The following is a 57,671-nucleotide window of genomic DNA, read 5'->3' as shown; positions in this document are numbered from 1 at the left end:
CGAGCAAGATGGCTATCTTAAAATAGATCAGTACAACGAGAAAAATGTTGAACGAATTGCCGCACATTATGTGGATATATTAGAGGCTATCGGCGAAAATCCTAAGCGTGAAGGTCTGGAGAAAACGCCGGAGCGTGTTGCCAAGGCCTTACAGTTTCTTACCCATGGCTATGATGTGGATCCTGCAGAAGTATTGCGTGGAGCCATGTTCCAAGAGGAATATAGCCAGATGGTCGTGGTGAAGGATATCGAAGTGTATTCCATGTGTGAGCACCATATGTTGCCATTCTTTGGAAAGGCCCATATCGCCTATATCCCTAACGGACATATTGTGGGTCTGAGCAAGATCCCGCGCGTGGTGGATATATTCGCGAGAAGATTACAGGTTCAGGAGCGTTTGACCAACGAAATCCGCGACTGTATTCAAGAAACCCTAAATCCTGCAGGGGTAGCGGTTGTGATCGAATGTAAGCACATGTGTATGGCGATGCGTGGGGTACAAAAGCAAAACTCCGTAACCACAACTTCAGCTTTTACCGGTGCTTTCCAAAACGATGTAACCCGTTCTGAATTCATCCGATTAATCACGGCTTCTTTAGATTAAAATTTAAGAAAGAATTAATAAAGATTTAACCTACCATATGGTAGGTTTTTTTATGCTCTTTTCACTTTTTCCACAATTAGTATAAAAATAAAAAATCCCGTTTTAAGGCAAATTTGGACATCCTTTGTTACTTATCAAGATTTTGATAATGAGGGTGTTAATAAAAATTGCTTGGATTGGTAAGGCCCTAATTCCTATCTTTGCCCGGTATGTTTGAAGAATCTGAACGCTTAGAAGCCTATTTGGAAGATACTACGGACGGTGAAAATTCGTTGTTGAAAAGGGTCAATCGAGAGACCTACTTGAGAGAAACCATGCCCCATATGTTATCGGGACATTATCAAGGAAGAGTCCTTTCTATGTTGAGCAAATTGGTTCAACCGAGCTTAGCTTTAGAGATCGGCACCTTTACAGGATACGCCACCTTATGTCTAGCAGAGGGTTTGGCCGAAGGAGGAAAACTTCATACCATTGATATCAATGAGGAACAACAGGAGCGTGTTCAAGGTTATTTTGATGAATCGCCCTCTACGGACCAGATTGTATATCATATAGGAGATGCAGCCGATGAGATCGCGAAGATCGAAGGTATATTTGATTTAGTATTTATAGACGCAGATAAGAAGCGGAATCTATACTATTTCAATGAACTGATTGACCGGGTAAGACCGGGAGGATTATTATTAATTGACAATGTCTTATGGAAAGGCAAGGTTTTTGATGATAAGCCGGACAATCAAACAAAACAAATAATTGAATTAAATCAAACACTGGCAAGTAACGATAGGGTAGAGAAGTTGATATTGCCAATCAGAGATGGGCTTTTTGTGCTACGCAAGAAGTAGTGTTAAACTAAAACAGGTTTTATGCTAAATTATTGTAGAAAGATTTTTGTGGTATGTATACTTACTACATTGACATCTATGAGCGTATTTGCTCAAGACTACACAACAAAATCGTATATCGCTAAGCACAGCCCGGCTGCGCAGAAGCTTATGCGTGAAACAGGGGTACCAGCTTCTGTTATCTTGGCGGTTGCCATCCATGAAAGTGCATATGGCAATAGCCGTATCGCACGTTATCTCAACAATCATTTTGGAATCAAAGGGAAGAACAACAGCACGAAGATCCGTTCCGCTTATAAGGGATATGATTCGGCGAGCGAATCCTACCGTGATTTCGTAGGATTGTTGCAGCGTAGAAAGGCGACCCAACCATTGTTCAAGAAGCATGATTCGAAGGATTATCAATCTTGGGTAAAAGGGATTGCACGTTCTGGGTATTCGGAAACGAGTGATTGGTCGAGGAAGGTGATTTCCACGATCGACCGTTACGATCTGGAGAAGTACGACGAGAAAACAAACCTTAATTAATTTCTTTTAGATGAAGAAGGTATGGCTGGCCAGTTTACTATTGGCCTTATTTTTTGTTTCATGTGGAACGAAGCGGGGATCGGTGGTGAAAAGTCCGCAAGGCAAATCGCAAGGCACCATAACCTCCTCCACAGGTAGGACAGGTACGACTTCGGGCAACCGAGGAACCTCTGTCTCTGGCTTATCCTATATCGAAAAATACAAAGGCATTGCTATCGAAGAGATGAACAAATATGGCATCCCGGCGAGTATCAAACTTGCCCAAGCCATCTTGGAATCCGGAAATGGAAACAGCGACCTCGCTACTCGTGCGAACAATCACTTCGGAATCAAATGCGGAGGAACCTGGAGCGGAAAATCAGTTACCAAATCGGATGATAATCCCAACGATTGCTTTCGGGTCTATGACAATCCTGAGCAATCCTTCAGAGACCATTCCCAATTCTTATTGAGAAAACGCTATGAGAAACTTTTCCAACTGAGTAAGAACGACTATAAAGGTTGGGCGAGGGGATTGAAGGATGCTGGCTATGCTACGAATCCGAGGTATCCACAGCTTTTGATCGATCTGATCGAACGGTACAACCTGCAGCAATATGATATCCCGGAACGCAAAACGGAAGTTGTGGCCAGGGCCGAAAAGGTAGACCAGATCATTGAAAAGAAGGCTGAAGTAGAGCCACCTATTCCCGTAGAGGAAATCAAGAAGCCGGTTGCCATGAAGATCTATGAAGTAAAAGCTTCGGACACACTAACCGCTATCGCGACTAAAAACAACCTTACAGTTGCTGCATTAAAGGAAATGAACGGGCTTACGGGCGATGCCGTGTCGGTCGGGCAATTGTTGGTCGTATCAAAATAGTTACAAGAGCTATTAAAAGATGTTAAATATTAGCATCCTATTCATCTATCATGTAGTTTTATAGGAGTGAAACCGCTATTACTTTTTCTTTTATTCGGACTTTTTATTATTCCGCACTCAGGCTTTGCACAGCGAAGGTTGGAAGGTATTGTGTATGATGCCTTCAATAAGCAACGCGTTGGAGAGGTCTTGATCCGGAACGTGAATACCAATCAGAAATCCTACAACGATTCCAGGGGAGAGTTTGATATCCTGGTCAGCCCGGGAGATCAGCTGATCATTCGGAAGACCGGTTATATTTCAGATACCATCGAAATCAAGGAACAACCTGCCTTGATCATCTATTTAAAGGAAGCTGTCAAACAAATTCAGGAGATTCGTGTTGTAGGGCGTAGGAATCCGGATGATGTGCTGGATGAGATGAAGCGCGATTATAAAAAAGCCTTTGATCTGGCAGCACCTCGGGAAGCGCTTTCCGTTGGTCCATCAGGGGCAGGTCTGAGCATAGACTATCTCTATAGCAAGATCAGTAAGGAGGCCAAGAACGCCCGAAGATTTACCACACATATCGGTCAACTGCATGAGCAGAACGTTGTAGAATACATTTTTACGCCCGATTTTGTGCACAATCTGATTGGATTGGAAGGGGAGGATTTGCAGGTGTTCATGAAAATCTTTAAACCATCCTATGAGCAAATATCAACGATGAGCAAGGAAGAGTTGGGTATACATGTAAAAAAAATGTACGAAGTCTATAAACTACACCCAAATTTACGACCTTTGCGAGAATTGCCAGATATAAAAATGGATGTCAAAAAAGAAAATTAATATGAGAATAAAATTTTACCTATTACCTGTTTTCATTTTTGTTTTAGGGGTTACCCAGATGCATGCTCAAGATCTAAAGGAGCTGCGTGTAAAACCAGATTCTAGCATCAGCGAACAAGAAAAACAAAAAGCCCTGAATATTAAGAATATCAATGTTCCCATTCCTAAGTTAGACCTGAAAGTAAACTATTGGAAACACTGGACCAAACTGGGATTGAACTTCAACCAGGCACAGTTCAGCGAATCCTGGCAATTAGGGGGATTGAACTCCTGGGCATTAATGGGTCTATTCTGGCACAAATCAGAATTCAATAGAAACAACTTCAACTTTACCACCGAGGTGGACATGAAATACGGTAAGCTGAAAAACGAAGACCAGATGCCAAGACCGAACAATGATAGGTTGTTCTGGGATAATAAGCTTTCCTACAAATTATCGAAGAGCTGGGCGATCTATACCTCGATCACGGTGGAAACGCAGTTTGACAACGCTTATAACTACGGTAGAGATAAAGAAACAGGCAAGGACACCATTACAAGTGTTAAATCCTCTTTCATGTCGCCGGGTTATTTCACGGAGTCTGTCGGTTTGGAGTATAAGCCAAACAAGGAATTCTCCCTACGTTTTGGTACAGGTACAGCCCGTCAGACCTTGATCTTGGATCAGCGTATCAGACCACGTTCAGGACAGGGCTACTACGACCGATATGGCGAATACCTAAACCCATCCAATCCTGATAAAGGAACGGGTCCTCGTTATGGTGTAGAAGAAGATAAGAACTTTAAAAATGAACTGGCATTCCAGCTAACAGCAAATTTGGATAAGAACATCGCCAAGAACATTAATCTGAAAGCACGTTATAACCTTTTTGCAGATTACCTGGACCTGAATGATCCATCACATCGTTTGGATATGACCTTCAGCTCAAGGATTACCTCCTTGATCAATGTTTCCTTAGGCGGTACCATGATCTATGATAACAATATGATCGGCAAAGTGCAGTGGAGTGAATCGTTGGCCTTGGGAATCCTATTAAATTTACCTAAATAAGATAGATGCTAAAAAATACAGGACGATTGGTTGTTGCGGTGTGTGGGGTGATCTTTTTGATCGGTTGTTCAACCGCAAAAAAGACAAAGGTTTTACAGCAACCAACAACTTCTGTCATTACCCCCTCCAAGATAGTTGAGAGTACCGTGGTGAACGTGGATACCTTGTTGGAAGAAACAAAGGTAGATTCACAGCGCCAAATGGTTCAAGTGGTTGCACCATTGACCCCAGAAGAGATTGCCTGGAATATGTTCCGTGCGGGGATCAATAAACAAACGGATTTTGCAGCAGCCATGCATTACGATGTGCGGAAGCCGCATTTTGTCATGATCCACCATACCTCCCAAACCAGTATGGCACAGACCATACGTACTTTTCAGGTGCCACATAGCAAGGTGAGCAGCCATTACGTGATCGGTAGGGACGGTCGTGTGGTTCAGATGCTGAACGATTACCTGCGAGGCTGGCATGCCGGTCGTGGATCCTGGGGGAATATTACCGATATGAACTCCGTATCCATCGGTATCGAGCTGGACAACAATGGGAATGAACCCTTTCCAGAAGCCCAGATCAAGTCGCTCATGGTTTTATTAGATACCTTAAAGACGAAATATACCATTCCTCAAAAGAACTTTATCGGACACAGTGATTTTGCACCGGGCAGAAAGGATGATCCAAGTGCTTTCTTCCCTTGGGAAAGATTGGCCCAACGTGGATTCGGCATCTGGTACAATCCGAATGCCTTAATGCCTGCTCCGGCCAATTTTAATCCTATGGATGCACTCAAGCTGATGGGCTATGATATGACCAGGCCAGAATCGGTCATTCGGGTATTCAAGCAGAAATATATCAAGAATGATCGGACACTTGTCCTCACGGAATACGATAAGATGGTCCTCTACGACCTCTATCGAAAATACTATTAAGCGATTTCTTTTCTTGGGAAAGCAGATTGTAGAAGTAAACCGATGATGATGACCAAGGCACAGCCGATCAGGTTGAGCCAGAGAAAAGCAACGATATCTAGCTTCCAGATCCCGATGATGATGGCCTCGGTAATAACCGCCGACCAGAATACCGCTTTACCCCCAATCTGTTTAACATAGAAAGCTACTAGGAAGATCCCTAGGATAGTGCCGTAGAAAAGGGAGCCCAGGATGTTCACAGCTTCCAGCAAATTTCCCAGCCTATTGGCGTATAGGGCGATAATCACCGTGAAAATACCCCAACATAGGGTGCTGATGCGGGATGCGCGCAGGTAAAGGGCATCATCTCCATCCTTGCGGACAAAGCGTTTATAGATATCAATGACCGTGGTGGAGGAAAGGGAATTGATCGCACTTGCGGTGGCTCCCATGGAAGCCAGGAATATAATCGCAATCAATAGCCCAATTAAGCCTTTAGGGAACACATCGATCACGAACTTAAGGAAGATATAGTTGTTGTCGTTCGTGTCTGCATTCTCGTCGTTTTTCTTGATAAGGGATACGACATCCGCCTTCAGTTCTTTTTCTTTTTCGCCGAATGCAGATAGTTTATCTCGGCTGGAGGCAATAATATCCTGGTTATCGCTCGATAAAGCATCTGTCAATTGGTTGACGACCAAGGTTTTTTCTTGGCTGAGCTGCTGGTGCTCCTGTATGATCTGCCGATATTCCCCGGCATATTGGCTCTGCTCCAATTTCAGGGTTTCCTTCTCGTTGAAGAAAAGGGGCGGTGTATGGTACTGATAATAGGCAAATACCAATATCCCGATCAATAGAATACAGAATTGCATGGGCACTTTCAAAAGCCCGTTCATCAACAATCCCATCCTGCTTTCCTTTACGGAAGCACCGGTGAGGTAGCGGCCGACCTGGCTTTGATCCGTTCCGAAATAGGAAAGCTGCAGGAAGAATCCACCGATCAATCCCGTCCAAACGGTATATTGGTTGTCGAGGTCAAATTTAAAATCTATGGCATTAGCCTTTCCGGATTTACCCGCAATATGCAAGGCTTCTTTAAAACCAATGTTCTGGGGCAATAGATGCACTACCAGAACACCCGCCAATAACAGGCCGGCGAATATAATCCCCATCTGCAGCAATTGGGTATAGGATACTGCCTTGGTTCCACCATAAACCGTATAGATGATGACAAGTGCTCCAATCCCTAAGGTCGTCAGGGTGAGGTCGACGTGTAGTACACTGGATAGGATGATGGAAGGCGCGAAGATGGTAATTCCGGTAGAGATCCCCCGTTGTATCAGGAACAAAAAAGCCGTTAGCACCCTTGTTTTCACATCGAACCGCTTCTCGAGGAATTCGTAGGCCGTATAGACCTTCAGTTTATGAAAAATGGGGATGAACGTGACACAGAGGACGATCATGGCCAGTGGAAGTCCGAAATAGAACTGCACGAAGCTCATGCCCGATGTATAGGCTAGGCCAGGAGCGGAAAGAAAGGTGATGGCGCTGGCTTGTGTTGCCATGACCGATAACCCTACGGTATACCAGGGTAAGGAGCGGTCACTAAGGATATAGCCGTCAATGCTTTTGACGTTTTTGCTCTTATAGATCCCATAGGCGACGATCAAGAGCAAGGTAAGGATGAGTACTATCCAATCGATACTACTCATCCGAAGTATCTAGTAAAGAAATACATCAATACAATGCATACGATTAACCAGAGCACAATTAACCAATAGAATTGCCTCCAGCTACGTACAAATGGAGGAAGTCCATTATCTGTCATGCGGTTTATTCGGCAACAAGGCAGTAATGAAGATGATGGCAAAAACCAATGCCGCAACCGTTCCACCGATCACACCTAAAAAGGTACCTGTAGCAATCCATGCTGTTAAACCACCTAAGATTAGAGCGGTTAACAAGATAATTCCTTTTACATTAATTTCTTTTGAGTTGTCGATTTGATTTTCCATTATATTATTCTATTATTTTTCTTCTTTAGTCAACAAATTTACAAATAATCTAGTAGCTCCGGGCACTCCAGCGGGCAATTGTCTGAAAAATGCCAAAGAAGTATATACAAATTTCCCTTTTCCATAATTGGCGATCAACAAGGACCCCTTGTTGGGGCTTTCGTTCTTGTCGGAAAAAGTGAGCGGAGTACGGTATTTCGCATCAATTTGATCCGCAAAGTATAAGCCTCTTTCCTGTACCCAGCCATCAAAATCAGCGATTGTAATTTTGTTGGGATAATTTAGCACCGGGTCGTTTTTATCGTTGAAGACCACCTTGGCATCTTCTTCTGTTACCCGGCTTCGGTTGATCTGGAAGGGGTAAGGTCCAAGCTGCGTTATTCCCATTTTGGAATTGACATTGTACTGCACCAAGGCTACACCACCTTCTTCCACATATTTCAACAGCTCCGGCATCCAACGTTGGATATGCTTGCTAACGTTATACACCCGTACGCCAACCACAACGGCATCGTAGTTTTTAAGGCTGGAAGACGTAATAAGCTGCTCCGTTAATTGATCCACCTGAATCCCGATATTCTCCAGGGAGGAAGGGATAAGGTCGCCTGCACCGGCAATAAACGCTACTTTTTTGATCGGATTGACCAGATCCAGTTTCTTAACCTGAAGGGTCAATGCCGGAAACCAAGTGATGCTTGGGATGTGGGGGTAGTTAATGTTTTTATAGCCGCTCAATGTTTCGCCATTGAACTGCAGATTTACCGTGCTATTGGCGGTATTTTTAGGGTTTTTGATGCTGATCTGTCCAGACCAGCTTTGTCCTGCCGGAATTTCCACCGCTATCTTATTCGGGTGGATCTCTAGCCCATTGCTCTGGGTAAAGGTCAGGTTGCCCTTTTCGGTTTTTGGACCATGGTTCATCACCGTGATTCCAATGGTTTTCTCTTCGTTTTCCTGGATCAGGAGGTTATTGCTGGTAAATGCTGCGGTAAACTTCGGACTGATGCTGATGGGCTGAAGGATCTCGCCATCTACTGGATCTACATACCTGTATTTGATCGGTTTCTTAACCGGTATATCGACACCCGCCACCTGGAACACAAGCTCCACACTAATGGGGTCCAAGTTCTCCGGTTTTCCAAAATTACGTTCCTCCACCTCAAATTTCCCTAGGGAATGAGGTTTTATCAACCAATAGGGTTGGGAGCTTTGGCCGGCGGTTATTTGACCATCTACGGTTACCGGTTTATTGTAGGTAAGTAGCTTGTTTGCCGGTTTTCCATTGATGCTTTTCAAACTGGCGTTGGCCTCTTCCGATCTGGAAATGATATCCAGACTAAATGGTACTGCCTCAGCAATGACAGCACCTGGTTTGTTGCTGGTGGCTTCCACATACATACCGGCACAAGCCAGCAGCAGGCCTTCCACTTCTTTTATTTTTTGGGATTTCCAAAAGGAGTTTTTCAGTTTTTGGATATCCTGGTGAAGCTTTGCCAAGGCTGGGATACTCTTGCCGGGATGGTTCGGGTCGAAGCTGTTTTGCAGGCTTTTAATTTCCTGTTCGATCGGTTGGGTAAGCTCTGGTTCATTTAATCGGCTCCAATCGGTTTTTATTCCCTCGAACAGGTCGCTTTGCGCTTTATCACCCGCTACATGATCAAAATATTCGATAACATCTCCACGTTGGGTGGCTGCGCCAAATCCCTGGCTTTTATGCTGGGATCTGCTGAGCGCTGATATTTCGCCATAGGAATATCCGATAAGGGGATTGTAGGCGCCTATATTGACTTTTAATTGATCTTCGGAAGTGTTGTTCATGCCCCCAAAATTGGCGGTGTTCCAAACGAGGCGTTTGGCCTGCCAAGGTTTTAGGGTTTTCAGTTGTTCTGGAAATCGTTTGGGGTCAGCAGCTGCGAGGAAAGCTTCATGGGCAAACATGGCTGAAGCCTGGTGATGGCCATGTCCGCCACGGCTGTCGGGCGGAAAGCGGTTAATGATCACATCCGGTTGCAATTGGCGGATGAGGTACACCGCTTCGCGCAGGGTTTCTTCCTTTTTCCAAAAGGAAAAGGTTTCCTCATGAGTCTTACTGAAACCGAAATCGTAGGCAGAAGTAAAATATTGTTCCCCTTTATCGATGCTGCGGGCAGCAAGTAGTTCCTGTGTTCTGATCAATCCCAGGTCGATTCCCTGCTCGGTACCCAATAGATTCTGTCCGCCATCACCACGGGTAAGGGAAAGGTAGGCGGTTTTGAACTTCTTTTCGTTGGCCAGCCAAGCGATCAATCTGGTGTTTTCATCATCCGGATGGGCCGCAAAATACAGCACCGAACCGAGACTGTTCAATTTATCGATCTGCAGTTTGATCTGCGCAGAAGATAGGGCTTGCTGAGCCTGAAGGGTTGGGATTTGAAGGACTAGGAATATAAGTAGACTAAGGATTCGTAGGATCATAGCCTAAAAATAAGGAAGTTTGCCTTAAAAATAAAAGGAATCAAATTAATTTGATTCCTTTTACCAACAATTAAAAATCTTTTGACGTTAAACCCCGTGATCCAATCATGGGTTCAATTGGCAGGATGATGCGCTAATTTGGTCTAACCTTTAATGAATATAAAAGTAAGATAAATAGAATGGAATATGGGGGCATGATAAAAAAAACTTTTCCACAAAAACCGAGTTATACACAGGTTTTTGTGGAAAAGAAAATATAATTTACTGCAAGAAGGGCAGGTAAATTTCTGATTTATTTGTCGATGGAGCCTAAAACACGCTTCATAAAGGTGTTCAGGGCATCTTTTTGTGGTGTTCCATCTTGGATAAGTTTGTTTACCTCGATGGCACCGTACATATTTGAAATCAATTCACCGATGACGTCAAGTTCTTCATCTTTCAGTTGCGAAACTTCGGTCAGGGATTCCAATGTTTCAATGGTTTCCAATACGAAATCGGCATCATTTTCTTTGATGAACTCAACGAGGTGTTTAATTACTGGTAACTTCATTTAATAATTCTGTTAATCCTTCGATTTTATTTGTTTGAACCTGGTTTACCAATTTACCGTTTTTGAAAGCGGCAAATGTAGGCAGGTTATTTACGTTCGCTAATTTTCTTGACTCTGGAAACTTTTCTGCATCCACGATAACGAATTCTACATTTTCGTTCTCTGTAGAAAGTTTCTTGAATTTTGGTTTCATGATACGGCAATTGCCACACCAAGAAGCTGAAAATTGTACCATCACAACATCATTGCTGTTGACTACTTCTTGTAGATTGTCTGCGCTTAATTCTTGTAACATGATAGATTGATTTATAGATGTATTTATAAAAAGAAAGAGGAGGTTTTGGCCTCCTCTTTTTTAAAGGGGGGTCTTAGTTTTGTGCTAAGTAAGAAGCAACGCCTTCGCGTGTAGCGTTCATAGCGTCTTTACCTTCTTCCCAGTTTGCCGGACAAACTTCACCGTGTTTTTGAACATGGGTGTAAGCGTCTACCAAACGGATGTATTCTTTAACGTTACGGCCTAGAGGCATATCGTTTACCGACTCATGGAATACTTTACCAGTTTCGTCGATCAAGTAAGTTGCGCGGTAAGATACAGCTGATCCTTCCACCAAAGTACCGTACTCTGGGTGCTCAACTTCTTTCATTTCTAAAATTCCCAATACACTGGAAAGGTTACGGTTGGTATCTGCAATGATAGGGTATTCCACACCTTCGATACCGCCGTTATCTTTTGCTGTGTTTAACCAAGCAAAGTGTACTTCTGCCGAGTCACATGATGCACCGATAACGATGGTGTTCCTTTTTTCGAATTCAGCAACTGCTTCTTGGAAAGCATGTAATTCTGTAGGACATACAAAAGTAAAGTCTTTTGGATACCAGAATAACAAGATCTTTTTGTTTTCTTGCTGAGCTTTTTCGAATAAGTTCAACGTGAAGTTGTCGCCTAAATAATCGATCGCATCTACTGTAATGTTCGGGAAATTTTTACCTGTAAAACTCATAATATTTTCTTTTCTTTTTCTTGGTACAAAGGTAAGGTTTTTTAAGCCTGAAAAGTATTGATATTGTTTATTGAGTATCATTTTTGTCTATATGTGATGGGGATTATTTATAGATGTGATTTATATTATTATCCAATTATCTCTGCGTCATTGCGAGGAACGAAGCAATCTTCCAAACCACTGTTCATTGCTCGGTTTGTCTATGCCCGCTGTGTCATTGCGAGGAACGAAGCAATCTACTATCCAACCGTAATTGCTAAAAATAAAAACGTACATTTCAGTATGTAAAAAGCATGTTTTCAAGTTGAAATCGTGCTTAAAACATACTTAAACCAAGAAAAAAGCATGCTAAACTAACCATTACATACATTTTGCATACTTTCACCTTGCTTTCACTATGGTTTCAGAGCGAAGAAACTCCTCGCCTCATGCAATTTCCACAAGGTCTATAACCGGCCTCCAAAGCTTCCTCTTCATCCTTAAAAAACACCCTATTCTCTCGTTTCATTCTCTTCCCAGAACCGCAGCCTAATTTTCCATAGATCTTTAATTTTCTATTCCCACCGAACAGGATTTCCTTTCTACGGATCATCCCATGCAGTTCTTGCGGACTTATATTGACATGCTCAATCATCTTTATAAATCTTTATAAACTAAATCAACTCAACGCATCATGAAAAATAATTCCCAGAGTATATCTTTCCCCAGATTTCACCTCACTGACCCCATGCTTCATATTAATCCGATAATAACCCTTAGTACCTTTCTCTGGCCTAAAATTCGTGGTAAACAATAATGCATCTCCTTTTTTTGGACGTAGGACTGTCGCTTTGGACTGTGCTCTTGGAATTTGTTGGGTGAGCACAAATTCTCCTCCCGTATAATCCTCATCTGCCTCATTCAAAAAGAGTACCATCTGGATCGGGAAATAAACATCACCATAAAGATCTTGGTGCAGGGTATTAAATCCTCCTTTTCCATATTTTAGGATTAATGGTGTTGCTTTTAATTGTTCATTATCATGGCATTCTTTTAGAAATTCGGAATGGCTGTTGGGGTATTGCCTATTTATTTTCAAGACCTGAAACCAAAGGTTGGCAATGACAGCCAAATGCGGGTAAATGGCTGTTCTTACTTCTTGGATAGTGTTTGGTAGGGGATAGTTGAAGTATTTGTACTCACCCAATCCGAAGCGATATCTTGCCATGTTGACGGTCTTTCTGTATAGGGATGGGTTATCGTAATTTTGGATGAGCTCTTCGCAGTTTTGGGAATTGAGAAGGCTTGGGATAAGGGCAAAGCCCTGTTGATTCATGGATTCTTTGATGGAGTTCCAATCAAGTTGTGTGATTTTTTCTGGTATGTTGGGGTTTTTCATCATTTTGGTAGTGGGGCTATACGTTACTATAAATTTCCAAAATTGAGGACAAAGAAAAAATCCAGATGTTGCTAAGTTTTTTGGTGGTAAAATATTAGATTTGCAGCGCGGCCTCGTAGTTCAACGGATAGAATAGATGTTTCCTAAACATTTGATAGCAGTTCGATTCTGCTCGAGGCTACAGAAAAAGAGCATCATTTGATGCTCTTTTCATTTTTTTTATAAAGTTTATTATTGATAAACATCTATCAAAAGTCCCAATTATCTGTTCGAAATGGAGAAACAGGTAAACCAGTTGAAGAAAATAAATTTGGCATTGAAGTATTACTGAACCCAAACCTTACAGCAATAGGTAAAGGTACATCTTTTGAAAAAACCAGTAATTCATTGTTTTCAATTTTAAAATTAGCTGGTTTAAAGACATGATCGTTTCCTGCAATATATAACCCAATTATTTCTTTATCTTTTACTTGCAGCTTTCCTTCAGCGTGATAAAATCGAATTCTTATTTTATCATCTTCAACGATATAGTCTTTATAAATGGGTGATTGATAATCCTTTTTTCGGATACCGTAATCATTTACGAATGCTAAATCGGCAAGTCGTAAGGCTACAGCTCTTTTCTTTTGTGGGTGAATATCTTTTATATTATCTACCAAATCAGTAGTTACGACCATACCTGTTTTTGAAATGCTCATTGCTGTTTTGGCTTGTTGCTCTCTGAGTAATGCCGCATTTGGTTTTTCGTATTTATAAGAATGTGGTGCAATTTGAACAAAATAGAATGGGAATTCTTTATTCCAAGCCTTTCTCCAGGAACTTATTAAGGTTTGCATTAAATGATCATAACCCCAATAAGAGGTTGTATTATCTTCTCCTTGATACCACAAAGCTCCTGCAATATTATAGCCCGCGAAAGGGTGAATCATACTATTCCATAGAACACCGGGTTGGTATGGTTTTCTTGGTGCAATTTTTTGCAATTTTGAATTTTTAAATAACTCAGGATCATTTAATATATCTTCTTTAGGAACCCAATATTCTGCCGCCGATCCTCCCCAGCTTGCATTTATTATCCCTATTGGAATATCTAAATTTTTATTTAAGTTTTCAGCAAAGAAATAACCTATTGCTGAGAAAGCTTCTGCACTTTTTGGATCGCATTCTGTCCATTTATCATATATATCATTTTGTGGGTTTTGTGCAGCAATATTACTTATTTGTAAAAAGCGGATATTTTTATTAGAAATGCTAGGTAATGCTTCTTTCATTTCTTTAACATTATTAAGGGCTGACCATTGCATGTTAGACTGACCAGAGCACAGCCATACCTCACCAACCATAACATTTTCTAAGGTTATTTCTTGATCTTGAGATTGAAACAAGATTTTATATGGCCCCCCCGCTTTAGGGGTTAAAATAGATGTTTTCCATTCAGCATCTCCAGAAGTTATAGTTTTTATAGTATCTTTTGACCAAGAGGCTAAAATTTTTACCTCTTGCCCAGCTCTTGCCCAACCCCAAAAATTAACATTTTCCTGCTGCTGTAAAACCATGTTATTTGAAAAAAAAGATGGAAGACGTAATTTCTGTGCCTGAACTTTATAAATCCCTATAAAAAATATAAGCGTAAAAAAAATAGTCTTATTCATGAATTTTGTTTAAGGTGAATTAGTCTTTTTTATCTGAACCCAAGTTAATGATAATGAAACCAATAACAGAATAACAGCAATTATTTGATATATAATGGAAAGGCTAATATTCGCATCTTTTAAAGCACCTCCTAAGTACACCATGACGCCCCCCACAATCGTGCTCAAGAAATTCAGGAAACCATAAGCTGTTGCAATATATCGTTCATTAACCACTTGTCTAAGTAATGGCATTAAATTAGCATCGTTAAAACCTCTGGCAAGGCCGTATATCAACATCGCAACTATGGCCACAGCAAACATTTGAGTAGATGCCATAATGAAAAGAAACGGTGCCCCTATACAAAAGCCAATAATCATTACATTCACTCTTCCTTTCGGATTTTTTTGTGCCCAGCGATCTGCTACAATGCCACCCAATATTACTCCTACAAAAGAACCAACTTGCATATACCCTGTTGCGGAAATTCCTGCAGTTCCCAGATCTAAATGAAACTGTTCTTTAAGAAACGTAGGGAGCCATCCTGCGACAAACCAGTTGGCCATTCCTAATACAGCAAAATAAAATAGGATTAGGTAAAATGAAGGAAGTTTGAATAAGGATATTAAAATCTCTTTCACCGAATACTTTTCGGAAATTTCATCTTTTTCTAATTGAAAATTTAATTCACTTGGATTGATTGTGTTTTGATTTACTTCCTTTTTGTCACGAATAAAATATATTAAAACAAAAGAATAAACGATTCCAAATAAACCAAATACATGGAAACCATATCGCCATCCCCAATATTCCGCAATAAATCCGCCCAAGCCCCCCAGAGCTAGTCCAGTATATAACCCACACATATGTAAACCTGTAGCTAAGGAGCGTGTTTTTCCAGAATGATAATCGGTGATTAAAGCTAATGCTGCAGGTATGTAACAGGCCTCACTTATACCCATGAGCAGGCGTGTAATTAAAATTTCCTCAAAAGAATTAGTATAGCCAGTCCATAAAGTAACTGCTGACCAAATTAAAACAGATAAAACGATGACTTTTTTCCGAGAATATTTGTCAGCTAGGAAGCCGCCGAAGGGACTTACGATTCCATATGACCATAGAAAAACTGAAGTTAATAGTCCGAATTGAGAATCATTCAAATTAAAATCTGACACGATTGGATCCCGCATAGAAGTGATTAGAATCCTATCAAAATAATTTAAAAATGCCACCACCCAAAGTAGGCCTACCAATAACCAGCTGTATCCTTTAGAAGCTGTATTTATCATGATTATTTTGTTATATGACCAACCAAAACTTTTGGACTTCTGATTCCAGGTCGAATCTCTCCTGTCGGAATAATAAGGCTTCCTCGCCAATAGGTAGTGCCAGTCGTAACTGGAACCCAGACTTTATCTAAAGTTTCCATCTTTACTATTGATTTATTATTCCACTCTTTTCCATCATATATGAAAATTCTATTCGAAAACCCTGGATGATCATGATTTGGAGTAGTTTTTGCCAAGCGTCCATCATCTCCACCAATTACAAATAGATTTTTGCTAAAGGCATCATAAAATGCAGGTCCAGCTGCCGCGGCAAAAGATGTTGGAAGATTAGTTTTTTGAATCCACTCTCCATCATCATTAAGTTCATATACATCTTTTAAGTAATTTCGAACGCCATTTATTAAGGAAACACCGGACATGATTAATAACTTTCCATTGAAATTTGCAGCTACTGCAAGCATCCTACCTTCTGCTGGCAATTTGGTACAGATTTCCCATCCATTATGAGGGTTTTGAAGATCTAACCTCCAACAGTTATTTTCAGCTTCTTTAGAATTTGGTGACTTTAAACCTCCAAGGATATACCAAAAATTGTTAATTCTTACAGAAGCACAATTTGCAATAGGGCTGGGTAATTTAGCTATGGATTGATAGGCTATTGAATTTTTAGTTTTATCCCAAAATATTTCATATACAGAATCCAAATGCTGGTTTTCATCACTTCCTCCAGCGATGTACATTTTATTATTATAAGAAACCGTAGCGCCATATCCCATGACTCGGGGAAGTTTAGTTGATTCTGACCAATTGCCCGCTTTTTCTTTTAACACGAACAATTTATCTGTCCAAACTTTTTCACCTCCTTCCCATGGAGCTTTTCCATCTGGGAAATTTGCTCCACCAGCAACAATCAAAAAATCATTTACAACGCCGACATATACCCCTGCATAGCCAATTGCATCAGGAATTGGCTTTAGGTAAACCCATTCCCATTTTAATTTTGTTTCCTGTCCTAAAACAGCGGTTGGAATCAACATAAGAATCAAGATTTTAAGTGCATTAAACAGCATAGCATTTTTTAACAAGAGGCTACAATATCTAAAAATTCTGAATATTCAAGTTCTTTGTAAAGATTTGAAATATTTTCTTGGGAAAGATTAGCTAATGGTAGTCGTGAATTTCCTAAAAATACGCCTGTTTTTTCCATAATAGCTCTTTGGGTGGGAATTGGACCATATTTAACCAATAAGCGAATCATTTCAACAGCTTTAAAATGAAGTTTTTCTGCTTCTTCGTGTTTACCTTCATGAAAGAGTTGAACAACCTTATTGTATAATTTAGCAGCATAGTTATAAGTGCTTCCAATAGCTCCTTTTGCTCCAACAGCTAAAGCGGGCAATAACAATTCATCATAGCCGAACAAGATGTCATATTTTCTATTTTTATAATTCAAGCATGCTTGATATTCGTGAATAGTGGAAGCTGTATATTTGATTCCAGCAAGGGTAGGTATTTGTGCCTCTGCAAGAGTTAGGAATTCAATTAGATCTAATTGAATGCCAGTAACTGCTGGGATATGATAGTAAAAGAATGGAGTTTTAGGAGCAGCAGAAGCAATATTGGCCATGCAGTCCACTAGATTTTGAGCCGAGCTAGGTTTAAAGTAAAACGCAGAAACGGAAGAAATATAATCTGCACCATTTAATTCCGCATGCGTGGCCAATTTTCTAGCTTCTTCAATTGAACTATGGCCAACATGGACTAAAACTAATATTCTACCAGCGACACATTCTAGATACCGTTCAGTTATTTGCATTCGTTCTTCAGTGCTCAAACTTGGACCTTCTCCATTTGTTCCACAAATGAATACACCCACGACCTTTTGGTTGATTAACATATCAACATAGCTTGGAATACTCTCTAAATCAATAGAGCCGTCTGCTTTAAAGGCAGCAAAGGTTGCTGCAATCAGTCCATTTATTTTATTCATTTTCTATAATTTTTACAATAATTCTTTAAGAGAAACTTGTTGGAAAACAAGGTCGGCCTGACTACTTTCGTATAAAATTCCAATTGTGTTCTTGTCAATAGAAGTAATACATGAATATCCCCTTCCTTTTCCTTCATCCAGTAATGTTTTTGAAATCCATGTATTGCCGTTGTCTTTGCTGATTTTCAATGAAATATTAACCCTTTCATATTTTGAGTTTGGATTACAGAAAACAAGAAGAGTTTTTTCATTTCCAGATTCAGAATAATGATGTTTATGGATACTTGCCATACAGGTTGGTTCAATTAATGCATGGTGAGATGTAGGATGTTCAATCCAAGTTTTTCCCATGTCGTTTGTTGTAGCAACAGCTCTTCCGTTTTTTTCTCCCTTTTCTGTGCTATTTAGGTTTGATCGCATATTTAACATGATTCGTCCATCATCAAGTTCAACTGCCATACATTCTGTTGTGGATCTTGGCAAAGCCGGATTAGAAGTTAACCAGGTTTTCCCTCCATCTTTACTATAAGTAATATTTGAAAATGCTTTTCCAGAATTGTCTCTACCTTGGGTAGGCATTACTAAGGTGCCATTTTTCATGGTAAGGCCATGTCCGGGGGCAGGAGCCCATAGCCACCAATCCTCTTTTTTGCACATTTCTGTTAGATTAATAGGTTTTGACCAGGTTTTACCGTTATCTTGACTCCTAACCATAAGAAATTGAGAAGTTTCCTTTATGCCGAATCCAGGCTGAGAACCCTTGGTTTTCCATTGATGATTCCAAATTTCTTTTCCATCTTTTATTCCAGGGTACCAAGTTCCGGTTTCATCAATTACGCCGTGCATCCATAATCCGGCAACGAAAATTTCTCCATTGTTTTCGTTTATAATAATATTTGGATCAGATACGCCATTCCATTTTTGCCCCAAGCCTCCAAATTCACCCATATCTATAGCTACTTCAAAGGGTAACCATGAATGCCCACCATCTAGACTTCTTGATACACCAATATCCATATGGCCTTGTAAGTCCCTTCCTGATTCGTATCTTGCATCATAAACAGAAACTAAAGAACCATCTTTTGCAGTAATAATTCCAGGAATCCGACTGGTATGTACTCTATCTTGTTTGTGTCTTCGAACTGCAACAGCATATCTATGAGAACTTGATTTTAGATCTTGAAATTTTATTTTTTTACCGTTTAACTTTAATGCATCATAGGATATATCAAGGGGCGTAAGCAGATTTTTCACAGGAGGTACCTGTACACTCAACCAAAAATAGTTTGCGCCCTTTTTAATATTTGTGACTGCCATTAAGTTAGTTTTTGCTTTTTGGAACACTTGTGATTGAAGTTTCTCAAATTTTTCTTTGTTTCCATCTTTTAATAAAGTAGTGTCGGTATTTGATTGCCATAACTCAATTTGTTTTACAATTTGGTTATTGAATTTATCAATGGTGATTGGCAATTCGATTTTTTGATTGTATAAAGCAATGTCGCTGTGAATAACATATCTTTTTATGACATTAATGGATTGGTCTGCCAAGATTGGCAACTGGTAAGTTTTTATGTCAACACGTAAATTTTGTGCTATGGCAATGTTATTTAGAAAAAATAATATTAAGCTGATTTTTAATGTATTTAGTCTTATCATCCTTTAAGCTTAGGTTTTTTTGATTAGTTATTTAGTACTTATGTACTACAAATAAAAATAATAAAAAAATATAAGACATCCATAGGATATCCTATATTTTTTTTATTTATTTAAATATTCATAATGAGGTCTTAGGTGTTCTCGCATTGCTAAAACAAAATCTTCCTTACTGCCTGTTTTCAAAATATTAACCAAATCTGCATGGGTAACATTTGATTTAATGCTTCTATTCTCGTTCTTTAAAACGTAATCGAAGACAGGTAAGAGCATAATCTGGAACCTTTTTAAGGTGTCATTTCCTGTGATTTCATAGAGTTTTCCATGGAAAGCTATTTCACTATTCACTCGAAATACATCATTATCCCCTGATTTTTCTTTTTTGATTATACCTTCTAATTCTTTTATATCCTTATCAGTCTTCCTAAGAAATAATAAATCTGCCAATCCAGACTCTAAAACCAAACGGAGTTCAAAGAGGTTTTTTAAAGTTGATGTATCCATGAATTGTGGGTTAAGTACCCGTTCAAATGAACCTAAAATATCTGGGCTAGTTAAAACCATTCCTCTTTTCTTTTTAGACTCGATTAATCCTAACATTCTTAATCTGCTCAATCCTTCCCTTAATACATTTCTACTAACTCCTAATGCCTCAGATAAATCCATTTCAGTTGGTAAAACATCCCCTGTTTTCAGTCCCTTTTTATCTAAATATTCGCGCAATTGAATTTCAACTAAATCCGCCCGTGTATTGACCTCAATGGGTTTTAGGTCATTCATCAAATCCTTTGTTGGCATGTAAATGGTATTAAATTACTTTTATGTTCTACAAAATAACATAAAAGTTATGATTAAAAGTTAGTAATATAAAAAAAATGTTAAGAAAACCCAAGAAGTTGTGACTAGCATCTGTCACATTTATAAGGACTTAATCCAATTTAAGTTTATGTGATGATAATCTATTGAATGTCTTCTGTTAATAGCAGTTCCTGCAGATGGATTATCAACTTGTTCGACTAATATTCCGATTTCTACATCATTTATTTTAGTCATGCTGGAATAACCACCATAACCTAACCTGCATAAACTTTCTTGTGAAATTTGATGGTAAGTCAACTGTTTAGAAGCAAACCATGATTTACCGTCATCATTACTTAAACGAATAGTCATATTACATCGATCTTTCATACTGTCACCTTCATTATTTGCAGAATTCAAAAACACCATCAAATTCGGATAAAAAGATTGACGGAGAATAGAGCCTTGACATCTTGGATCAATCAAATTTGGGTCAGATATAAAATTTGAAAATCCACCTTCAATAGAGCCCCTTGAGGTATATCTTGTTTTTCCTTTATTCCAAATATTTGTTACAGCACGATCATTTCTTAATAACAAGCCACTACTAAGTTCAACAATACTACCTTCAAAAGTATTTTTAGGTATCCTTTGATATTTCCAAGTCACTCCATGGTCATCGCTATAAATATTTCTTTCACCAGCTGGTATAATTAATCTACCCTTTGTGTGACCATTTTCAATTTGAATTCCAGAACCTGGGCCAACAGCATCCCACACAAAATCTTTTGGAACTAAATCTTCTGTTCTATCGACAGGATTTGACCATGTTGTCCCATTATCATCACTAAACATAGAATAAACCCTTCTGTCGCCCCATTGAGAAACTTCTGGGTAGTATTTTCCATTAAAAGTACCTCCATGTTGACTATGTTTATCAGAATTCCAAGAGAGAAAAATCCAAATTTTATTTTTTTCAAAATCTGTAACAATGGTAGGATTTCCCCAAGTGCCCTCCCCTTCATGTACTAATATTCTTAACGCGGACCAAGTTTTTCCTTTGTCAGAAGACGTTTTTGCCACTAAATCAATATCACCATAATCTAAACTGCTCATTTTTCTTCCTTCAGCAAGTGCAATTAAATCACCATTGGGAGCTGTGACTATACTTGGAATGCGATAAGAATGATAACCATCCTTTCCTTGTTCAAATATTCTCACATTCTCTTTAATTATTTTATTATCCTCTTCATCAGGAATAAAAGGTGTTTTCTCAAATTTTAAAACAGAAGTTAATCCAGTATCTTTATCTGTACAAGATAATAATGTAACGACGAAAAGGGCATTGATTATTAAAAACAGGTTATTTTTCATAAGTAATAATTCCTTCAAATGGTGTATTTATTCCTCCCTCGGTAGCAATCAAGATTTTGCCTGATGGTAAAAGTACTGCATCTAGATTTCCTACTGGAACTAGGTAAGTATTATAAGCCATCTTATCAAACAAAGGGCCTTGGTTTATAAATGATTGATTTTGTTGATCTCTTGTGAAAAGTGTTGGGGAATTGGCATATACAGGACTCATTCCATACGAACGAACATCCGTTCCCCGTCCTAGTGGGGAAACATAAAATAGTTTTCCAGCATCATTTTGGACAAGGACAGAAGGAAAAGTATGACCAAAATCTCCTGTATTGATTCCATTTGAAAAAGATGTTGCGGTCGTCCATGTGGTACCTCCGTCGGAACTATAAGAAACCATTTTATTTCTTGGGGTAACATTACTGTGCGATAGTAACATCATCAATTTACCGTCGGCCAACTCCACTATTGATGGATTTCTTAGATTGCTTCCTAGGATTTCGCCACCTAATTTCCACTCTAAGCCATTATTATCTGATATGGCTACTTGTACTCTATTGGATCCAACATTCATTGGTAATATTAATCGGCCTTTATTATTGGTGCTTTTTAAAACTATTCCATGACCAGAACCTAATTGGACATCCACTGATTGGGTCTTTATTTGATTGGTGATGTCTTGTTCTCCTGACCAAGAATTTCCATTATCGTTAGAAATGCGTTGATAAATTTTTTGTTGGCCTGGCTCAAGTATAAAAGAGGTGCCATTTTGTATATAGTCAATCTTGCTATAATATAAAAAGAGTGTTCCAGTGTTGTTTTTTAATATTTGTGGATAAGCATAAGTATCATTAGAATTTTCTCCAGCAATTACATCAATTTCTTTGGACCAGGATTTTCCTCCATCAGAAGATCGACGTAAGATAATATCGGTATTAGCTATAGGTCTAGAAGTTTGAGCGACTCGTTGATAGGCATTTTCATAACTTCCCCTCCCTTCAGCAAATAACAACAAATCGCCATTATTATCTGTTGTTAAAGCTGGACGTTGGATAAAATTATAATTGAACTCTTTATTGTAAAAAGCATAATTGACTGTAAATGCTTCTTGAGATTCAATATAAAAATCATGAATAGTTAAAAAGTTTCTCCATGGCCGAATACTGGGCGTATAAAAAAACAGTTTTTGTTCAGGCAATTGCATTTTGAAACACAGTACACCATTTATTTTTATATAGAATAAATTATCTACTATTGCGGTTTCAAATTCAGCAGGAACGCCAGGTGTTATAACCTCGTTAACAGTTGGCCATCCTGCTTCTGGATTTACTGAAAAAGTTCGTTCATAAAAATCAAGGAAAAACTGAGGCGCAATGTTTGAAAATCCATCAAAACCGAAAATAAACTCTCTTCCGTTCTCCCAGCTATTTCCAAGTACAATACCAGCTGCGGTACCATTAAATGTTCCAATGGTTGCTTTAAAGTACATATAGAAGTTTTTTCCTTTTCCTACAGGAACAAAATATTTGGATACAGCATAATTATTGCGATAACTATTCTCTCTTCCACCCACATGATCCGCATTAGTAATAGGATAAGGATTTCTATGTTGGATTAAACGCATGCCATTCTGTTCTTGCACCCATGAAATGGTGTCTCCACCAGCATAATAGTCCGTAAAACCTTTAAACAAAATTTTTTGTAGATCGGGTTTACCGTCTTTCATTAACCAAATGCCCGCCATTCTATTTTCATCAAATGGAAACGGGAGGGAGTCAGGAGTAATTTTTTCTTCTTCATAAGGGCCAGGAAAATCCCAGTGTTGCTCTTTATAACAGGAGTTGAAAATTATTAAACAAATGCTACAGCCTAATAAATATTTAATTATTTTTTTCATTTCTAATCAATTTGGAATTAGATTTCAATTATTTACTAACAGGTAAATACCAGCTCTTTTGATCTAGAAGTTTTTGGTACACAGAATTTCTATTTTCTCCATTATATTTAGAAGCTACCTTTTCTGCTAAAATATTTTTCCCAATTAACTGTGACCATAACATAAGGTCATACCAACGTTTACCCTCAAATGCAAATTCCCTTGCACGTTCTGTGAAAATAATTTCTAACATCAATTCTTTATTTGTATAATCTATATCTGTTGGTAAATATTTTACCAACCCACGAGATTCACGAATCATATTGATAAAATTGAAGGCCGAGGCATAATCATTTAGATGTAAATCAGCAATAGCTTTAAGTAGCCATGCGTCAGCAGAACGGAAAATCTGCCAGCTAGCATTGCTTTTATAGGCGGGTCTCCTTGAAGAAACATTATCTAATCCGATATATTTCCAAATAATTGTGTCTTGGTCAAAAACTTTATAACTAAAATTTGTCCGAACATCCGAACTTTCATGGGAAAATATGGTGTTTATTACGTGGGATGATGGTTTTAAAAAATACTTACCTCCTTCTTGTGCTAAGTTTGAAGTAAATTCTTGTAACCTATTGGTTTCAAAGCTGTTGTCGAATCTAAATCCCAAAAGAAACATGCTGTGCTGAGCTGCAAAACTAGCCGTAAATTGATTTGGCCATGCTCCTGCTGTACCTAAAGAATGTTGATTGTTTACTATCGGAGAATTACAAAAAGCTGAGGCGGTTTGATATTCACCAAGCCAAATGGCAATTTCTGCTGCAAAAGTTGCTGCAGTAGGTTGGGAAACTCGGCCATACCTTTCCTCAGAAGGAAGCGTTTCATTGTTCCACATAAAGTTTAAAGGCAACATCCCGAGAACACTTAAAACATCATTATAAATCATTCTCCAAACCTCTTGTTTATCTTTTGGGAATTTTAATAAACCACGAAGTTCAGTTGAGGTTATTTCAGATGTTTTGCGATTAATGGTATTTCCCTTTTCATCTATATATGAAACCTCTTCTGCATAATCAGATCGAATAATTGGAAAGTTTTCAAATGTACGCACCAAATAATAATAACATATTGCACGAAGTAAAACAGCTTCTGCATAATATGCATTTGCACTTTTAGGCAATAGCTTATCATCTTTATTAGTTACATCATAAACCTTTTCCATCTGCCTATTGCATCGTGCTATGGTTTCGTAAATATTATTGTAATCAGCAAAGGGATTTTCAATACTAACATTATTGATAACAAACTCATTTATATAAGGCATTGGTTCAGTTTGACCTGTAGTAACCATATCTGCTCGAGCATCTCCCCACAAAAGAAATTTGTGGACATCTCGAGTTAATGGAGCATACATTCCCAACGCTGATGCATTGAGGTCTTTTTGGCTTTTATAAAAATTATCTTCCACAACTGAATTATAGGGTTCCACGTCGAAAAAGGAAGAACAAGATGCCATAAGCGTTATAAAAAATAGACTAGGGATTAGGGTGTATAAGCGAATGCGATTTTTCATAAATAAAAAATTTTGCAAAAATTAGAATGAAGTTTTAAGACCTAGTTTGAAGGTTTTGCCTAAAGGAGGAGCACCAAAGTCTATATTTCTTAATAAGGAAATGTTCAAGCCATTTACTTCTGGATCGAAACCGGAATATTTTGTCCAAGTAATTAGATTGTCTGCACTTAGGTAAATCATTATATTTTTAAAAAACTGTGATGGTTTACCCTTTATGTTATAATGGAGCGAGCTTTGTTTTAATTTTAAGTAACTTCCATCTTCTACCCAAAGAGAAGAAGATGCGCCGTTATTTGAAGGGTCATCTAAAACTGCTCTACTCAAGCCGTTACCTGTTTCATCATCCGATCGCCAGCGGTTTAGAACGGATGGGTCTTGATTGGCAAAATCCTTCATAAGATGCATTTGCTGCTTAAAGCTATTGTATATATCTGCACCCTGAGAAAAATTGAAAAGAAGGTTGAGTCCAAAATTTTTATATTGGAATGTTGTCGAAAAATAACCAAAAAATTTAGGTAAACCCGTTCCTATGATTTGCTTATCTAAACTGTTAATTATTCCATCATTGTTGATGTCCTCTATGACATAATCTCCTGGATGATATACTGTGCCATCTGATTTTTTTAAATTAACCTCTGATTCATTCTGAAATACTCCTAATACTCTATATCCATAATAGGATCCCAATTGTTCTCCTTCTTTCGCAATTCCAGTTATATTGCCAATTGATTGTTCAATTGCACCATTTGGTAGAGAAGTAACTTTATTTTTTAACGTTGAAACTGAAGTTGATAAATTCCATGCTATGTTTTCTTTAGCAATGATTTGTGAAGTCAGACCTAATTCAAGCCCTTGGTTAGTTATTGATCCAGCGTTTTCAAATCTATCTTGCAATCCTAATTCGTTTAGAATGGTTTTATGAGTTATAAGATTGGTAGTATGCTTAAAATAATAGCCTAAATTTAATTGTAATCGATTTCCAAATGGCGTTATAATACTTTGTATATCATAATTGTCAGTTATTTCGGGACGAAGACTTGGGTTTGCAATATTACCAAAATATACACCTCCATATCCGAAATAGTTTTCAGGATAATACTGGTTAAAATGGTAGAACCCTCTAACCTCATGGTTGCCAGTTCTATTGTAACCTAAATTTATACTCCATTTGTTCAATGGTTTTTCCTCCAATATATAAAAGTAAACTTTTGCGCCTGGGTAAATATTCCAGCGAGAATTTGAACCAAAATTTGAGGAACCTTGGACATTCAAAGAGGCGTTAAGACTTATTCTTTCATTCCAATGAAGAATACCTTCAGCAATGTAACTCATTAAATTTGATCTATACCTTGTGTTCGAAGCGCTATCAACAACCCCTTGTTGTAGTGTCTCGAAATCATCAGTTCCAGCGTTTATCTTTCTTCCAAATACACTTTTCTCTTCATAGGTTTCAATTGCTGCTTGTATGCTTGTATTATATTTTAGGTTTTCTGATAATTTCCCTGAATTGGAAAGTATACCATTCCAATTCAAATAAAATTCACTTGAGCTTCTTTGAGAGTTTTGTCGGATTCGGTATAAGTCAGGGACAATTCCTAATGCTGGCCGAAATTGTTTTTCAGATAAATTGAAATAAGAAATTGAAAGATCTGATTTCAAATCCCAAGCACCTCTAATTTTCCAGTTTACTCCCATTACTCCATCAATTCGATTAAATTGATTTTTGTTAGAAAGGTTGTTAACAAGGGCAAGGGGATTGCTTAATCCAAGCGTGTCAACACTCGCCAGAATTCGACTCTGACTACCATCAGCATTTACGAAATTAGTTCCTAAAAATGGCGCTTTAGCACTTGCAATATAAATGGGGTGCGTGTTATAATCGGATCCAAACTCTTTATAATGCCCACTTGTGTTCGTGTAGGATAAATTGTTGTAAATAGAAATGTTTGGAGCCAACTGATAATCTAAATTAAATCGAAGACCAATTCGTTCAAAATTAGTTTCTTTTATTAAACCCTCCTTATTGGTATAGCCAACAGCAAAAAGATAATTTGCATCACCATCACCGCCTTTAAGTTTCAGGTGATAGTCTTGAAATACACCATCCCTTTTAATCATGTTTAACCAATCATTTTGAAAATTATATTTTGGATTACTTTCAGAAAATATAGGGTGTTGGTCTAATTGGGCTGGCGACATTCCTTCTTCTTGAAATCTAGACCATAAATAGGCTTTCATGCTTTGAGCATCCAATCGTGGCACGTTTAAATTGGAGGAGATTAATCCATAATTAGCTATGAAATCAACTTTCGTTCCACCAAATTCACCTCTTTCTGTATGTATTTCTAATATACCGTTGGATCCTCGACCTCCAATTTTTGGCATTTCAAAACCAGAGGAAAGAACTTGAATATTATTGATGTCATTTGGGTTTAAAAAACCTAATCGATCTGGTTCAAAAGTACTTAAGAAAGTAGGATTTGCCCCAGAGTATCTCATAGGAATTCCATCTATATAAATTAAAGGGCTACTGGATAAATTAATACTATTTAGCCCACGAATCATCAATACTGGGCTGGCTCCTAGATTCCCACTTTCCGATACTGATATGTTGGGCTTTTCATATAGTTTCCCGACAATAGATATGGTGGAAGGGGCAATATCCAAACGATGTAGACTGTCTACTGTCGCAGGTTTTGCGGCTATATTTTGGGCATAAATACTGCTATTTGCCATAAGAATAGCAAAACAGATGGATATGATATATTTTTTTGTAAACATGATATTTAATAGTCCAACAGGTTAATTTATAGGGATGAGTTCCAGAATGTCCAATAATAGGTCACAGCAATAACCAGGAGATTTATTAGTGCCAAAATCAAGAAATACAAAATTCAATTTTACGTCAGATCTTTCTTGAACTGTAATATCTCCACAATAATTAAAAACAAAGTAACTGTACTCTTCAAAATCTCCATCTTTTTTGGCGAAATCCGTTAATTCTTTGACGATTTCCTCATTATAAATAGTCATAAATTTTCCTCTTGTTGCTGCCATTCGCTGCATAATTCTAATCCTATATTTACCAGCAGGAACATCTGGAACTGTAAGCCAAAAATAATCCCCAGCTTGAGTGGCATCAAATTGAACAATCATTAGTTTTCTGTCTTGATGATAACTTTGAGTCCCATTATTGAGTCTTATGGAAGCTGGTGGCGAAGTAAAAACATTTTGCTTTCCATAATTACTTCCTGGGGGATATAGGTTTAATCTTATTTTAGAAGGAACTGCTGGTGTAATTTGAAGGGGAGTGTCTAAGCTATGATATATACCATTTTGACCAATTTTATCGATTCCAAAATTAGCAGATTGATTAAAGCTAAATTTTCCATTAACTTGATATTTCCCATAGTTATCTACAGAAAAAGAAAGAGCCTCTTTTTTATATAATGGATAAAATCTTTGAGCAGTTAATAGGTTAAGATAATATCCAGAATCAGGGATAATATGGTAAGATGCCCAATCTTTTAAATTTTCTATTTCATTTTTATCAAAATTGCTTTTTTTAAGAGCATCATCAGTTTCGATTAACAAAGTAACCACGCTATCTTTTAGATATTTCGTAAGATCTGTTTCTTCAAAAATAGACAGCATAGTATTATACTTTCCACTTTCAACTAGCATATCATAAATTGAAGATGTAGGAGGAGGTAAAACGGCATCTAGAATATTGATAAATCCATTGTTGAAATTTATATTGCTTTCGACAATAGTCGCCACATTATTCAGTTTAATGGCATTATATGATTCACTAATATCGGCGATTAGATATTTTAAGCTATAGGATGTTGGGGAAGGTAATGGGCCGTGAGTAAATTCATTAGTATTGATTCGTTTATCCAGAAGATGGTATTTAAAATATGAAATCCAGAATTCTTTAGGGGCGTCTTTAATTTTTTTAATTGGTTTTCCATCTAAAATTAGAGTTTGAAACAATTTTTCAAATGCCGAATTATTTGGAGCGAATAGAGTATAAGAACCTGCAGTTTTCAATAAATTTCTCTGACCGACATACTCTGTCAATTCTTTGAACACACTTAATGTTTTGCTGCTATCTAGAAAATCCATGATCTGAATTTCATCAGTTGTATCGTATCGTATATCTGAATATTTATCCTTGCACCCAAAGTGGATTAAAAATGCAAAGCTTGAAATCAATACCCAAACATATAGCTTTTTGAGGTTCACCATGATTCAATTTATTTTATGTTTTTATTTATTCTTGTAATAATCCTTTTGAATTAATGCTTTATTATTTTCGATTTCTGTTTCATGATACGGCAAGAACCAACTTTCTGAATTCAGAAGACGAGCTTTAATTACCTGATATTGGATTTTTAAAGAATTATTTTCTGCAGTTTTTTCTAACAATACACTTTCCATTCCTGGCCTACGCGCTATACGTACTGCAGCGAACCATTCTTTTCCTTCAAATCCCAGTTCGAATTCTCGTTCCATTAACAGAAATCGCATAAATTCTACATCAGTTCCCATTGCTCCAGGGGTTAAGGCAGGAATATCACAATGCTTTCGGATTAAATTTATTCTTTCCTCAGCTTCTGCATATCTTCCAAGTTGGGCTAATGCTTCTGCTTCGATAAAAAGAATTTCTCTATATCGGTAAAAGATATAATTCATGTTTCTTCCTCCCGAAGGTCTATAACTTGGAACATAAGGAGTTTGTCCAGTCATTTTATATATCTCATATCCGGACCCCGCTGAATAATTTACAGGGGTCATATTAAAGGCTGCATAATTTTTTAAGCGGATGGTATCTGCACTCCAATTGATAAGATCTTGGGGAGGATAAAGTTCGAGGCCATCAATTTCAATGTTGATAGAGTTTGCAAGATATTTGGCGCCAGCACTAGTAGGTTGAAAATTTGCAAACCAACCGTATATTGGAGAATAGAAACCTGTCTGTAAGTATTGATATTCAAATATACTTTCACTCGAGTTTCCTGGATTAAATATGCTAAACCAATCTTGAGGATCCACAAGCTTAGATTTGTAGTCTTCTAAAGACTCGCACAATTCAAGGCTTTCTTGGTATTGATTTCTCCAAAGTTTAACATCAGCCCAAATTGCTCTAACTGCATTTTTGGTTATTCGACCAAAGCGATCATTAATATTCTCAAAATCTGAGGCAGTATTAGCTAAGGCCTTTTCCAGATCCTTTTCTATAAAGTTTAGTACTTCTTCTTCTGCATGGGCCGCTGTATTGAATATTTGAGCATCTGATTCATAAGGTTCTTCCATGATTGGAACTTCTTTAAAGGCTCGAATTAAATAGAAATAATTCAACGCACGTAAAGCATAAGCTTCTCCCATGAACATTTGAAGTTCACTTTCTTTAAATGTCTGATCATTTTGTAGGGCGGTTGGGGCATTTTTAATAAATGAATTTATCCAGTTAATTCCCGTATATACTGATGCCCAACGAACTAAACCATTTGTCGGATAAATGTCATGTACCATGAACTGTCGATAATCGTTGCTAAACGAAGATCCAGGACCAGGGGTATATAGACTAGATCTTATGTCGCCCCAAACTTGAAATATATTGATGTTGTTATGAAGAGTAGCATACATGCCATTTCGTGATGCTAGAACCTGTTCTCTATTTTGCCAATATTCATCATGTACCAATTTGTCTGGAACTTCAACATCTAAAAACTTATCACAGGAAAGTAGTGAGTAGGAAAAAATGGCCAGGAAACATATAATTAATCGATTCATGCTATAATTTTTTATTATTCATTATAAATTAAACCTAAAGCCAAAAGTATATTGTTTAGGTGGAGCCGTGTAATTATCATCGATTCCGAAGAGGTAAACAGAGCCTTTTATTGGGACTTCTGGATCTACACCTAGGTAATTTGTCCAAGTGAGTAAATTAAATCCGGTAACAAATAGGCTTAATTGTCTAATTCCCCATTTTTTTAAAAGATCATTGGCTTCATAAGTAAATGACAAAGATTTTAATCGCACATATGAACCGTCTTCTACCCAACGCGAGGAAGCTATCCGGTTCCAATCGCTACTTGGTTGGGCCCTGGGCATGTCCGTTTTATCTCCCTGTCTTCGCCATCTGGAAAGAATGGATTGTGCTTGATTTTTGGAATCAGACATTTCTTCCATTATGATTCGAGAACCATTGATAATGTCATTGCCAAATTGATATTGAAGGTTTAATGCCAAGGTAAATTGTTTATACCCAAGCGTATTATTCCATCCACCAAAAAAAGTTGGATTGGCATTTCCGATCTGTACTCGGTCAAGTTGGTTGATTATCCCATCACCATTTAGATCTTCATAAATCATATCTCCCCCTTGAAACTGGTGCCCGGTTACAGAACCATATCTCATTATTTTCGGTGTTACTCCGTCTGCTTCAAATATTAAATTTCCTAGTGGATCCTTTAAATAAGCGTCTTCATCATGAGCATAAACTCCCAAAGCTTTATAGCCATAAAACGCACCGATAACATCTCCTTCCTGTAATTTGGAGGCGAATCCATTTCGAGTTGCGGAGAATGAAGAGGCATCAAAATTAGTTGGCAATTCAATGAGTCTATTTCGATTAAGTGCAATGTTAAAAAAGGATTTTAATCGTGGCTTATCTTTTTGTGCCTTTAAAACATCAATGGTAATCCCAAGTTCAATTCCTGAATTTTCTACTTTTCCGAAATTCACAAATTGGTTTTCATAACCTAAAGTACTTGACAGCGTTTCTTTTAAAAGAAGATCGTTGGTTGTTCTTTTATAAATATCAAATTGTCCACTTATTCTATCCTTTAAGAAACCAAAGTCTAAGCCTAAATTGTACTCTGTTGTTCTTTCCTCTTTGATGTTTTCATACGCAAACTTATCCGGATAAATATAAGTTTCGCCTAAATATCCCTCTCTTGTTGCATATGCTATGTCATATATATTATTAATTCTTGGAAGGTTTCCTGTAATTCCAAAGGCAAACCGAGGCTTAAGGGATGAAATCCAGGGTAGTTTTTCGAAGACTTTTTCTCTTGTTAGATCCCAAGCAGCACCAATAGCAGGAAATACGGTATAAGCATTTTTACTTCCATATCTTGAATCACCTTCAGATTTTGCAGTTGCAGTAATAAAATATCTGTCCATTAAGGCGTAATGCCCTTGAATGAACATGCCTATATATCGTTGATCAGAAAAACCGCCGCTAATAGAAGATATCCTTGCAGATGCATCTGCGGATTTTAAATGTGGTGAACCGCCATTGAAATAGCGTATTTCCATATTATTACTTTTGTCCATACTAAGGTTTGCCACCCCCGTAATTGTTAAGCGATGATTTTCTGAAGTTATTGGTTTCCATAATAATTTGTTTACATTGTTTACCAATAATTGGTAACCTTCCGACTGAAGACCAGCGTTATAAAAACTCTCACCAGGGATAGCATCTGTTGCAAAGCTTGGCAAAAAATAATCGTCAGATGCTTCACGAAAATCGGTAGAAACTTGCATGTTGAATTCTAAGTTTTCAAGTACTTTGTAATTAAGACTTGTTGAAGCCATTAGCCTGTTTGCTTTAGATAAAAATTGTGAATAATCGATGATAGCCAAAGGGTTATATCTTGAATAGAAAGATACTGAAGTGGCATCCCGATCCACAAAATAGTCTAATCCATTTTTAGAATACATAGGAAAATAGGCAGGAATTTGCCTTGCAATTCGTAATGGATTCATTTCGTTGTCTCCATTTATGTTATATGGATGCTTTGTGCCACGTTTATCAGTTAGGGAATTGGTATATGTCAAATCTGCTGTTACAGCAAATTTATCAGAGACACGATAATTTAGATTGAACCGAGTGTTAAATCGATCATATCCGGTACCTTTTGTTGTTCCATATTGATTGGTATAACCTAATCCCCAATAATAATTTATCCGATCACCACCACCACTTAATGATGTGTTATATTGCTGGTATATTCCTGTTCTAGTTATCGCATCTATCCAATTGGTATTGTTGTTAAATTTCCAAGCATCTGCACGTGTTAAATCGCCTCTTAGCTCTGGAAGAGCAGTACCATTATCATTTCCCCCTGTCCAACGCTCAATGGAATAAATACGATGTTCATCACCATTTAACATTGGGATAGTGCGAGGAACTTCCGAAATTGTAAAACGGCCATTAAAATTGAAAATAGGTTTTCCTCTTTTGCCTCTTTTCGTTCGGATTACAATTACACCATTCGCTCCTTTTGAGCCATATAATGCAGTAGCAGATGCATCCTTTAAAATATCTATTGAAGCTATATCCGCAGGGTCAAGGTCGCCGATGGGACTAAACCCAAAATCTGATATACTCTGTACAGAGTAATTATTTCCTATTACTTCTGCACCATCAATTATCCATAATGGATCATTAATTCCAGATATACTGGATATCCCTCTGATACGTATAGAGGCAGCTGCACCAGGATCACCACTGTTTGATACTACCTGAAGACCAGGCGCCATCCCTTGTAAAAATTGATCAACAGAGACTTCTGGAAGATTTTCTATCCCTTTCATGTCTACTGAAGCAATAGAACTCGAGAGTTCTCTCTTATTTATATTCACAAAGCCTAAATCAGCATTTGGTTTTGAAGTTGCGACGATTTCAACTTCTTCAATCTGTTTTTTATCAACCATCATAATAATGGTTAAAGAGGAAGATACATTTGAAAGCTTAATCTCTTGTTTTAAATAACCTACATTTGAAAAGACAACTTTTGTTGCATTTGCTGGTATGTTTACTTGAAAACTTCCATCCTCTTCGCTTTTATGTGCACTTAAGATTAGATCATTGTTGTTGACAAATAGAATGGAGACTTGTCCAAATGGATTTGTTTGTGATTGATCATAAACTTTCCCTATTAATTGCTTTTGCAAAGCAAATGCATTTTGAGTCATGAGTTGTATCATGGAAATTAGAATACAGCACCAACGAGTAAGTTTGTACATAACGGTCAGGTAAATTATTATAACACTTTATTTATTACGTGTAGTACGCCATTACTTCCTTGTACATTGCTTGAAGAAGGTATAGGGTATGCCACATTATTTTGAAATTGAATTGAGAAAGTATTCCATGCACCAGAAAAGGTTAAATATTCTCCTTTTTTATTAGTTAGTTGACCTGTGAAAACACCATCAGTAAATAAATGCCTGTTTGTTACAATATGTCTATTAATCAGGTTTTTAGCAGCCTCAGCTGTTAAACTAGAAGGGCTTATGCCTGCAGCTGAAAGCGCCGCATTGGAAGGTGCAAAAACAGAATAGGTAAAGAATCCTGTGAGCTGAAGTTCTCCGGCCATTAAGGCTTTATCAACAATGGCTTTAAAGGATGATAAATTGCTGTTAGACTGGATTTTTTTCCAAACAGTATTATTAATATCTAACCTATCCAATGGATTTAAAAACCCATCAATTTCATATATAGAACCAGTTGGTTTTTCCCAAACAGGGCTTTTGGTAATTAGATTCACGGAATGTCCAGTGTGATCAAAAAATTTATTATCGTCAAATAAGATATAGCCTTCATCTGTAGGATAAAATCGTTTTTTAAATCCACCGTCAGTAAGGACATTAAAATGAAATATTCCCGCTCTACACTCTTTTAATCTTTTCTCTAATTGTATCTGATCCATATCTTGAGCAAAAGGGGAACCCCATATTTCATCGCTTTGAACTAAGAGTGTTTTTGGACTATGCTGATAAAACAATACATCCACAATTCCAGCGCCTAATCCTTTATTTGTCATCATCCAATACCATTGGTTGTATATTTTATATTTCATCATGATACCTGAACGAACGCTGCTCATTTCTGGAGATTCCATTACTCGGTTAGTTTTATAAATAAATGAATTACTTGCCGGGGTTGTTCCAATAATAGATTCTAATACAGGATTGCCAAATAGAATGTAACCTGTTAATGCATTCCATTGGGGTTGGTTTCTTACTAAGTCTGAATGGTACCATAGATTAGCATGTACTGAAGAGCGGATTAGAGAATACATCACATGTTTAGGAACGGAGTCTAATGTGTTATCTATAAGATCCATATAAGGTTCGAAATATTTTTTAATCGCATCATCAGTAGGAGCGAATAATGTAGATAGCGTGTTTTCATCAGCTAAATTTCGCCCAAAGGAAAAGTTTTTATATAATGTTGTATCTACATTTCCTTGTTCGTCTACTTCTCCAAGAACATACTGAGAATGTCTTTCAATCCAACTGCTAAAAATGGAAAGATCTGGGTCTTCGGAAATGGCTAAATCAGTCCGTAAACTTGGAAATAATGGGGAGTCCAGAATATGAATGACACCATTTCTAGCTCCAATATCACATTGTGAAGTGGATATTTTTACTCCTTCTATATAAAAAGATTTATCCCCTTTTTTTTGATAGTTAAATTCAAAATCTTCCCCTTGTATAGTAAAGAAAGAAGGTGAAAAAATTCTAATATTTTTTCCAATATTTTTTCCTTCAGATCTAGTTTTATAATTAGTTACCCTACTCTTGTTAATAAGGTTTTCTGTAGAGGTGTATCGTTTTTCAAGATCATAAGTATAATACATTCCATTAATAAAATGATAATTAATATAGGCCCTAACTTCGGTAATAGGTACCTGGTCTAAGGAATTATAGTTGAGTTCATCCAAAAAATATGCGTTTAAAAATTCGTCTTTTGGAGCCAAACAAGTATATATAGCAGATTCACTTAAGGATTTTCTCAAATTGGCACGATCAATTAATGAAATAAAAAGTTTGAATTCTCCTTTTTCTTCCAAAACCTCGAGGATGTTGTTGCCTAAAGTGCTTTCGGGATCATAATATGTGTCGAAGGTTTTGTTACAGGCGCACAAGGTCATCAGACTCAATATCAATAATAAAGTATAACAACGTAAAATAGTAGTATGCATAGCAATTTACTTAGGTTTATAATATCTTTTGTTTGTTATAATTGATTCATAATCAACGAATATAAATTATATTAATGTTGTTATGTACTACAAATATAAATATTACTTTTAAAAAATCAAGGCTTTGAATTTTATTTTTATATTATCAAATTGTTTTTTAATTTTTTACTAATAGTTATATAGTATTGTGATTATGGTTGCTTAGCCTTTCGGTATTTATTTTAAAGGAAATTAATCTTTTAGTTTTAATTAATTTTGTGAAGTTAAGTTGGAAACGAATAATGAACAGTCTTATAAGTTAGGTTTATAATCCACAATTATTTAATTGTTAAATCTAAAACATCCCATCATTTCTCCTTTTCTTTTTGCTTAGTTTTAACCCATACCTTAAAAAAACTAACATGTTAAGACTAATCTCTTTATTTATCCTACTAACCCCTTTATTTTGCAATGCTCAAGGCAATTTGCAAATACAACAGAAAGTAGACTCCCTCAGAAAAACCACCATTATCGATGGAAATGACAAAGCAGTCTATCAAGTCTTCGATGATCTATTTGAAGAGATGTTACAGGCGGATACCATCAACCAGCAAATGCCGTCTATTAAAAAAGTAGGCGAACTAATACGTGATGAAAAATCTAGGAACTCCCATTTAATAAAATTGTTTTTTGGTTATCAGAATTATATATCCAACCCACAAGCCAGAAACAACACTAAATTTCAGGTTGATCTAATAGAGGCACTGAACATGGAAGTAAACGAAATTTATGGCAAACTTCCAGTTATCCTGTATATCTATCAAGCAGAAGCCTATAATGCGGATAAACGATATAAAGAGGCAGAGACATTAGTAGATAATGCCAGGGAAATCTATCCCAATGCCATTCCATTAAAAGTCTATCAGGCCATGGCCAAAAAGGATGAAAGCTTAAAACAGGAAGTCATTAAAGCACATCCCAACCATTGGATGGTTCAATTAAGATTGAAGGAATCAAAACCATAAGATGAAAATTAATCAAGCAATAAGTCAAAAGCAAAAAACCTATTAGATCAAATACAAAAGGTGCAATCTCCCGACTGCACCTTTCAAACACATTTTATTAAGATTATGAAATTGCTATTTTGAGAACCTAAAATTCGCAAAGTAATAGGTTATTTCCGCTGGCGGATTAAACGTCAATGATGGTTCGCCACCGATATTCATCGCGATCACCCTCGTATGACGGTTCATCAACGTATTCAGATCAATCGTAACATCAGTCCACTTCTGCAAATTCTCATCTGCGATCTTATAATCGTTCGCATTGGTGTTCCACAATTCCTGACCAAATGTACTTTCCGTATTAAAAGCCCATAAATAATTCATGAACCGTGGCCATAACCTCTGATAAGGTGCATATACCCCACTAATTGCAGATTTTGCAGGCGAATAGACCTTGAATTTCAAGAAACGATATTCCGGCAGGTTAAAACGGTACTCCTTAGGAAGCACAAACACGAATGTTCCGTTCTTTCCTTTCATCGTAGCCTTGATGGGGTTCACAATACCTGTACCTGCAGGATATGATGTGGCAGGATTCACAAGATCAAGTGCCCAGCTGTTAGCATCCTGAATCTTACCGTCCAAGAAGAAATTCATTGGGATCAGCGATTCGTTAGGAACAGTTACATATTCAATGACCCCAGCTGCTTCAAAAGGCTGCAGCAAATGGTCGATACCCATGGAATTTGGCACATATTTTACCTTTTTGATCAAGCCTAAGGTCAAGAGATCCACCATGGTCTGTGCATTCGCATCTGTAATCGGCGTTACTTTCCGAATAAAAGGTAAATAATCACCCCCTCCAATAGTTTTGCTGATGCTGTTGCGATTGTATGCCTGGGTTTTCAGGTCAAAAATATCACCACCTGTCAAATCCAGCTCCTCCACTCCGGAGAAATAGAAAAGATCCTGCAGGGTGTTGGTATGTACCGGGAAAGTCAGCTTTTTGATGGAAGCTACGCCATCCGCAGTGAAGGTAGTAACCCCGTTGGCGGCAAGGATATCCCGTTCGGCCGCATTAAATGGCGTTGAACCCGTTGGCATATTGATCGTCAATGGACTAACCAGTTGAACAGAATCCAAGATCGGTTTCCCATTCACCTTTGGTACAATATTGTAGGTCAATTGGATATTGAAAGGCTGTCCGGCGTTGAGGTTCGCTGCAAAGATCCGTGGGTTTCCCTCCTTATATCCTGTAACCTTCGTACCGCTTTTATCTGTGTACTCATACTTCATGCTGTTATAGTCCAAAAGGATAGAGGATAGGGACGTGGTCCAATCCAATACCGCGGCAGATGGCGAAGTTAGGATCCGGGGAGAGGCAACCACTAAGTTATCCACATCCCCTTTCGTATAAGGAATTACCGCGATGGTCTGAGGAACCGATTTATTGTTGAACTCGTCGATGGTATAGACCTTGATCCGGTATAACTTCGGCTGGGTCAGGTTTACCACATTTACCCAGGAAACCAAGGAGTCGATTACAATTTGTTTGTCGTCATATTCCACGATGGTCTTGCTGGATTTTCCCATGGAGATCTGGCTGGAAGGAAAGCGTCCTGCTTTCATCAGATCCAATTCCACCCGCTCATAACCTATTTTACTAACAATAGTGTCGTATTTTGCCGGATAGACCACCTCATTCGAATAGGGTTCAATGTTATCATACATGCCCTTACAGGAAAACATGGCCGCCAATACCCCAAACATGAAGAAGTAGCTTCCGATTTTGCTTGATATCTTTTTCATAATTGCAGGTTAATTAGATTTTTTACCATAAAGTGTAATCTCCGAAAGACAGTTGGCATCATCCAGCGTATAATTTCCGTTAAAACTCTTGACCGCTTCGTACCGGAACCAACGTGTTGGTTTGGTATAGGCAGGTTCATCCGGATACATATAGGCCATGTCGCCGGCTTCGCCCTTTTTCACAAACTCCAGTTCACTCAGTCCCAAAGGAACGATGATCTTGTTCTGGGAAACAAATTCCCAAGAATTGGTCGCATCATCCCAGATGTACATGTTGTACAATCCGACATTTTCGTTCCGGTAGTATTGCCCGCGATTGATATTGGCCAAACCTCCAGAGTGTCGCTGAACCGTGATAATCCGACTGAGTTCGTAATGAGCACCCAGATCAATGATAAAGTTCCAAGGCATATTCCCGTCTGCGGTCTTTCCGGTCTTTCCACGGCTATTGGTGTGCATAAAATTCAGGTTATCGCCACGGTCAATGATATCATCGATCACATACCGGTTCCTACCTTCATAGCCATTACCAAAAACCATTGGAACTCCTCCAATGGAATCGTTCGGGTTTGGAAGAACCCAGGCGCTCTTTTCGATCTTATTATCCTCATAAAGGGAAATCTGCCCCTTGTCGATTGTTTCTGTGATGTTTCCATAGGTATCTTCTACCCGAACCTTCACATCCACTTTCTCTGATGGATTAAGAAAGAGGTCGTTGATAAAACGGCGGTCCTTTTCCAGATTGGAAGAGAAAACCGAAGTCAGGGTTCTGGTTTCGCCATTCTGTGGAAAAGTGAAATCCACATACACATTGATGTTCTGCATCAATTCATTTTCCCAATCTAAAAAGAAGGAGCTGAAACCCGGTTTTACCTGTAAGGAGTTCGCCACCCTACTGAAGGCGGGCTCCAGAGGATTGACCTTTACATCCAATGCCTCCGATCGATTCCCTGTACGATCCACGGCAAATAACTGAACCGAATACTCGTCTGTGCTTGGAAACCCATAGACATCCAGGGAGTCCGTGAAATAAGAAGCGGCAAAGGTGAATTTCTTTCCTTTCGGATTGGTATAAATCGCTTCGACACCCATTAAATCCTCATCATTGGGCAGGGTATAATAAAATCGCGCACCCCCATAAAGAGGTTTGTAGGTCTTTAGGGTTACTTTTCCTGGAGGGGTGCTATCATCACTGTTCGGCTTGAAGCGCTCCACTTCCTTACAGGAAGAAAGAACGGCTATTCCGACTAGGAGGGATAGAATATTTATAGCTAATTTTTTCATGATCTTTCTGAATAAGTGTTGAATGGAATTACCATCCTGGATTTTGAATAAGTTGTCCATTCGTGTTCATTTCATTTAAACTGATTGGCCATAGACAATCCGTGATGGTGAATCTACGCTCTTGTTTTACCTCTAGGACAAAGAATGTTGACCCGGTGGTTCCGGTATGCGTCCATCCCCAAATAGGCGAGGAGAATGCCGAAGTCGCCCTTTTGTGACGCCACATATCCCAGAAATGAATACCCTCGAATGCAAATTCAATACTTCTTTCTTCAAGAATGATATCTCGCAAACCTTCTTTGGTCTGGTGTTTTCCAACGGTTCTTGCCAAGGATGGATCTGACCAAACATCTTCCACATTCGGCACACCGGCACGATTACGGATCTTGTTGATCTCGTCATACACCGCTTGGGATGGTCCGGTATACTCATTCATCGCTTCCGCTTTCATCAAGTATAGATCGGCCATACGGATGATAGGATATGGAAACTTGATCGTACGCTGCCAAGCCCCCGATTGGGACTCCGGATGAACGAACTTTTGGGTCCCGATACCTGTGGTCAGGTAATCCGTGGTATGTTGGGAAGAATTATATCCCCCATGAGCATTTCCGTACATCATGGTGTTGATCCTTACGGCATGTCCCCTCCAATATCCTGCTGTAATCCCCAAGTTGGCATAAAACCGTGGTTCCCTGTTCATGTAGAGTTTGATGGTCTCTGCACCGGGCTGCATATAGCCGTTCCAATGGTTATAGTCAGGTTCAGCAGCTCCTGGTGTGCGGATGATCTCATGACGGTTGTTGTAGTCATAGGATAGATCCTGATCGATAGGTAATCCGTTCTCGGTATAATAACGCTCGGCCATCTGATAGGTCGCTGCCATCCATTGCCAGGAGAAGGTGGCGGTATTGACCACCCCATCTCCGTATCCTTCCGGCAGACGGATGTTGGAAGAATGCGCCAGTTCCCCTTGTTCGTAATAGTCAAGGTTGGAGTTCGCCCAAACCAATTCCTTGTTCCAAGGATCTACGATCAACATCCTTAAATCGTATAGTTTTTGCATACGATCTTTGTTGCTTGCAAATGCCTCCCGATCGTAGATAAACGGTTCTTTTTCGTAATGGTAGAGCCCGATGCCATTGGCCTCGCATAAGGCAATGGATTCGTTGATGGCATCCAATGCTTCTTTCCATTTTTCCCTATTTTCCTCCAAAGGGAAGAACGGTTGGCCATCCTTATCGTAGAAATCGCCGAAGTATTCGCGGTTACCATTGAAGAATGGGCTGGCTCGGAAGAACAGTACCCTCGCTTTGATCGCTTTGGCGGCTACCTGATCTACCTGACCCAAGTTGTTGGAAGTGGCTCTTTCTACAAGATCTGGAATCGCTTCCTCCATTAAGGTTAAGATATAATTGAAACAATCCTCCACTTTCTTTCTTGGAATGAAAAGTTCCTCTTTGGTAGATTCTGGAGTTGCCATTTTATCTGGGATGACAATCGGTCCATAGCGTTGCACCAAAAGGAAGGTATAATACGCTTTTAGGAATTTGACCTGTGCTTTCCAATCTTTTCTTTCCCCCTCGGTCATGTCTTTCACATTATCGATGTTCGACAGAAAGACATCGGCCTGACGAATGCCCACATACAATGGTTTTCCTCCTTCGGTTCCCGACCAAAAGCCTAATTGTGGGCTGGTCTGTGATTGCAGGCCGCGCATGATGCGGATGGCACGCAGGTTCGATTGTGTGTTGTTCAGGTCCAGACGGCCGATCCATTCATCCCCAAGTGTCCAGCTGGTCACGTGGGTCTTGTCGTCCTGTGGCATATAGCTATATACTTTTGCCAGAGCATTATAAGCATCGATCTTGAGGTTGAAAATGTCCTCCAATCGAAGCGTGTTATCGGGTACTACATCGAGGTACTTGCTACAAGAACCCAATGCCAATGTCGCTGCAAGTATGATATATTTTAATGATTTCATTTCTCGGTTCTTTTAGATTAATAAGTCAATTGAATACCTACGTTGAAACGTTTGTTAGGAGGGTATCCCAATCCATTTCTTCCCATTTCCGGATCCCATAATTTGAATGGGCTGGTTACGAAAAGGTTCTCTCCAGAAAAGTAGATGCGGCTTCCTGGATTCAAACCGAAACGTTTTAATGTTTTCGGGCTGAAACCGACCTCAACGGATTTCAGGCGAAGGAAGGATCCATCACGCAACCACCAAGAAGATTGTTGGATATTGTTCTCAATCGGGTCGGTGGACAGTCTTGGCCAGAAAGCATGGGTATTCGGATTGGTTTCGCTCCAATAATCATTGGCAATGATAGCTAAGGTATTTCTTCTGTTTGCAAAAGGGGCAATACCAAAATTACCGGTGGATAGGTTGGACTCGCTGGTTGCATTGATGAAGAACGATACGTTTTTGTTCCCTTGGAAGAAGAATGAAAAGTCGAAGGCCTTATAGCCCATGGACAGACCAAAACCATATTGGATCTCTGGTACTGTTGGGTATCCCATTGGGATGCGGTCGTTGCTGTTGATCACCCCATCGCCATTGATGTCTTTGTATTTGATATCGCCTGCCATATATTCACCGAAATCCTGAAGCGGTGAGTTGTTGATTTCGTTTTCATCAACGAATAAGCGTTCTGCCAATAGGCCCCATTGAAGGTTAATATTCTGGCCTTGACGTTTTAGGTAAGCGTCTGGGTAATCCCGCTCATCCAATTCCAATAACTTATTAACGGCATAAGTAAAGTTGGCACGACCGGATAACCAGAAGTTTTCATTGAAGTTCTTCATGTAATCAACGGATCCATCGAAACCTTGGGAACTTGCTTTCCCTACGTTTCCACTTACGCTAGCCTCTAAACCTGCTGAAGAAGGGAAGTTCTGGCGCGTCATATAGATCTTGCTACGGATATCCTTAAAGAAGTCGGCGGTAATTTTTAGGGATTCGTTCATGAAATTGGCTTCCATACCGAAGTTGTATTTTTCTGATTGCTCCCAGGTGATATCCGGGTTGGCATAACGGTTTACGGAATAGCCACCATAGGAATTCATGAAGCTGGTTCCCCAACGGTAAGCGCCGCCACCCATACTGATGTCGGAAAGGTAGAAGAAACGACCAGCACGTCCTGCGATGGCATCATTACCCACCAGACCCCAGGTTCCGCGTAATTTCAACGAGCTGAAGAAAGGTTTTAAAGGTTCGAAGAACTTTTCATTGGAAACCATCCAGGATACACCTGCGGAAGGGAAAAACCCGTATTGCTTTTCACCGGTGAACTTTTCCGAACCATTGAAGCCATAACTGAGCTCCATAAAATAGCGGTTGTCAAAGTCGTAGGTCAAACGTCCGGAGTTACCCATGTTACGTTCAGGTAAGGTTTCATAGATGGATGAACTGTTTCCTGCGGTAAGAAGCTTTTCTTCCATCATCCCTACGGTCATGGCGCCTATATTATGTAATCCGAAATTTCTGTTCCAGTTCAAGCGAGCCTCAAAGTAATAATGACCATTGGCATCTCTTCCCGGAACCACATCTCCTAAATATCCTTGTCCGGTTGTTGGGTTTAAGGGATATAGGGTATATTCGCCAGTGATCTGGTTATAGTTTTCCAGGTCATAGTAAAAAGGATTGTAATTACGGCGGCTGGAATACTTGCTCCAGGTACTAACCGAAGCCTTACCTTGGATTTTCAGCCCTTCGGTCAAGAAGGCAAGGTCTTGGGAAAGAGTAGCCTGTGCCACGATATTACTTTCGTTGCGGTCCTCATAACCCCTTACCATTTCTGCATAAGGGTTCTGTTTTAGGGAACCTGTTACGAATGTATTTCCAAAGAGCGTATGCTCTGTAAATTCATTTTGTGCATCTGGCTCATATACGGCCGGAAAATCCACCGGATTACTGTTCATGGTCATTCGGAAGATGTTACTCGCAGAGGCATATGGTCCGGTATAGCGCTCAAACCGACCTTGGATACGGGTATCCAACGTGGTGGTTTTGGTCAATTTGAAGATAACATTCGAACGGATAAACAGCCGGTTGATATCGATGTTGTTGTTGAAATTATTTCGGCTATCCACTTTCAATAACCCCGACTCCTTGTCATATCCTGTAGATACGTAATAAGTGGCCACCTGTCCACCGCCAGATAGGTTCACATTGGCTTTGGTGTTGGTGGTTGATGGATTGAACAAGGTGTTGTACCAGTTGATGTTAGGATAGATCATTGGGTTTTCATTGTTCAAGGTAGACTGGATCTTCTGCTCGGAATAATAAGCGCCCAACACCGGGTCACGAGTAATGCGGGCCTGGTTGTACAACCGCATGTATTCCACCCCGTCGATCATATCGATCATCTTGGTTGGCATGGCGGTATTTACATCCACACGTGCATTCACAGATACCGGCCCTTCACGACCAGCTTTTGTGGTCACCATGATGATACCATTTGCTCCACGGGCACCGTATAATACCGTAGCGGATGCATCCTTTAAAATGGAAAAACTTTCGATATCATCAGGTTGTAAGCGGGCTAGGTTATCAACGGAGGCTTCAAAACCATCGATCAAGATCAACGGAGAGGCTTGGTATCCGAAGGTGGTTACCCCGCGGATGAAGAACTGGGCATTGTCTGCTCCTGGTTCACCCGACGTTTGATAGGAAATAACGCCAGGTATCTTTCCGGCAAAAGAGCCGGTTAGGTTGGATGCCGGGATCTTTAGATCTGCGGCTTTAACCGTTGTGATAGCTCCCACGACACTGGTTTTCTTCTGTGTTCCAAAAGCTACAACGGTTACTTCCTCAATGTCGCTGCCGTCCTCGAACATGGTAATTTCCATGATGTTTCGGGCATCTACCACTTGGGAAATCTTTTTGAAACCAACGCCGGTAAAAGATAGGCTATCGCCTACATTGGCCGTCACTTGAAACTCTCCATTGGAATTGGTCGCTGTCTGTGGTACTTGGTTTTTCGATACGCTGACCCCCTCTATCGGAGCCCCATTTGTTGCGTTTTTTACCACACCGGTAATTTGACGCTGGGCCATGGAAAGAAATGGCAACGTAAGAAAAATGAGTAAAACCAACAGCTTGTTTTGAGGTTTTTCCATAAAATAAGTTAGTTAGGTTTAAAATTTTAGGATGTAATATGTTTATCCTAGGTAAATAAGTTTTTATTCGGTTGTTGTTTTAAAGTTATTGATAAAGCTTATATAAACAAAGAAAATAATCATTAAAAAATTATTAAAGCTTTATTAACCTTGCTTTTTGTTTTGAAAAATAGGTTTGGAGGGGCTAAAAGATGGATTTGCCTTATTTTATGTTTCGAAATTCAATTAACGAAAAGGAAGATATTCATTTTTGTATAAAACACTAACCATGGATTAATTTGTTTAATCTAGATAGTGCTGATATGCAGGTTTTTTTAAAATGGGCGTTCATGGTTATCCATGCAACAATTAATCTCTTTTAAAGATTTTAAGTCTACTGCACATGATGAACATCAGCAAACCAAAAAGAGAAAACAAGGCAAAAGAATAGCGAAGGTTGAACAGTTCGGCGATATACCCAATCAAAGGCGGCGCCATTAAGAATCCAAGGAAGGATATGCTGGATACCATAGCCAATGCAACACCTGCGGGAATGGTTTTATGTTTTCCTGTTACACTGTATACCGTAGGGACATTGCAGGCTACACCAAGGCCAACCAGCATAAACGCCAATGTGCATACATATAGGTTAGGGAAAATAACCGAAACCAACATGCCAAAAAACATCAAAATCCCTGAGATCTGTAAAGTGCGTTGTCTGCCAATTTTAGCGATGACAGCATCGCCTATGAAGCGTCCCAAAGCCATCATCACCATAAAAGATCCAAATCCTAGGATGATCAGTTTTTCTGGAGCTTTTACCACTTCTGAAAAATAGACGCCACTCCATTCGAACATAGCACCTTCTGTAGCCATACTAAAGAAACCAATGATACCAAGCTGAATGATCAAACCATCAGGTTTGAATTTCGATTTTTCTTTTTTCTCCTCTTCTTTCTTGATTTCGGGAATTAGAAAGTTCCTATTGAGCAATACATTGACCAGGAGCAGCACACAAATTCCTACAAACTGTTGTATGCTGGTCCATTCCAGATTCATGCTTAATATCCCGATCAGTGCACCGGTAAACCCGGCTAATGACCAGGCTCCATGAAAAGAGGACATGATGGGTCTTTCATACAGCTCCTCCGCCAACACACCCTGTGTATTCACGGATATATTGCACATATTTCCCATGACGCCAAAAAAGAACAGGGAAGCGCCGAGCATCCATATATTGGGGGAAAAACCAATAATGATCAACAGAAGCGCATAAAATGCAGATGACCAAGGCAATAAACGATGACTACCATACCTATTGGTCAAAAAACCAGCTAGAGGGAGCGTCAGCAATTGACCGATGGGGATCATCAGTAATAGAGTTCCCAATTGGGCTTCAGAAAGGCCTAATGCGGTTTTGATGGTAGGGATCCGACTTGCCCATGTCGCAAAACCAAGCCCCTGTCCGAAATAAAATAGGGATACGGCTAAACGGATCCTTTTTTTATATTGTTGACTGATGTTGGGTTTTATTGCTGTCTGGGAAGTCATGTACCTGTGATTTTCAGCAAAATTAGATAAATAGATGGAATTTGGGTTTCTGAATGTTACATTTGTTCATTCAGTACATATTAGACACCTAATACATGAACAAATCAATATTAACCCTTGCCTTGCTCCTGGCTGGAGGAAGTGCATGCATGGCGCAAGTTCAACCCACTTTTCTTTCGAACCCAACATTGAGTCCTGATGCGAAAACCATCGTTTTCAGTTATGAAGGTGATCTATGGAAAGTGCCCAGTACAGGAGGAAATGCTTTACGCTTAACGGCCATGTCTGGAAATGAAGTTTCCCCAAGAATCTCTCCCGATGGGAAATGGTTGGCATTTTCAGCTAATCAGAATGGAAATATGGATGTGTATGTGATGCCCTTGGAAGGCGGTGACATCCAACAGCTGACCTACCACGAATCTTCCGATGAGGTGGATAGTTGGAGCTGGGATAGCCAGAATGTCTACTTCACATCCGGAAGGGAAAACCGAATGAGCAGTTATAAGGTCAACAGCAAGGGCGGGACAGCCCAACGTATCATTCCCCATTTTTTCAACTATATCCATGGGATGGTAGAGACCCCAAGTGGAGAACTCTTGTTTACTGATACTTGGGAGAGTTATACAGCTGCCAATAGAAAGCGCTATAAAGGAGCTTTCAACCCGGATATTAAAGGGTATAATCCGAAGGATAAATCCTTCAAGGAATACACGAATTACATCGGTAAGGATCTATGGCCAACGGTGGATAAGTCCGGCAAGATCTTTTTTGCTTCGGATGAAGGAAACGATGAATACAACCTTTACACCTTTGAGAATGGCAGGAAAACGGAACTGACCAATTTTAAGGAATCCATCCGTTCGCCACAAGTGGCGGCCAATGGCTCTTCGGTAATTTTCGAAAAAGGCTATCAATTGTACATCTATGATGTAGCCAGTAAAAAAACAACTCAACCTTCTATTCTTCTTGGTAGAAACCAAGTGCTTGGAAAATCGAAGGAATTTGATGTTAAGGGCCAAATCTCTAATTATGATGTATCTCCGGATGGTAAAAAACTGGCCTTTGTTTCACGTGGAGAGTTGTTCGTTTCGGATATCGATGGAAAATTTGTTCGGCAAATGCCATCTTCGGGCGAGCGGGTAATGGAAGTGATCTGGTTAAAGGACAACAAGACCTTGGTTTTCAGCCAGACTTTTGCTGGATACCAGAACTGGTTCAGCCGTTCAGCAGATGGAAAAGGGGAGACCAAACAGTTGACCTCCGACAAGAGGAACAATAGGGATATCAATTTCAATAAGGAAAGAACAAAGGCGGTTTACCTATCAGGCCGAGATGAGGTAAGGATCTTGGATCTGAATTCCCTGAAGAGCAATACCATTGTGAAGGATGAATTATGGGCATTCCAAAATTCATCCCCTTCATTTTCACCGGATGGTCAGTATGTGCTGTTCACAGCCATGCGTAATTTTGAACAGGATATTTTTGTTCACTACTTAGCCAATAACAAAACCCATAACCTGACAAATACAGGCGTATCGGAAACCTCTCCGGTATTCTCTGCTGATGGAAAGTATATCTATTTTGCCGGAAATCGCACCAAGCCATCTTACCCAATGGGAATGGGGAATGCCAGCATCTTCCGGATGGCCTTGGAGAATTTCGATGAACCTTATCGCTTGAGCAAATTTGATGAGCTTTTTGCAGAACCTAAAAAGGAACAGAAAGATACCAGCAACAATATGAAAACGCCTGAAAAAGATAAAACGGTAAAAACCGCTGCAGCAAAGCCAGAGCCGAAAACAGAAACCAAGAAAAATGTGGTCAGCATCGATTTCAATGGTCTGTTGGACCGGATCCAACAGGTGAGCCCATTTGCGGGTTCACAAAGTGGTCCACAGGCATTTGCCAAAGGCGAGAAACAGTTTCTGTTCTTCCAATCCAATCATGAAGGAAATTTTGGGCTATACAGGATAACGTATGAACCATTTACAGCAGCAAAAACCGAGAAAGTGATGGATGGAGGTTTCGGCCACATCATCGAAGTGGATGGAAAGTATTTTGTACTGGCACAGGGCACTTTACAAAAGTACAACATCGATCAGAACCGGTTAGAGCGGGTAGAGATCAGCTCCAAATTCAACAGGGATCTGGATAAGGAATTCCAACAGATGTTCTATGAGACCTGGGCAAATGTGGAGGAGAACTTTTACGATCCTTCCTTCCATGGGGTGGATTGGGAAGGCATCAAGCAAAAATATGCTTTCTACCTGCCTGGAATAAACAATAGACAAGACCTCCGGATCATGTTGAACGATATGTTGGGCGAGCTGAACTCCTCTCACATGGGATTCAGTACGATGGGATCTGATGAAAGAAAAGACTTCAATTTTGTGAGCAATGAATTGGGGGTTACCTATGATCCATCGAACCCCTACAAGATTTCGCGGATCGTAAGAAACAGTCCGGCATCCCGTATAGGGGTTGATCTGCAGGTAGGGGATGTGCTGGTGGCAGTCAATGGTACCAAGATTGATAGATCCTTGGATCGGGATTATTACCTGACGATGCCTTCCTTAGCGAGCGAACTGCAATTGACGGTGAATAGAAATGGAAAAGATGTGGATGTGAATATCCGTCCGCAAAGTGGGGCAGCCTTTAAGGAATTACTGTATGATGAATGGATCAAAGGAAACCGTTCGAAGGTAGATCAAATGAGTGGCAACCGTATTGCCTATTCGCACATGAAGAACATGGGGGCAGGCGAACTGAACACCTTTTTGTTGGATATGGCCGAGCAGGAAAACAATAAAGATGCCATCATTTTGGACCTGAGGTATAATACAGGAGGAAATGTTCATGATGAGGTATTACGCTTTTTGTCGCAGAAACCTTATTTGCAATGGCAGTACCGTGGCGGTAAGAAATCGCCTCAGAGTAATTTTGCTCCCGCTGCCAAACCTATAGTGCTATTGATCAATGAGCAATCCTTAAGTGATGCAGAGATGACGGCTGCAGGATTCAAGGAGCTAAAACTTGGCAAGATCATCGGAACAGAGACTTACCGCTGGATTATCTTTACCTCTGGTAAAGGATTGGTGGATGGTTCTTTCTACCGATTGCCATCTTGGGGATGTTATACCCTGGACGGAAAAGATCTGGAGTTAACGGGTGTTGCGCCAGATATCGCTGTAAAGAATACGACAGCAGACCGCATGGCGGATAGAGATCCGCAATTGGAACGCGCTGTGCAGGAAATCTTAAAGGACCTGAAGAAATAGGCAAGAAAATAATAAACAACAGATAAAATTAAGCCCCTGTATGGAATTCAATACAGGGGCTTGTTTTATTAATAGGTAGTATAGGCTGCTATCCATGTGCATTTAGACAGCTGTATCCGATTATCCCTTCCGGACTAATTATTCAACTCTTAGTGAATTCTAAAGCCAGTTAGACCAGGTGGTTTCCTGAGGCAAAAAAAAAAATGTTAGAAGGGATATATTAAATAAAATCTTTTCAAAATTTTTAAAAAATGTTTCATAATGTTGAAAAATATAAATAGTTGGGATACCCTTAGAACAGATTTTTTTAAGGTTGTTATAAGGTATTTCAGACATTAGAATAAGGAGATTATTTAACTGTGAATTTTGAAATGTAGTTTTTGACTACTACATTTTTGGATGGAAAGCAGTTTTGTATCAAATCACTCTTATGATATTGCCTAATTGTTCGTACATTTGGATTAATGACGACTTCGTAGCTCAGTTGGTAGAGCAACAGACTCTTAATCTGTGGGTCCTGAGTTCGAGCCTCAGCGGGGTCACAGTAACTTTAAGCCTTCAAAATCCTTGATTTGGAAGGCTTTTTTGTGTCCGATCATTGATCCTGGCAAAGTTAGGGAAACATAATCAACTAATACGGAATTCATAATGAGTTCGAGGGATGGTTCGATTATCTATCAAGTTCCACAAAGAAAAAACCTTGTGTTTCAATCAGGGCTTTTGCTTTTATTTATTAACTATTCTTCCTTTTGAACCGAGGTGCAATGATTTCCAAATTGGTACCATCCTGATCGCGGAAGTAAGCAACTGCCGTTCCGAAACCCGCTTTTAAGCCATCCTGTTCCTGAAAAACGATCTGTGCACCTTCGGGTTCAACACCGACTTCCTTTAAACGCTTCATTGCAGGATCCATATCATCTACTTCAAAACAAAGATGCATGGCATTGATTTGATTATTTTGATATGATACTTTTTCAGGTGCGGGAAGTACATACTATAAAATATCCATATTCAAATTATCCAATTGAAGGTTGCCTTTGAAAAGGTATCATCCTGGCCTTGTGTTTTAGCCATTCTCGGACCACCGATTTCATCATTGTTGGCTATTTTAACACCTGTTAATCCTTCGTAAAAAGCAACGGATTTTTCCAGACTGCTTACGGTGATTCCTACATGATTGGCACTTGAGAACCCTGCTGTTTTTTCGTTTTCTATTTGATCAAATGCTGAGCGAATTAATGTGCTTGATGTTTACTTAAATCTTTGAAAGCCCATTAGCAATCACCTGCATTTCTTGTTGTGTGATGTTTATATCCATCGCTTGCGCGTTGGCTATCGCTTGTGCTTCATTCCTGGTCCCGGCTAAAACCACGGTAATGGTGGGTTGCAGGCTTGTCCAACACAATACTAATTGAGCAAGAGTGGCATTTCTCGCTTCAGCTATCGGGGAGCTTGTGTCTAAAAAAGTACTTACCTTTTCCAAGTTGAACTGTTTGAAATAGCCATGTCTATGGTCATTTTCTTTCAATTTTCCGTTTTTAAAAAATTTTCCGGTAAGCAACCCTCTTTCCATTGGGCTGTATACGATAACTCCGAGACTGTTTTTTTGGGCATAAGGCACCAAATCTGCTTCTATACTGCGATTGAGCATTCTGAAACTTATCTGGTTGCTCGAAATTGGCTATGTTTTTCTTGCTTCCATTACCTGTGCTACCCTGTAATTACTCATACCTGCTGCATGAATTTTCCCCTGTTGAATCAACAATTCCAACGCTTCCATTGTTTCTGCAATTGGTGTTGTGTTGTCGGGCAAATGGATTTGCAAAAGATCAATGTAATCCGTCCCTAAGCGTCTCAAACTTTCTTCCGCTTCTTTAATCACATTGTTTTTTGAAGCGAATTTGTACACGGATTTTTTTTCCTGAGTTTTCCGAATCAAAAAAATTCACCTTTTCCGTTGTTGCTACCTTCCCATACCAAACCGAATTTGGTAAGTAGTTGAATCTTGCTTCGGTCATATCCTTTTATGGCCTTCCCCATTATTTCTTCACTCAGTCCAAAACCATAGAATGGAGCTGTATCAAGAGTTGTAACCCCATTATCAATAGCATCTCTCACTGCAGCGATGCTGTCTTTTTGTTCGTTCCCGCCCCACATATTGCCTCCTATGGCAAATGCTCCGCAAGCGATAGATGATAATTTTAAGTCGGAGTTACCTAATGTTCTGTATTCCATTTTTATAGTTTATTAATAAAATAAATTTGTGATGTAAGCTGTTTAGACTTTGTCTATATGACTGCTGTTAAATAAATGTTCATGACAATTGTTTTTTTAAAATGAAAGCCTCTCTTATATGTTTCAAATAATCGCGATGATACTTATCGACGCGCTCAGCTGTTGCGTTTTTTTCCAGATCGTGAAAATGAAATCCATCAATTCTTTCCATGCCGACAAACTGATTCATCTTATGAAAACCAAATAATATACCATCATCCACAGCGGTCTGATCGAAAAATTCTCCCGGCAACGTGAAAGCCGTAGAGGGTGCATTCCAAGTGGAGGTAGCCATGTATTTTTTACCTTGCATTAACCCACCTGTCCCATAATTGATTTCAGGATGGTTGCGGCTTCTTCCATCGCTTCTGTAAATGCCGTTTTGATGACCGGCGGAGAAAACTTCATCGATGTATTTTTTCAAGCGATTCGGTACCTGAAACCACCAAATAGGTGTATGATAAATGATAACATCAGCCCATTTAAAATGCTCTACTTCTTCGAGCGCATCAAAATCATCATTGATATTGGTGATTCGTAATTCAAAATCGTTTTTCTCGAAGAACGATTTTGTCCACTCCGTTAAGGTATTGTTGAATGTCCCGCCTGAATGTGCGAAGACCTGTCCGCCGTTTATAATAAATATCTTCATTTTATATAACCATATTAGTTGATTGTGCAAAATTCTATCATAATATTGTATTATCAAAATAATTTAAATTGCATATTTGTATCATAAAAATAATAGATATGAAATGGAATTTGGAATGGCTGCGCACCTATAAAGCGATTTATGAAACAGGAACGCTCTCTGCTGCAGCACAGCAATTGTTTATTTCCCAACCCGGCGTAAGCCTGCATTTGAACTCACTGGAAGCCTTTACGGGTTATAAATTATTTGATCGCTCTGCACGAAAAATGGTGCCCACGGAAAAAGGAAAAATCCTATATAACTATATTTTAGATCCGCTAAAGAAACTGGAAACGGGCGAGGAACATTTTCATAAACATTCACAGGATGAGCGTGCCACAATCAGCGTGGGCATGTGTTTTGAGACTTTTCAATACACATTGGAAGAGCATATTTCCGGATTACCGTTTAACCTAATTATTAAGTTTGGTGAATACCCGCAAATGCAGCACGATTTGGACAGCGGTTTGCTCGACTTGATTATTACGCCGCAAAAAGGCGATCAACAAAATTTGGTATATCGTCCGTTTTCTAAGGAAAGGATTGTGCTGATTGCCGGCAGTGAAACCGACACGACTGCACTGGAAAGGCTATTACAAAAGAATGAAATAAAAGCAGCAGCCGATTTACTAAAAAAGCAACTTTGGTACAGCACGGCGGCGGATATGGAGCATTTAAAGAATTTCTGGTTGAAGCACTTTGGTGAGCATCCCGATTTTAGTCCGAATTACATTGTACCCAATATCAGTTCCATTATTCGTTGTTTGAGCGAGGGTAAGGGTTTTTCGATTGTTCCCGATTTTCTTTGCAGAGAAGCCATTGCTTCAGGGAAAATAAAATTGGTTTGGGAAGGCAATCATCCGATGGAAAATATTCTTTATTTCGGAACAAGGAAAAAGACGATGTACTGCGATGAAATAGATCGATTAGAACATTTACTCGAAAAGAGATGGGAATTAGTGGACTAAAATTCATGGAATAATAGTTCACGGTCATAAATTTAAAAATTTATTTAACATTCTGAATATCAATGCCTTTAAATTGATTTAGTCGTCTTAAATCATCCAAAAAGGAGTTCGAGTTCTGTACCAGCGGGTGCACAAAAACAGGCTGTCTAAAAAGGTCTCTTAAAAAAGAACCCCGTCATTAAAAAATGGCAGGATTTTTCTGTTTTTTATCCCCAAGATTTTATATCTTAAGGTGCACCCAAAAAAATATGTGAAACATACAATTCAAAGCGCTTCCCGCCAATAGTCTGAGGCTTTTTCCTGAGAATATTTTCGAGCGTATCCCGTTGAACCATCCGTTTCGGTTGGTGAGTGAGGTTGTAGAACGGTTGGATCTTGAACATATCATCAGTCAGTAAAAATGTGGGGGCACGACCAGTTTCCATCCCAGGATGCTCATCAAGGTATAGTTCTACGACTATTTGAGCAATATGTATTCCTGCCGCAAGATCGAGCGTGCCCTTCACGAGAACATCGTTTCATGTTGCATTCGGAGAACAGTCCACCGGATTACCATACGATCAATTATTTCAGGGGAAAGCATCTTAAGGGACAGATACAGGAGCTGTTTGCCAGGATTGTTCGGATGCTGCATAATATGGAATATGTCAGCTGAAAGTCCAGTTTGTAAAAGGTACCAAGATCGAATCGGCTTCTGGTCGCTATATCTTTGTTTGGAAGAGATCGATGGAGAAGAATAAGGTAAAACTGGAGGCGAACATCGCTTCGGTCCTTGCGGATATCGACGTACAGATCGCCAAAGACCAACTTAATTAGGGCATCAAGAGGTCAGCAGGGCCATTGATAGTATCCAACTGAAGGAAAAGATCAAAGCGATCAATGCCAGGCTCAAAAGAGTGGATAAATCCACCGTTAAACAGCTGAGGAATCTTGAAGAGGACTATCTGGCCCGATTGGAGAAATATGAGGAGCAACAGGAAGTACTGCGAGATCGCAACAGTTATAGTAGGACCGATACCGATGTAGTGTTCATGCGGATGAAAGTGGACCACATGAAGAATGGTCAGCTTAAACCGGCCTACAATACACAGATCAGCACCGAAGACTAGTTCATCACCCATCCATCAAACGACTGCCGACACCACAACCCTGACGGAACATCAGAATCACAAAATATAGACTTTCTGCTAAAACCCAAAAATGAAATCAGGATTGAAATTGCAAAAGCAATAAAACCGAAATAGGTGACTTTTTAGACACCTGCTTTTTTTATAATCCATTTATTATTCCATAAACTCCTTCGTACAGCTATTATACACTTGTTTTACATCCTTCACCTTAGAAAACTCTTCAAACATTACCTTTTTATCATCACAAGTATATCCAAATTGAGGAGCTGCTGTATTGCAACTAGGACACATAATATCTACAAAATAAACTTTTTGATTATTATAGATACCCTCATATAAATTACTTTCCATAGTACCCTTTTCTGTACACACAAGTTCCTTTTCAAATTTATGTTTCATAGATAAAGCGCAGGCTGAAATGTTTTTATTATTCCTATCCTTTTCGCAGGCGAGATGGAATAAAGAGCTAAAAACAACAAGCGAGACCATTAAATTTTTCATAGATATAAGTTTAAATTAGAATTAATTGTATTACTTCAACGTGAACTAAAGCAAAACTGCTACATTACATTTTTTAATTCTCAGCTGTCTTAGCAACCCGGAAAATTCCTGATGAGAGCTTTTTTATGAAGAATATATTTTCTTCTTTTCAATTTAAAACTTAAATTAGGAAAAAGCAATCTACCGAATTTTCCTAATTGACTATGAAAACCTCCAAAATAACCTATAAACTATTTTTTCTTATTATCCTTATCCTTCAGATCTTTCCATCTTTTGCACAGAATAAAGATAAACCCAACATTGTGGTGTTCTTTGTTGATGATTTGGGCTGGCAGGATATTTCCGTTCCATTTTATACAGGAAAAACAGCAATCAATAAGAAATTCCATACCCCTAACCTGGAGTTACTGGCTAAAGAATCCACAAAATTTACCAATGCCTATGCTACACCTGTTTGTACACCTTCCAGGGTAAGTATGTTGACCGGTGTGAATGCTGCTCATCACAGAATTACAAACTGGACCCATCCATTGGCGAATAAACCCACGGACAATCCAGATGACCTATTAACCCCTCCAGATTGGAATATCAACGGGATGAGCCCAGATCCAAACATACCAAAAACCTTTCATGCTACCCCTTTCCCTATGATATTGAAAGATCATGGCTACTATACGATCCATGTTGGAAAAGCACATTGGGGATCGGCAGGTACACCTGCTGCAAGTCCGAAAAACGTAGGTTTTATGGTGAATGTGGCAGGACATTCAGCAGGACATCCACAGAGTTATTACGCCCAACAGCATTATGGGAATATGCCAGGGAAAGCAAGCCTTCAAGCCGTTCCCGATTTGATGGAATATTATGGTAGCGAAACATTTCTCACAGAAGCCCTAACATTAGAAGCGATTAAAGCCATCTCCGAACCCATAAAACGAGGGGAACCGTTTTTCTTGAATTTCTCCAACTATGCTGTTCATGTTCCGATCCAGCCCGACCCAAGATTTGTCCAAAAGTATTTAGGCAATGGTTTGGACGCTACGGAAGCAGCTTATGCATCACTTGTCGAAGGATTCGATAAGAGTATTGGCGACATCATCCATGTGCTTAAAGAAAAAGGGGTATATGAAAATACGGTTATTATATTTTTAAGTGACAATGGAGGACTGAGCCTTAAACCGATGCGGTCTGGAGCGAATCATACCCAAAACTTACCCTTGCGTGCCGGCAAAGGCTCTATTTATGAAGGTGGGATTCGGGTGCCCTTATTGATCAAGGACGTTCAGGATGGAAAAGAAAGAGTTTCGGATGTTCCTGTAATTATCGAAGATCTTTTCCCTACCATTCTGGAGTATGCCCATATTAAAGATTACTCCCTGGTTCAAAAAAATATAGATGGAAAGAGCTTGGCAAGTTTGACCAAAGGCAAGACAGATGGTTCTTGGAAAAATAGGAGTTTGATTTGGCATATCCCCAATAAATGGACTGTTCCTGATGGTTCTGGAATAAACTTTTTCTCAGCTATCCGAAGAGGAGATTTCAAACTGGTCTATGAAATGAAAAAAGGGAAATTGGAATTGTATAATATAACAGAAGACATTGGGGAGATGAATGATCTATCGGATAAAAACCCAAAAGAGCTAAGGGCATTAAGCAAGATCCTAAGCGATCAATTAAAAAGATGGGAGGCACAAATGCCCGTTATTAAAGCTAGTGGTAAAAAAGTTCCTTTTCCAGATGAATTGAATTAAAGGACAAAACTTTCTCTAATTGTTGGAGACTGGGTTCAAGAGGCTGTCTCCTATGTTTGTGTCAAGCAAATGTAGGAGACATTTTTTGTTTTATAGATTTGCTGTATTTAGTGAAAAGAGGGAGAGCCTAGGGCTGTCTTAGTAGCTT

The 57,671-nt window shown here is 39.1% G+C and carries 45 protein-coding genes, 2 tRNA genes and 1 pseudogene (1 of these 48 running past the window's edge); 14 read left to right on the top strand and 34 right to left on the bottom strand.

Translation table 11 applies throughout. The annotated features are described in order from the left end of the window. The 7 genes from folE to VJ786_RS11375 form a co-directional block, all read left to right on the top strand. Window positions 1-604: the 3' portion of a GTP cyclohydrolase I FolE gene (gene folE, locus VJ786_RS11405; protein ID WP_099365714.1), read on the top strand. 29 nt of this gene lie to the left of the window's left edge; 604 of the gene's 633 nt are visible here — the last part of the coding sequence; the start codon falls outside the window, past its left edge; it ends in the stop codon at window positions 602-604. Window positions 605-813: 209 nt separating this feature from the next. Continuing rightward, window positions 814-1,449, top strand: coding sequence for an O-methyltransferase (locus VJ786_RS11400; RefSeq protein WP_336557738.1), 636 nt, complete (start codon window positions 814-816; stop codon window positions 1,447-1,449). A 78-nt stretch (window positions 1,450-1,527) separates the two neighbouring features. Then, a complete protein-coding gene (locus tag VJ786_RS11395; protein ID WP_167554205.1) occupies window positions 1,528-1,977 on the top strand; it encodes a glycoside hydrolase family 73 protein in 450 nt (149 codons plus the stop codon). A 10-nt stretch (window positions 1,978-1,987) separates the two neighbouring features. Then, window positions 1,988-2,839 carry a glucosaminidase domain-containing protein gene (locus VJ786_RS11390; RefSeq protein WP_336557737.1) on the top strand — a complete coding sequence of 284 codons (852 nt, stop codon included), beginning with the start codon at window positions 1,988-1,990 and terminating at the stop codon, window positions 2,837-2,839. Between the two features lie 66 nt (window positions 2,840-2,905). Further along, complete coding sequence (locus tag VJ786_RS11385; protein WP_336557736.1) at window positions 2,906-3,667, top strand: hypothetical protein; 762 nt, start codon at window positions 2,906-2,908, stop codon at window positions 3,665-3,667. 1 nt (window position 3,668) lies between these two features. Next, window positions 3,669-4,718, top strand: coding sequence for a DUF3078 domain-containing protein (locus VJ786_RS11380; RefSeq protein WP_245153249.1), 1,050 nt, complete (start codon window positions 3,669-3,671; stop codon window positions 4,716-4,718). Window positions 4,719-4,723: 5 nt separating this feature from the next. Next, entirely contained in the window at window positions 4,724-5,644 is a 921-nt protein-coding gene (locus VJ786_RS11375; protein ID WP_134776020.1) for an N-acetylmuramoyl-L-alanine amidase, read from the top strand. Here the strand turns inward: VJ786_RS11375 and VJ786_RS11370 are convergent. From VJ786_RS11370 to VJ786_RS11335, 8 genes are all read right to left on the bottom strand, one after another. Beyond that, window positions 5,641-7,335, bottom strand: a complete 1,695-nt coding sequence (locus VJ786_RS11370) for a sodium:solute symporter family protein (protein ID WP_336557735.1) — start codon at window positions 7,333-7,335, stop codon at window positions 5,641-5,643. The two genes, VJ786_RS11375 and VJ786_RS11370, sit on opposite strands and share 4 nt — an antisense overlap. Before the next feature lie 105 nt (window positions 7,336-7,440). After that, window positions 7,441-7,638 (bottom strand): hypothetical protein, encoded by a 198-nt coding sequence (locus tag VJ786_RS11365; protein ID WP_336557734.1) that lies wholly within the window; start codon window positions 7,636-7,638, stop codon window positions 7,441-7,443. Between the two features lie 12 nt (window positions 7,639-7,650). Beyond that, window positions 7,651-10,092, bottom strand: a complete 2,442-nt coding sequence (locus tag VJ786_RS11360) for a PIG-L family deacetylase (protein WP_336557733.1) — start codon at window positions 10,090-10,092, stop codon at window positions 7,651-7,653. A 292-nt stretch (window positions 10,093-10,384) separates the two neighbouring features. Further along, window positions 10,385-10,642 (bottom strand): DUF6952 family protein, encoded by a 258-nt coding sequence (locus VJ786_RS11355; protein WP_099365723.1) that lies wholly within the window; start codon window positions 10,640-10,642, stop codon window positions 10,385-10,387. Next, window positions 10,623-10,937, bottom strand: a complete 315-nt coding sequence (locus tag VJ786_RS11350) for a thioredoxin family protein (protein WP_099365724.1) — start codon at window positions 10,935-10,937, stop codon at window positions 10,623-10,625. The genes VJ786_RS11355 and VJ786_RS11350 overlap by 20 nt, the downstream gene beginning before the upstream one ends. A gap of 73 nt (window positions 10,938-11,010) precedes the next feature. Then, window positions 11,011-11,643 carry a peroxiredoxin gene (locus tag VJ786_RS11345; RefSeq protein WP_134776023.1) on the bottom strand — a complete coding sequence of 211 codons (633 nt, stop codon included), beginning with the start codon at window positions 11,641-11,643 and terminating at the stop codon, window positions 11,011-11,013. 403 nt (window positions 11,644-12,046) lie between these two features. Beyond that, complete coding sequence (locus VJ786_RS11340) at window positions 12,047-12,277, bottom strand: Ada metal-binding domain-containing protein (protein ID WP_134776024.1); 231 nt, start codon at window positions 12,275-12,277, stop codon at window positions 12,047-12,049. A gap of 24 nt (window positions 12,278-12,301) precedes the next feature. Continuing rightward, complete coding sequence (locus tag VJ786_RS11335; RefSeq protein ID WP_336557732.1) at window positions 12,302-13,024, bottom strand: 2OG-Fe(II) oxygenase; 723 nt, start codon at window positions 13,022-13,024, stop codon at window positions 12,302-12,304. A gap of 106 nt (window positions 13,025-13,130) precedes the next feature. Between VJ786_RS11335 and VJ786_RS11330 the strand changes: the two genes are divergently transcribed. Continuing rightward, window positions 13,131-13,202 (top strand) — tRNA-Arg (locus tag VJ786_RS11330). A gap of 67 nt (window positions 13,203-13,269) precedes the next feature. Here the strand turns inward: VJ786_RS11330 and VJ786_RS11325 are convergent. From VJ786_RS11325 to VJ786_RS11260, 14 genes are all read right to left on the bottom strand, one after another. Next, entirely contained in the window at window positions 13,270-14,673 is a 1,404-nt protein-coding gene (locus VJ786_RS11325) for a sialate O-acetylesterase (RefSeq protein ID WP_336557731.1), read from the bottom strand. A 9-nt stretch (window positions 14,674-14,682) separates the two neighbouring features. After that, on the bottom strand, window positions 14,683-15,942 hold the full coding sequence (locus VJ786_RS11320) for an MFS transporter (protein WP_336557730.1): 1,260 nt from the start codon (window positions 15,940-15,942) through the stop codon (window positions 14,683-14,685). Between the two features lie 2 nt (window positions 15,943-15,944). Continuing rightward, complete coding sequence (locus tag VJ786_RS11315; protein WP_336557729.1) at window positions 15,945-17,012, bottom strand: Kelch repeat-containing protein; 1,068 nt, start codon at window positions 17,010-17,012, stop codon at window positions 15,945-15,947. An 8-nt stretch (window positions 17,013-17,020) separates the two neighbouring features. Further along, window positions 17,021-17,932 carry a dihydrodipicolinate synthase family protein gene (locus tag VJ786_RS11310; protein WP_099365728.1) on the bottom strand — a complete coding sequence of 304 codons (912 nt, stop codon included), beginning with the start codon at window positions 17,930-17,932 and terminating at the stop codon, window positions 17,021-17,023. 12 nt (window positions 17,933-17,944) lie between these two features. Then, window positions 17,945-19,588, bottom strand: coding sequence for an exo-alpha-sialidase (locus tag VJ786_RS11305; RefSeq protein ID WP_336557728.1), 1,644 nt, complete (start codon window positions 19,586-19,588; stop codon window positions 17,945-17,947). Between the two features lie 102 nt (window positions 19,589-19,690). Further along, window positions 19,691-20,383, bottom strand: coding sequence for a FadR/GntR family transcriptional regulator (locus tag VJ786_RS11300; RefSeq protein ID WP_134776027.1), 693 nt, complete (start codon window positions 20,381-20,383; stop codon window positions 19,691-19,693). 120 nt (window positions 20,384-20,503) lie between these two features. Next, on the bottom strand, window positions 20,504-21,757 hold the full coding sequence (locus tag VJ786_RS11295; RefSeq protein ID WP_336557727.1) for a sialidase family protein: 1,254 nt from the start codon (window positions 21,755-21,757) through the stop codon (window positions 20,504-20,506). Then, the gene (locus VJ786_RS11290) at window positions 21,747-23,642 is read right to left on the bottom strand and encodes a sialidase family protein (protein WP_336557726.1); all 1,896 of its coding nucleotides are present in this window, start codon (window positions 23,640-23,642) and stop codon (window positions 21,747-21,749) included. The genes VJ786_RS11295 and VJ786_RS11290 overlap by 11 nt, the downstream gene beginning before the upstream one ends. 28 nt (window positions 23,643-23,670) lie before the next feature. Then, window positions 23,671-25,134, bottom strand: coding sequence for a RagB/SusD family nutrient uptake outer membrane protein (locus VJ786_RS11285; protein ID WP_336557742.1), 1,464 nt, complete (start codon window positions 25,132-25,134; stop codon window positions 23,671-23,673). Between the two features lie 78 nt (window positions 25,135-25,212). Then, window positions 25,213-27,927, bottom strand: a complete 2,715-nt coding sequence (locus tag VJ786_RS11280; protein ID WP_336557725.1) for a SusC/RagA family TonB-linked outer membrane protein — start codon at window positions 27,925-27,927, stop codon at window positions 25,213-25,215. Between the two features lie 66 nt (window positions 27,928-27,993). Beyond that, the gene (locus VJ786_RS11275; RefSeq protein ID WP_134776032.1) at window positions 27,994-29,442 is read right to left on the bottom strand and encodes a fasciclin domain-containing protein; all 1,449 of its coding nucleotides are present in this window, start codon (window positions 29,440-29,442) and stop codon (window positions 27,994-27,996) included. A gap of 21 nt (window positions 29,443-29,463) precedes the next feature. Further along, window positions 29,464-30,990, bottom strand: coding sequence for a RagB/SusD family nutrient uptake outer membrane protein (locus VJ786_RS11270; RefSeq protein ID WP_336557724.1), 1,527 nt, complete (start codon window positions 30,988-30,990; stop codon window positions 29,464-29,466). A gap of 21 nt (window positions 30,991-31,011) precedes the next feature. Next, complete coding sequence (locus VJ786_RS11265) at window positions 31,012-34,185, bottom strand: SusC/RagA family TonB-linked outer membrane protein (RefSeq protein ID WP_336557723.1); 3,174 nt, start codon at window positions 34,183-34,185, stop codon at window positions 31,012-31,014. A gap of 68 nt (window positions 34,186-34,253) precedes the next feature. Further along, window positions 34,254-36,068, bottom strand: a complete 1,815-nt coding sequence (locus tag VJ786_RS11260) for a fasciclin domain-containing protein (protein ID WP_209023085.1) — start codon at window positions 36,066-36,068, stop codon at window positions 34,254-34,256. Between the two features lie 596 nt (window positions 36,069-36,664). On the opposite strand from VJ786_RS11260, the gene VJ786_RS11255 reads away from it, so the two are divergent. After that, entirely contained in the window at window positions 36,665-37,204 is a 540-nt protein-coding gene (locus VJ786_RS11255) for a hypothetical protein (protein ID WP_336557722.1), read from the top strand. A 114-nt stretch (window positions 37,205-37,318) separates the two neighbouring features. On the opposite strand, the gene VJ786_RS11250 is transcribed toward VJ786_RS11255, so the two are convergent. From VJ786_RS11250 to VJ786_RS11230, 5 genes are all read right to left on the bottom strand, one after another. After that, a complete protein-coding gene (locus tag VJ786_RS11250) occupies window positions 37,319-38,992 on the bottom strand; it encodes a DUF4998 domain-containing protein (protein WP_336557721.1) in 1,674 nt (557 codons plus the stop codon). Between the two features lie 9 nt (window positions 38,993-39,001). Then, entirely contained in the window at window positions 39,002-40,336 is a 1,335-nt protein-coding gene (locus tag VJ786_RS11245; RefSeq protein WP_218962185.1) for a DUF4959 domain-containing protein, read from the bottom strand. Further along, complete coding sequence (locus VJ786_RS11240; RefSeq protein ID WP_336557720.1) at window positions 40,305-42,260, bottom strand: RagB/SusD family nutrient uptake outer membrane protein; 1,956 nt, start codon at window positions 42,258-42,260, stop codon at window positions 40,305-40,307. Before VJ786_RS11240 ends, VJ786_RS11245 begins: the two co-directional genes overlap by 32 nt. 17 nt (window positions 42,261-42,277) lie before the next feature. Continuing rightward, the gene (locus VJ786_RS11235; RefSeq protein WP_099365741.1) at window positions 42,278-45,400 is read right to left on the bottom strand and encodes a SusC/RagA family TonB-linked outer membrane protein; all 3,123 of its coding nucleotides are present in this window, start codon (window positions 45,398-45,400) and stop codon (window positions 42,278-42,280) included. A gap of 348 nt (window positions 45,401-45,748) precedes the next feature. Continuing rightward, window positions 45,749-46,930 (bottom strand): MFS transporter, encoded by a 1,182-nt coding sequence (locus VJ786_RS11230; protein ID WP_336557719.1) that lies wholly within the window; start codon window positions 46,928-46,930, stop codon window positions 45,749-45,751. 95 nt (window positions 46,931-47,025) lie between these two features. Between VJ786_RS11230 and VJ786_RS11225 the strand changes: the two genes are divergently transcribed. Together VJ786_RS11225 and VJ786_RS11220 are read left to right on the top strand one after the other, a co-directional pair. Continuing rightward, window positions 47,026-50,208, top strand: coding sequence for a S41 family peptidase (locus VJ786_RS11225; protein ID WP_099365743.1), 3,183 nt, complete (start codon window positions 47,026-47,028; stop codon window positions 50,206-50,208). Window positions 50,209-50,677: 469 nt separating this feature from the next. Further along, a tRNA-Lys gene (locus VJ786_RS11220) sits at window positions 50,678-50,750 on the top strand. A 191-nt stretch (window positions 50,751-50,941) separates the two neighbouring features. Here VJ786_RS11220 and VJ786_RS11215 read toward each other — a convergent pair. The 5 genes and pseudogenes from VJ786_RS11215 to VJ786_RS11195 all read right to left on the bottom strand — a co-directional run bounded on the left by VJ786_RS11215 (window position 50,942) and on the right by VJ786_RS11195 (window position 53,134). After that, the gene (locus VJ786_RS11215; RefSeq protein WP_336557718.1) at window positions 50,942-51,148 is read right to left on the bottom strand and encodes a VOC family protein; all 207 of its coding nucleotides are present in this window, start codon (window positions 51,146-51,148) and stop codon (window positions 50,942-50,944) included. A gap of 71 nt (window positions 51,149-51,219) precedes the next feature. After that, on the bottom strand, window positions 51,220-51,375 hold the full coding sequence (locus tag VJ786_RS11210) for a hypothetical protein (RefSeq protein WP_367575545.1): 156 nt from the start codon (window positions 51,373-51,375) through the stop codon (window positions 51,220-51,222). A gap of 88 nt (window positions 51,376-51,463) precedes the next feature. Beyond that, window positions 51,464-52,090 (bottom strand): annotated as a pseudogene (locus tag VJ786_RS11205) (aldo/keto reductase). Window positions 52,091-52,143: 53 nt separating this feature from the next. Beyond that, window positions 52,144-52,443 carry an aldo/keto reductase gene (locus VJ786_RS11200; RefSeq protein WP_336557717.1) on the bottom strand — a complete coding sequence of 100 codons (300 nt, stop codon included), beginning with the start codon at window positions 52,441-52,443 and terminating at the stop codon, window positions 52,144-52,146. 79 nt (window positions 52,444-52,522) lie between these two features. Next, window positions 52,523-53,134: an NAD(P)H-dependent oxidoreductase gene (locus tag VJ786_RS11195; RefSeq protein ID WP_336557716.1), complete on the bottom strand. Its 612-nt coding sequence runs from the start codon at window positions 53,132-53,134 to the stop codon at window positions 52,523-52,525. 98 nt (window positions 53,135-53,232) lie between these two features. Here VJ786_RS11195 and VJ786_RS11190 point away from each other — a divergent pair, with 98 nt between their 5' ends. Further along, window positions 53,233-54,141, top strand: a complete 909-nt coding sequence (locus tag VJ786_RS11190; RefSeq protein WP_336557715.1) for a LysR family transcriptional regulator — start codon at window positions 53,233-53,235, stop codon at window positions 54,139-54,141. A gap of 227 nt (window positions 54,142-54,368) precedes the next feature. Here VJ786_RS11190 and VJ786_RS11185 read toward each other — a convergent pair whose 3' ends face one another. Beyond that, window positions 54,369-54,647, bottom strand: a complete 279-nt coding sequence (locus VJ786_RS11185; RefSeq protein ID WP_336557714.1) for a hypothetical protein — start codon at window positions 54,645-54,647, stop codon at window positions 54,369-54,371. Window positions 54,648-55,037: 390 nt separating this feature from the next. Here VJ786_RS11185 and VJ786_RS11180 point away from each other — a divergent pair, with 390 nt between their 5' ends. Continuing rightward, the gene (locus VJ786_RS11180; RefSeq protein WP_437129017.1) at window positions 55,038-55,250 is read left to right on the top strand and encodes a hypothetical protein; all 213 of its coding nucleotides are present in this window, start codon (window positions 55,038-55,040) and stop codon (window positions 55,248-55,250) included. A 174-nt stretch (window positions 55,251-55,424) separates the two neighbouring features. Here VJ786_RS11180 and VJ786_RS11175 read toward each other — a convergent pair whose 3' ends face one another. After that, complete coding sequence (locus tag VJ786_RS11175; protein ID WP_336557713.1) at window positions 55,425-55,772, bottom strand: hypothetical protein; 348 nt, start codon at window positions 55,770-55,772, stop codon at window positions 55,425-55,427. Window positions 55,773-55,975: 203 nt separating this feature from the next. Between VJ786_RS11175 and VJ786_RS11170 the strand changes: the two genes are divergently transcribed. Beyond that, window positions 55,976-57,523, top strand: a complete 1,548-nt coding sequence (locus VJ786_RS11170; protein ID WP_336557712.1) for a sulfatase — start codon at window positions 55,976-55,978, stop codon at window positions 57,521-57,523. The last annotated feature ends 148 nt before the right edge of the window (window positions 57,524-57,671 follow it).

It is taken from the genome of Sphingobacterium tenebrionis, from assembly GCF_037126265.1.
GTDB classification, from domain to species: Bacteria; Bacteroidota; Bacteroidia; order Sphingobacteriales; family Sphingobacteriaceae; genus Sphingobacterium; species Sphingobacterium tenebrionis.
The sequence above is the reverse complement of the archived record's forward strand: the minus strand, read 5'-3'. Positions and strand labels throughout refer to the sequence as shown.

What these genes read in the sequence shown, in the direction of transcription:
- VJ786_RS11195 (WP_336557716.1), bottom strand. Translation starts at nt 53,134, where the DNA reads ATGAAGATATTTATTATAAACGGCGGACAGGTCTTCGCACATTCAGGC.
- VJ786_RS11365 (WP_336557734.1), bottom strand. Translation starts at nt 7,638, where the DNA reads ATGGAAAATCAAATCGACAACTCAAAAGAAATTAATGTAAAAGGAATT.
- VJ786_RS11370 (WP_336557735.1), bottom strand. Translation starts at nt 7,335, where the DNA reads ATGAGTAGTATCGATTGGATAGTACTCATCCTTACCTTGCTCTTGATC.
- VJ786_RS11250 (WP_336557721.1), bottom strand. Translation starts at nt 38,992, where the DNA reads ATGAAAAAGATATCAAGCAAAATCGGAAGCTACTTCTTCATGTTTGGG.
- VJ786_RS11230 (WP_336557719.1), bottom strand. Translation starts at nt 46,930, where the DNA reads ATGACTTCCCAGACAGCAATAAAACCCAACATCAGTCAACAATATAAA.
- VJ786_RS11245 (WP_218962185.1), bottom strand. Translation starts at nt 40,336, where the DNA reads ATGGACAACTTATTCAAAATCCAGGATGGTAATTCCATTCAACACTTA.
- VJ786_RS11325 (WP_336557731.1), bottom strand. Translation starts at nt 14,673, where the DNA reads ATGAATAAGACTATTTTTTTTACGCTTATATTTTTTATAGGGATTTAT.
- VJ786_RS11285 (WP_336557742.1), bottom strand. Translation starts at nt 25,134, where the DNA reads ATGGCATCTTGTTCTTCCTTTTTCGACGTGGAACCCTATAATTCAGTT.
- VJ786_RS11390 (WP_336557737.1), top strand. Translation starts at nt 1,988, where the DNA reads ATGAAGAAGGTATGGCTGGCCAGTTTACTATTGGCCTTATTTTTTGTT.
- VJ786_RS11380 (WP_245153249.1), top strand. Translation starts at nt 3,669, where the DNA reads ATGAGAATAAAATTTTACCTATTACCTGTTTTCATTTTTGTTTTAGGG.
- VJ786_RS11350 (WP_099365724.1), bottom strand. Translation starts at nt 10,937, where the DNA reads ATGTTACAAGAATTAAGCGCAGACAATCTACAAGAAGTAGTCAACAGC.
- VJ786_RS11170 (WP_336557712.1), top strand. Translation starts at nt 55,976, where the DNA reads ATGAAAACCTCCAAAATAACCTATAAACTATTTTTTCTTATTATCCTT.
- VJ786_RS11345 (WP_134776023.1), bottom strand. Translation starts at nt 11,643, where the DNA reads ATGAGTTTTACAGGTAAAAATTTCCCGAACATTACAGTAGATGCGATC.
- VJ786_RS11270 (WP_336557724.1), bottom strand. Translation starts at nt 30,990, where the DNA reads ATGAATCGATTAATTATATGTTTCCTGGCCATTTTTTCCTACTCACTA.
- VJ786_RS11320 (WP_336557730.1), bottom strand. Translation starts at nt 15,942, where the DNA reads ATGATAAATACAGCTTCTAAAGGATACAGCTGGTTATTGGTAGGCCTA.
- VJ786_RS11395 (WP_167554205.1), top strand. Translation starts at nt 1,528, where the DNA reads ATGAGCGTATTTGCTCAAGACTACACAACAAAATCGTATATCGCTAAG.
- VJ786_RS11300 (WP_134776027.1), bottom strand. Translation starts at nt 20,383, where the DNA reads ATGCCAACAAAGGATTTGATGAATGACCTAAAACCCATTGAGGTCAAT.
- VJ786_RS11265 (WP_336557723.1), bottom strand. Translation starts at nt 34,185, where the DNA reads ATGACTCAAAATGCATTTGCTTTGCAAAAGCAATTAATAGGGAAAGTT.
- VJ786_RS11360 (WP_336557733.1), bottom strand. Translation starts at nt 10,092, where the DNA reads ATGATCCTACGAATCCTTAGTCTACTTATATTCCTAGTCCTTCAAATC.
- VJ786_RS11340 (WP_134776024.1), bottom strand. Translation starts at nt 12,277, where the DNA reads ATGATTGAGCATGTCAATATAAGTCCGCAAGAACTGCATGGGATGATC.
- VJ786_RS11355 (WP_099365723.1), bottom strand. Translation starts at nt 10,642, where the DNA reads ATGAAGTTACCAGTAATTAAACACCTCGTTGAGTTCATCAAAGAAAAT.
- VJ786_RS11335 (WP_336557732.1), bottom strand. Translation starts at nt 13,024, where the DNA reads ATGATGAAAAACCCCAACATACCAGAAAAAATCACACAACTTGATTGG.
- VJ786_RS11310 (WP_099365728.1), bottom strand. Translation starts at nt 17,932, where the DNA reads ATGAATAAAATAAATGGACTGATTGCAGCAACCTTTGCTGCCTTTAAA.
- VJ786_RS11400 (WP_336557738.1), top strand. Translation starts at nt 814, where the DNA reads ATGTTTGAAGAATCTGAACGCTTAGAAGCCTATTTGGAAGATACTACG.
- VJ786_RS11375 (WP_134776020.1), top strand. Translation starts at nt 4,724, where the DNA reads ATGCTAAAAAATACAGGACGATTGGTTGTTGCGGTGTGTGGGGTGATC.
- VJ786_RS11295 (WP_336557727.1), bottom strand. Translation starts at nt 21,757, where the DNA reads ATGAAAAATAACCTGTTTTTAATAATCAATGCCCTTTTCGTCGTTACA.
- VJ786_RS11175 (WP_336557713.1), bottom strand. Translation starts at nt 55,772, where the DNA reads ATGAAAAATTTAATGGTCTCGCTTGTTGTTTTTAGCTCTTTATTCCAT.
- VJ786_RS11235 (WP_099365741.1), bottom strand. Translation starts at nt 45,400, where the DNA reads ATGGAAAAACCTCAAAACAAGCTGTTGGTTTTACTCATTTTTCTTACG.
- VJ786_RS11290 (WP_336557726.1), bottom strand. Translation starts at nt 23,642, where the DNA reads ATGAAAAAAATAATTAAATATTTATTAGGCTGTAGCATTTGTTTAATA.
- VJ786_RS11190 (WP_336557715.1), top strand. Translation starts at nt 53,233, where the DNA reads ATGAAATGGAATTTGGAATGGCTGCGCACCTATAAAGCGATTTATGAA.
- VJ786_RS11275 (WP_134776032.1), bottom strand. Translation starts at nt 29,442, where the DNA reads ATGGTGAACCTCAAAAAGCTATATGTTTGGGTATTGATTTCAAGCTTT.
- VJ786_RS11225 (WP_099365743.1), top strand. Translation starts at nt 47,026, where the DNA reads ATGAACAAATCAATATTAACCCTTGCCTTGCTCCTGGCTGGAGGAAGT.
- VJ786_RS11305 (WP_336557728.1), bottom strand. Translation starts at nt 19,588, where the DNA reads ATGATAAGACTAAATACATTAAAAATCAGCTTAATATTATTTTTTCTA.
- VJ786_RS11240 (WP_336557720.1), bottom strand. Translation starts at nt 42,260, where the DNA reads ATGAAATCATTAAAATATATCATACTTGCAGCGACATTGGCATTGGGT.
- VJ786_RS11215 (WP_336557718.1), bottom strand. Translation starts at nt 51,148, where the DNA reads ATGCATCTTTGTTTTGAAGTAGATGATATGGATCCTGCAATGAAGCGT.
- VJ786_RS11315 (WP_336557729.1), bottom strand. Translation starts at nt 17,012, where the DNA reads ATGCTGTTTAATGCACTTAAAATCTTGATTCTTATGTTGATTCCAACC.
- VJ786_RS11280 (WP_336557725.1), bottom strand. Translation starts at nt 27,927, where the DNA reads ATGGCAAATAGCAGTATTTATGCCCAAAATATAGCCGCAAAACCTGCG.
- VJ786_RS11200 (WP_336557717.1), bottom strand. Translation starts at nt 52,443, where the DNA reads ATGGAATACAGAACATTAGGTAACTCCGACTTAAAATTATCATCTATC.